The organism is Tamlana crocina (genome assembly GCA_040429635.1).
Classification (GTDB): Bacteria; Bacteroidota; Bacteroidia; order Flavobacteriales; family Flavobacteriaceae; genus Flavisericum; species Flavisericum crocinum.
In genome coordinates this window covers 2,843,161-2,900,831 of sequence record CP158972.1, presented here as the reverse complement: position 1 = coordinate 2,900,831, position 57,671 = coordinate 2,843,161, and the positions used below count along the sequence as shown (strand labels likewise).

The window sequence follows — 57,671 nt, the reverse complement described above, 5'->3', positions numbered from 1 at the left end:
GAGGGAACCCGGTTTTTTTTATGCAATAATTCTAAAGGTTAAATTAATCCGCTTTCCCACTTCTTTTTTGGTTTTAGGTATTTGGTGTAGCCAGTGGTGCTGTGTTTCTCCCTTCATAAGTAATAAACTACCGTGTTCTAAATTAATTTTGGCTTTTTGTGTGTTATCTCTACGGTGTTTTAGATGGAATATCCTTTCGGCCCCAAAAGATATTGAGGCTATAACGGGGTTTTTGCCCAGTTCCTTTTCGTTATCGGCGTGCCATCCATTACTATCGCTTCCGTTACGGTACAAATTGGCCAAACAGCTGGTGAATGAAATGTCCAACTCCTTTTCAATAGAGTGCTTAATTTGAAGTAATTCTTGCGTAAAAGGAGTGGCCTTCATTTTAATATTACTGTAGCTGTAATTTTTGTTGTTATTGGCAAAGAAGGCTGTAAGTCTGGGTTGCGGATGGGTTTTCCCGAAAATAGTAATGTAGTCTTGCTGCCAGTCAATGGTTTCTAAAAGCGTTTTGAAAAAGTAGTCGGCTTCATTCATGTCGAAAAACCTTGGATAATACGCCACATCGGCATCCTTTAAATTCAAATTCGTTTCAGAAGCTAAACGCATTGTTTTTTATTTTCTAAATTAGCATAATTCAAATTGAAAATGAAATACGCAGTACGAATTGTTTTTCTGTTTTGGTCATTATGTTCCTTGGCCCAATTGCCTGAAGGTTTTGTTTATGTGAGTGATTCCATCCCAGATATGGAAGTGGAATTACGCTATTATGGCTCCAATAATTTTGTTGGAAAACCGATTGAAGGATACAAAGCCAACACATTAATTTTAACTGCTGAAGCCACAAAAGCACTCAAAAAGGTACACGAAGAATTATTAATGAATAATCTCTGTTTAAAGGTGTACGATGGTTACCGACCACAACATGCCGTAAACCATTTTATAAAATGGGCACGTGATTGGAAGGACACCATTAACAAGCAACAATTTTACCCTGATGTAAAAAAACGGAATTTATTCAAAGCTGGTTACATCGCATCTAGGTCTGGCCATAGCAAGGGCAGCACGGTCGATTTAACTATAATTGACGGCAACACCGGCAAAGAATTGGATATGGGCAGTCCGTTTGATTTTTTTGGAAAAGAATCGTGGGTAGCTTACGAGGGGTTGACCGAAAACCAAAAAGCCAATAGACAGTTACTGCAAAAGGTGATGCTGAAACACGGTTTTAGGAATTACCCAAAGGAGTGGTGGCACTTTACGTTGCGTTGGGAACCTTTTCCAAAAACTTATTTTGATTTTCCTATTGAATAGCGTTTCAGTATGCAGCCTCCAATGAGCGGCCTTCAGTCTTCAAGCTTCATGCTTTTTAATACCAACGCTTCTTTTTCTTTTTTGAAGCTGTACTTTTTCGGCCTTTTTTATGTTTGCTCCCTGTTTTTTTCGATTTGTGGATTATGGGCTTAGCCTTTGGGTCTAACGGATAAGGATGGTTTTGTTCAATTTCAATATCACGTTCAATAAGCTGTTGAATAGTTTTTACATAATTCTTTTCGTCTGCCGAGCAAAAAGAATAGGCGATACCTGATTTACCGGCACGGGCGGTACGGCCAATACGGTGCACGTAAGTTTCGGGGATATTGGGCAAATCAAAATTTATAACCGCATCCAAACCGTCAATATCAATGCCTCGGGCAGCCACATCGGTAGCGATTAAAATATTCACTTCTGCATTTTTAAAACGGTTTAGAGCGTCTTGCCTTGCCGACTGACTTTTATCGCCATGAATGCTGTCTACTTTATATCCATTTTTAATCAATGTTTTTTCTAGCTTGTCTACACCAAATTTGGTACGTCTAAAAATAATGATATTGCCTTTTATGGTATTCCTAAGCAAGTGCAAACACAATTCTATTTTATTTCGCTTTGGGACATAATAAAGCAGTTGCTCCACGTTTTTTGAGGTAGAGGCATTTTGTTCCACTTCAATACGTTCGGGGTTTTTCAGGATGGTATTCGCCAAAAACTCTACCTTGTGCGGTATCGTTGCCGAAAACAGCAAGATTTGTTTTTCTCTGGTACAGAGGCGCTCAATTTTTCTAACATCGTCAATAAAACCCATATCGAGCATGAGGTCGGCCTCATCCAAAACCAGTATTTCAACAAAGTCTAGGTTTACAATATCCTGTTTATGTAAATCGAGCAGACGACCCGGCGTGGCAATTAAAATATCGACGCCTTTTTTTAAAATGTCCTTTTGCGGTTCTATGGAAGCACCGCCAAAAACCACGGTGGTCCTTAAATTGGTGTACGTACTGTAGGTTTTAAAATTGTTTTCAATTTGTATGGCCAATTCGCGGGTTGGGCTCACAATTAGTGCCTTTATCTTTTTTCCGCCTTTTTCGCTATCCTGTTGGTTGAACAGTAATTGTAAAATTGGCAGGGCAAACGCGGCTGTTTTTCCGGTACCCGTTTGTGCAGAAACCACCAAGTCTTTTTGATTTAAAACCAGAGGAATGGTTTGTTCCTGAACTTTTGTGGGGTTATCGTAACCGGCTTCGGCGACAGCCCGTAATAGCGATTTGTTTAATTGAAGGTCTTTAAACGACATTTAAAATGATTTCCGGCAAAGGTACACCAATTTTAGGCACGGATGGGTTTTACTTTCATAGCGTTCCATTGGCCATCCACCGTAATTTGTTTAGTGGGTTTTAATCGATAGTCGCCCAAAAAGTCCCAATCATATTCTTCATGCAAACTCGAAATTTCGCCTTTGGTGGTTTCGTTCGGGTAAAATACCCAAATGGTAGAACCATCCATCAGCCTTGGGAATAAGGTGGGCATCTGGTCCATAAACTCTTCTTTGGTGTTAGAAAATACAATGGCACATTGTACACAAGAGGTGATGACCAAAGATTCATGATGCTCTATATCTTTAAATACGGGCGCAAAATTATCGGGTACATTTAAAATGTACAGGTCGCCGCACTTTTTTAGTTTTAATTTGTCTAGTAGTGTTCGCATAACCTAAAGATACAAAAAAAATGATTTTAAATTAACGAAATGATGTTTTTGCAACCTAAAACTATTAGCCTAAAAAGCGCATGAAATGTTGCCGTTTATATTCGGGAAGCGCATCGTTGTTAATAGCAAGTTTCAGAAGCTTTTGGTCTTTTTCTTTTGAAAAAATCAATTGGAAAAGTTGCGCGGTAGTTAGACTATTTTTGTTGTGTTCGATGCGTTCTAATTGGTCGCCCGATTTTACAAACCCCTCTTCTAAAACCCGAACGTAGGTGCCCGGGAAGCCGTGTGCAATAAACTGTTTTAAAACTTTTTGCGTACCGAATTTTACTCCGAATTTATAGCAGGGCTCTCGCGGTTGGGTTACTTGCACAACGGTATCTCCCACTTTGTAAATGTCGCCCACATAAATTTGCGATTCGTCCATACCATTTATAGTGAGGTTTTCGCCAAACATGCCCCAATTCCAATCGAGGTTGGGATAAAGGTTTTGCCAATAAGCATAGTGGTTTTCTGAGAACAGGTAACAGGCCTTGAACTCTCCGCCATGGTGTTTCCTATCGATTACCGTGTCGTGTTTTACGTCTGTTTTTCCTAAAAATATAGGTGCATCAGTGGGCATTTTGTAAATGCCCGTTTGCTCTTCTTTGCCATTCCAAACAATGGTGGTAGGTTTTGATATGTTGGTGGAGGTGATGTGCATTATTTTTTTTGAGAATATATTTTATAAGCAGTTAGCCATTGTTTTCTCTTCTATGTCCAGAACTGTTTTTTGCTCCAAATAGAAAAAAGATTGAGGAGGATAAAAATTCTCAAAATATTCAGTAGGGTCAATTCCTTTTTCAAATTTTTCCACTTTAGAAATTTTAATAGAAAACCCTGTTTTAGAATCTTGATAATAATTGAAAAAGTCATTTTTTTCGATTCCTCCAACATCACCAAATTCCCTCCAAAGTTTTGTTGGGGTGTTTTCAATTATTTCTTTAATAGTAAAAAAACCAATAATTTTTTTTTCTGGAGCAGAAGAATAAACAAAAATTTTGTCAACGGGTCTTTTAAAAATTTTCTTTCTGAACTCAACTTTTTTTGTCCCCGACATTATGGCTCGAGCATAAATTGGTTTAATTGATAATATAACGCTTGTCAAAGTATCCTTCATTGTTTAATTCGATATAATCTGTTTCTTTAAGCTCTGTTATTGTTTGAATTTTATTTTTGAAGCTGTCTATCTGTTTAATTTTTTGTAAGCTAATATTTTTTTTCAAATAAGCTATGAGTCTAAAGGTAATAACATGTAATTCTTTTTTTTCTTCTAGCCAATTTCTCAATTCAGTTTCGGTAAAAACAGTCTTTTTTCTTGCTATACTCCATAAATGATCAAAATCTTGGACGATTTCGAGGCTTTCTAAAACGCCAAATGGTTCAATTACTTGGTTGACCTTGGAAGAATAAAAAAATACTAAATCTCCTTTTTTGGGTTTTTGGTTTTTTGAATTAGAGATGTAGGCTTTTATAATGGTGTTTCCTTGGATTTCATTGATGCTATTTGGGGCTTTGTCAAATAAAGTTGGGGCTCTTAATTTGCCATCTTTGAATAATGTGCTGTAAAAACTTGGACGAATTGGAATCACATATTTTTTAATATTTGAGTTGTTTATGTAAAAAGGATGAGCTTTAATACTGTTTTCAGAGATTTTGATTTTTCCTTTGTCTAAACATTTAATCATCCTAAGTTCGTTTAAACCACGGCTGTTTATAAAATTGCTTTTGTAAAAGCCAAATGTTTCGAGTAGGTCTATCAGATGAACTTGTTTTTCATAAACAGTTAGATATAAATAATTGATTTTTCTATTGATACAGAGTTCAAACATTTTGTTCAAAAACAGCTCACCTAATTTAATGCCAAAGACAGTGTCATCAACTTTTAAAGTGCATATTTTTAAGACTTTATCAAATATATCAGGCAGTTGATGGTCTTCTACTTTTTCTATGTTATAAATTAATATTGCTCTTAAATCATCTTCTACCACTAAAGAATAGCATTTTCGATTCTCAATAGCACATTTTTGTAACCATTTATTGAATTCTATTGCTCCATAGTCGGCACTCAGACTATCAAAGAATGAGCTTGTAAATTTGTCTTCAATCTCTCTAATACTGTGCTCGCGAAGTATTGGGTGGGAAGGAATTATAAAAGTAAATTGTTCTTCAAGTAGCTTTAAAGCTTGTTTGATTGTCAAAACTTGGTTGTTACATTTTATCTTTTTTGCATTTTTGTGGATTCCAAAATCTTGTGTGACAAAAAAATCCACGAATCCTTTTTTTAATTGAAAGAGTTGCTTGTTGTCAATTTCGTCGTTTATTTTTTTGCTTTTCAAACTGGAGTTAAACTCCTTATCGGGGCTTAAATAATCTTTTAGTGGCTGATATTTTTTGAGTTTAGATATTATAATTTCTTTTCGTTGATTGTTTTTGTCCCTGCTTACATCAATGGGAATAGCTTTTGGGTGGTAGAGAACTTCGCAATTATTTGTAATAGCAATCCTGTAAAATTTTGCAAAATCTTCAGAAACCACCCTGTTGTCCTCTAGTTCTATCAGAATGTTTGTGTCTATTAATATTCTCAATTTTGCTATTTTATTAAAACTTTAATGAGGCAAAAAATTGCTCATCAATTTTTCAGGGTTAATTCACACGAAAATACCGAAATTTTTCACAAATTCAATATTACGCCATAAAAAAGCCACTTCGATTAAAAGTGGCTTGTAGTTTGTTTTTTTGGTGATTAAGGCTAGTTAACGGCCAAGAGCTCGATATCAAAAATTAATACCGAACCGCCGGGAATGCCATTGTAATAAAAACTGCCGTAACCCAAATGGGCGGGCACTAATAGCATGCCGCTGCCGCCTTCGTTAAAATAGGTGATGCCTTCGGTCCAACCCGGGATAACTTGTTGTAAATTAAAGGTAGCGCCTTCTGCATCGCTTTGGTCGAATACAGTGCCATTAAGAAAATAGCCTTTGTAAGCTACGGTAACGTTACTGTTGGCAGTTGGCTGCTCGCCTTCGCCTTGCTCGTCTATAACATAATAGAGTCCCGAATCGGTACGGATGGCGGTCAATTCGTTCTCTGAAATGTAGGCTTGTATTTCGGCTTCGTTTTGTTCTCTGTAATCTACCGGAGCTCTCTCGTCGTCGTTGGTGCACGCTGTTAAAATGAATAAACTTAAGGCTAAGGTTAAAAGGTGTTTCATATAATTTTTGTGTAAAGTTTAAGATTTATTGATTTCTTCAAATTTGGTATTGGCGTCGGTTTTTAACAAACCTTATAGCTAATATTTACAAGCCTAATCTACTTTTTTAAAACGCAAGATTTCATCTCCCGAGGCATTGTATAAATATAGCGTTAATTGCTCGTGTTTGTAGCTTGCGGTTTGCGAAATAGCTTGGTTAAATTGGTCTGGAATGGTCATGTCTGGACACATTTTTCTGGTAGAGGCCAATGTACCAAATTTGAGCATTTCATCATTTAAATCGGTAATTTTTCCTGAGAAATTATTGCAGCCGTCCTTACCGAAAGCTTGCATTTTAGATAGATTGATTTCTAAAGTTGGAACGTTGTCGGTTGCAATGGCTGTGCCGTTAATATGGGTAGCGGCCCAAATATCGTTTAGCAATGTTTTTTTGTCTTGCTTTTTCTCAATGACTTCAACCAATTCGTATTTAATGGACGAGGCATCGGCAGGCACGTCGGCGGCATCGAGTTGGGTTTCTTTTACTTTTATTTTTTGAAGGTATCCGGTTTCGAAACTAAAGCCTTCAATGGGGGCATAAAACAAAGTCCAGGTGGCGTTGGTTACATCATCGCCGTTATAAACTTGCAAGCACTGGGCTTTTCCGGCACCGGCATCGCATTCCGTTTTTAAACTGTTTACCCAGTATGTGGTTGTTTTGATATCATCTTCAGAGTTGCACGATACGCTTAAAATAGCTGTTAATATTAATGCGGGTAATGCTTTGATAAATGTCATAAGTGTGATTTTGAGTTTACAATTTTAAGATACAGTATTAAGCTGATGGTTGCGTTAAAGGAATCATAAAAAGCGGGTTTGAGCATAAAAAAACCACTCTTTTGGGAGTGGTTTTGATTTTTATCTAAATACTATTTAGATTGCATTATGAGATTCCCTCTTTCGAGGGAATTTTTACTTTATCATTTCGTAGCTGCGTTTTATGAAATTTGTCAATTCCTCACCTTTTAGCAAGCCTTGCGAAAGTCTGGCCAAATCTAAACTTTGGGTAATTAAACGCTCTTGCTTCTTTTTGGTTTTGGTATTTAAAATTTCACTCACCAATTCGTGGTTGGTATTCACCACCAAGTTGAACATTTCTGGCATATTGCCCATGCCAAACATACCGCCACCACCGGTTTGCTGCATCTCTTTCATACGGCGCATAAACTCAGGTTGGGTGATAATAAACGGGTTGGCATTGCTATCCATCGCTTCTAATTGTACCATGAATTTTTCAGAAGGTACAACTTCCTTCAGTAATTCTTCTAAAGTTTTCTTTTGCTCGTCGTCCAGTTTCGAAACGGTGTTTTCGTCCTTTTTGATGAGGTTGTCAATGTGGTCGCCATCTACACGTGCAAAGGAAATATTTTCTTTGGTACCTTCAAGTTTTTGGATAAGGTGCGAAACAATAGGCGAATCTAACAACAGCACTTCGTAGTTTTTAGCTTTGGCAGCCTCGATGTAGCTGTGCTGTGCATCTTTATCTGAAGCATAAAGAATTACCAATTTATCGTCCTTATCGGTTTGGTTCGCCTTTATTTTGTTGTAAAGCTCTTCGTAAGTATAGTATTTGCCATCAACGGTAGGGTAAAGGGCAAAGGCTTCGGCTTTTTCAAAGAATTTTTCTTCGGAAAGCATACCGTACTCAATCACGATTTTAATATCGTCCCATTTCTTTTCGAAATCCTCACGGTTGTTATTGAAAAGTGACTTTAACTTATCGGCTACTTTACGGGTAATGTAAGATGAAATCTTTTTCACCGCGCCATCGGCCTGTAAGTACGAACGCGAAACGTTTAATGGGATGTCTGGCGAATCGATAACACCACGTAACATAGTTAAGAATTCAGGAACAATGCCTTCAACATTATCGGTTACGAATACTTGGTTTTGGTATAGCTGAATTTTATCCTTTTGGATCTGCATGTCGTTGCTCAGCTTTGGGAAATACAAAATACCCGTTAAGTTGAAAGGGTAATCTACATTTAAGTGAATGTGGAACAACGGCTCTTCAAACTGCATCGGGTACAACTCACGATAGAAGTTGTTATAGTCTTCCTCTTTTAAATCGGTAGGCTGCTTGGTCCACGCCGGGTTTGGGTTGTTTATAATGTCGTCAACCGTAATTTTTCTGTGTGGCTCCTTGGTTTCCTTGCCGTCTTTATCGGTAATGGTTGCAGGCTCGTGCTCAGGGTCGTTTATTTCCTTAGTTCCGAATTTAATAGGAATAGGCATAAACTTGTTGTACTTATTCAACAACTCACGGATGCGACCTTCTTCCAAAAATTCAGTAGAATCTTCAGCGATGTGAAGAATGATTTCGGTACCTCTTTCTGTTTTTTCTGCAGGTTCTAAAGTGAATTCTGGCGAACCATCACAGGTCCAGTGTGCAGCAGGTTCATCCTTGAATGATTTGGTGATGATTTCAACCTTTTCGGCCACCATAAACGCTGAATAGAATCCTAAACCGAAGTGCCCAATAATTCCGGAATCTTTAGCAGAATCTTTATATTTATCTAAAAACTCTTCAGCTCCAGAAAATGCCACTTGGTTGATGTATTTCTCAACTTCGTCGGCAGTCATTCCTAAACCTTGGTCTATAATATGAAGTTTTTTGCCTTCTTTATCGATTTTAATTTCAATCTGCGGATTGCCGTACTCTACCTTTGCTTCGCCAACATTGGTAAGGTGCTTTAGTTTTAAAGTGGCATCTGTGGCGTTACTCACTAGCTCACGTAGAAATATTTCGTGGTCGCTGTACAAGAATTTTTTAATGAGAGGGAAGATGTTCTCAACCGATACATTAATGTTTCCTTTTGTCATGATAAATAATTTATTTGTCATTCCCCCGAAAGAGGAACCAGATTAATTTTCGTTTTAATATACGTTAAATCACTTGGCAACAAAAATGCCAATACAGCGGAAGTGACAAAGTGACACATGAATTTAATTTTATTGTAAAAACGACATCTGGATTTTTAAATTTTGTATAATCCGTTGATAATTTTGTATTTTGGTTAAACAAAAACGAAGGCATATGTACAATTCTAAAATAATAGGTTTAGGGAAATACGTACCAGATAATGTGGTGACCAATCAGGAATTATCTAAAATGATGGACACCAATGATGAATGGATTCAGGAGCGTACCGGTATACAGGAACGCCGTTGGATAAAGGAGGGTAGTGACGATACTTCGGCTGTAATGGGTGCGAAAGCTGCCAAAATAGCTATTGAACGTTCGGGCTTAACTAAAGACGACATTGATTTTATAGTGTTTGCTACCTTGAGCCCCGATTATTATTTTCCGGGTTGTGGAGTACAAGTGCAGGATATTTTGGAGATGCCAACCATTGGGGCGCTCGATGTGCGCAACCAATGCTCGGGGTTTGTGTATGCCATTTCGGTGGCCGATCAGTTTATAAAAACGGGCATGTACAAAAATGTTTTGGTGATTGGCGCAGAATACCACAGTAACGGATTGGATAAAACCACACGTGGCCGAAGTGTATCGGTTATTTTTGGTGATGGGGCAGGGGCGTGCGTACTCTCCAGAGAGGAAGATAACACCAAAGGGATTTTATCGACTCACCTACACAGTGAAGGGAAACATGCCGAAAAGTTGATGGTAAAGGGGCCTAGTATAGCGCATTGGGTCCCCGAAATTTTAGAGAACCCAGAAGATACTTCTTATTTTCCATATATGGATGGCACTTTCGTTTTTAAGCATGCTGTAGTGCGATTCAGCGAAGTGATAATGGAAGGCTTGAAGAAAAACGGATTGCAAAAAGAGGATATCGATATGCTTATTCCGCATCAGGCCAATTTAAGGATTGCACAATTTATACAACAAAAATTTGGACTGAAGGACGACCAAGTGTTCAACAATATTATGAAATATGGAAATACTACAGCTGCTTCCGTTATCATTGCACTTACCGAAGCTTGGGAAGAAGGCAAAATAAAAGCCGGCGACCACGTGGTATTAGCGGCCTTTGGTAGTGGTTTTACTTGGGGCAGTGCGATAATAAAGTGGAGTTAAAAGCACTATTTCTTTAATCATAAAACAGAAAACCCGAAACGAAAGTCTCGGGTTTTCTCAGCTATTAATCAACTTCAACTAACACTAATGTGAAGAATCTTATTCTATTAGACGTAAAAAAGTGAAATATATTGCATAACGTTCTGATTTTTAACGTTTTTTAACAAAAAAAACCCGAAGTGGAGACTTCGAGTTTTTGTTATACGAATCTTAAATAACGAATTTGAAAAATGTGTAGATGACTAACTCTAAATAATTATTATTCGTGTTTGGCTAGATTGTATTTTACTTTAACGTAAAAAAAGCAATCGGTATTGTTCTAAAAATGAAATTTTAACATTTTTTTTGCTGATTTTCAGTGTTTTGTGTAAAATGCCGTCAGTTTGTGTAAAATATTAATTACAATTGGGTTTAAACGCTCTACTACATGAAGCCGCCACCGCCAGAGGCCGTGTTATCATCTCTTTGTTTTCTTTTAATGGCTCGGTATTTTCCGCCGCCAAACCTATAGGAAAGTGTAACATTCCAAGTGTTGCTCTCCCAGTTAAATTGCCCTAAAGACGGGTAAGGAGTGTCTGCCTCAAACTCAAATCTCATGGTGTTCAATATATCGCTGTAATTGAAGCTAAAAGTAGCTCGGTTTTCTTCTAGGAAACTGTAGCGCAAACCTGTATTTAACATAAACATGGGCTTTCTGTTAAATTGAATGCCCTTTTCTTTACCACGGTACATTGCAAAAACCGAAAAGTTTAATTTTTTAGTGGCTTTAAAATTATTGAATACCCTTAAGTTCCAAACTACATTGTCTACTTCGGTGTTTTGTGTAACAATATCATTTTCAGTGGCGTTTTCTAAATCGTCTGTATCTATAAATTCGGTGATGCCACGTTGGCTTTGAGAATACAAATCGAAACTACCGTTAAGGTCCCACCATTTTGTTGGTCTGTAATTGGTTGAGAATTCAATCCCGAAAGCGGTTGTGTTGTCGAAGTTGTCATACGATAAAATGGAGTTTGCTGCACTTATATTGGTACGGTCTATATAGACAAAACGATTAATGTTGTCTTGTATAATTCTGTAAAACACACCAGTAGTAATGCTTCCTTTTTTTAATTGCCTTGTATAGTTGGTTTCAATAGAATTGGTGAACTGGGGTTGCAACTCCGTGTTTCCGAAGGAGGAAACACGTGGTGTACTCCACTCCCTGATGGGATTGACTTGTTGCAGGCCAGGCCGGTCTACTCGGCGGCTAAAGCTTAACTGGTATGAGTTTTTATCTGAAGGGTTGTAGGTTAAAAAGGCTGAAGGATATACCTGAAAATAATTGTTTTCAAACGGGATGGCTTCAGAGCTGTTGTCGTCGTAAATTTTTAAAGCATTAGCATCGACCATGACTTGCTCTGCGCGTAAGCCAATTTGGTAGCTCCACTTTTCCAAGGTTTTCCCTAATGTGAAATAAGCGGAGTAAATATCTCTTTTGTAATCAAAATCTGTGCTTGGAGTTGGTGTAATATTTCCTGTGCTGGAAAAGGTTTGCCCTGTAGACATATACGCTATATCGGTGTTGAAAAGCCGAGCCTCAAGTCCAGCTTCAATTTTTGTTTTTTCGTTTAAAGGGTTTACATAATCTACATTTATAGTGGTTTGGTTTCTTTTGGTGTCCACATTGTCGATGTAATTTGGCGGAAAGTTGAAATTAATGAAGTCAAAATCGGCTATTTCATCTTGATTGAAATTGTTGTAGTCTGCCTCAATTTCAAGGGTTTCGTCTTCATTGTCAAATTCGTGTTTATAAACCAGGTTGTATTGCCCTGAGGTATTATCTGAAATATTATTAAACAACTGACTTTGAATAGTGCTGGGGTTTGTGATTAGGGTGCTTCCAAAGCCCTTGCCGTCAAAAATATTTTGGTTGGTAAAGATTGATAAAGTGTTTTTGTCGTTAACGTAATAATCAATGCCAACTTTAAAAAGGTGTGATTTATTGTTGTTCCCAAATTTAAAATCTTGTCTAGAGTTGTCGTCTTCACGGGTAATTTCTCCAAAATTGTCGTATTTGCCAATATTATTCCCATAGTTTCCGTAGAAATTAAACTTTCCGTTACGGTAATTCATGTCAATGGAACTATTGAATTTTGCAAAGATTTCTTTGGTAAGCCCAAAGTTTACATTACCGTTAAATCCAATTTGTGTGTTTTTGTGGAGCTTTATATTGATGATGCCGCTCATGCCTTCGGGATTGTATTTGGCAGATGGGTTGGTAATTAACTCAATTTGTTTTATGGAGGTGGAAGGGATTTGCTTTAATAATTGGCCAATAGGTACATTGCTTAACTTGCCATCAACCATAACTCTTACATTTTCATTGCCTCGTAAGCTAATGTTTCCCGTTTGTTGGTCTACGCTAACAGAGGGTATATTGTTCATTATATCGCTTGCTGTTGGCCCGGCGGTGGTTAAATCTTTTCCAATGGTAACTACTTTTCTATCTACTTTTTGTAGTATGGTAGAGGTTTCAGCCACAACGGTAACTTCGTCCAAACCTTCAGCTTGTTCTTCCAGATAAATTTGCCCTAAATTGATGTCGTAATTGTTCTTTCCAATGGCAATATTCTTATCAATGGTTTTGTAGCCAATGTATTGAACGCTTACCACGAGATTGCCTTCTTCAACTTTTTCGATTAAAAACGAGCCGTCTTCAGCCGTAATGCCTCCGGTAATGGTTTCGTTGGCATTGTTTTTCACAATAACGTTAACATAGGGTAAGGGCTGCTTTAAAAGGGCGTCTAGAACAATTCCTGAAATGGAGCCTTTTTTTGCGTTTTCGGGTTCGGGATTTTTGGAGTTGGCGTGGGTGATTGTGTTCAATAAAATAAAACACAAAAAGATAATTCTTTGCATAATTTGATTGATTGTTTTTTGATTGATGCTACAAAGGTAGACGCTGAAACTCAAATCTTGTTACGGAGAGGTGTGTTTCTTAACAGCTTTTTAACACAATTGGCTGTTGATAAACATTTGCTGGATAGCTTAAAATGATTAAATTACTGAATTATAAATTACTGAATTATAAATTGCTGAAAAGATGATTAATGAATAAGAAAACTTTAGTATTGGGGGCTTCGTTAAAGCCAAACCGGTATTCGCATTATGCAGTACAGAGACTGGTGGCTAATCAGGTGGAAACCGTTGCCATTGGGCTGCGAGCGGGTGAAGTAGCGGGAGTGCACATTGAAACGGAAAAGATTTCTTTTGAAAATATAGATACGGTAACGCTGTATTTAAACCCGAAGCGCCAACAAGAATATTATAACTACATTTTATCGTTAAACCCCAACCGCGTGATTTTTAATCCTGGTACCGAAAACCCAGAGTTTTATCAGATTTTAAATGAGAATGGCATCGCTTTCGAGCCTGCTTGTACTTTAGTGTTGCTTTCTACGAATCAATATTAGCCCTAAAAAGGTTAGGAGACCGTTAATAATTAAAATTTCGAAACCAATTTGGTAGCCGTTTAGTAAATCTACCGAATGTGCATTCAGTAAATAAGAAAGGATGGGCGCAACAATGGCAATAATCCAAACGTATTTGTCCTTGAGTTGTTGTTTGGTGAAAATGCCGAAGGCGAATAAACCGAGTAGTGGCCCATAAGTATAACCTGCTGCTTTGAACAATTCCCAAATCACAGAAACATCTTTAAAAATAGCATCAAAAAGAATGATGACTACTACGAGCATAAAACTGATAAAAATATGGGTGCGTTTTCTGATTTTCTTCTGGATTGCTTGAGGTTTTTTGTCCAGTTCTATAATATCGATACAAAACGAAGTGGTGAGTGAGGTCAACGCCGAGTCAGCACTGGAATAAGCGGCAGCAATCAATCCCAAAAGAAAAAAGGCAGAGGTTAGTACACCAATTTCGGGCAACATGGCTATAGTTGGGAATAAATCGTCTTTAGTGGCCTTTATGCCATGTTGTGAAGCGTATTGGGTGAGCATTAACCCTAAAACCAAAAATAGGATATTTACAAAAATTAAAATGACACTAAAGGAAATCATGTTTTTTTGTGCTTCTTTGAGGTTTTTGCAGGTGAGGTTTTTTTGCATCATATCTTGATCTAACCCCGTCATGGTAATAGTAATGAACATACCGGCTAAGAAACTTTTTATAAAATATTGGGCATCGTTAACATCATCAAAAAAGAACACTTTGCTCATGGCGTCCTGTTTTACGTTTTGGTAAATTTCAGAAATACCGTTTAAATCCAAAGCATGAGATAAAAACACGATGGTGATTACCACCGAAACCAGCATGAAAAGCGTTTGCAGAGTGTCGGTAAAGATGATGGTCTTAATGCCGCCCTTAAAGGTGTATAGCCAAATTAAGAGAATGGTTATAATTACCGTTATGGTAAACGGAATGCCGTATTGGTCGAATACCAAAAGTTGCAGCACTTTGGCGACTAAAAACAACCGAAACGAGGCGCCCACCACGCGCGAAATTAAAAAAGCTACAGATCCCGTTTTGTAGCTCACGTTGCCAAAGCGGTCTTTTAAATAGGTGTAAATGGAAGTTAAATTCAGTCTGTAGTAAATCGGTAATAGTACGTAAGCAATAACCAAATACCCGAAAAAGTAGCCGAAAACCACTTGCAAATAACCAAATTGTTTGGTTTCAACAGCTCCGGGTACAGAAATAAAGGTTACTCCAGAGAGCGAAGCGCCTATCATCCCAAAGGCCACCAAATACCACGGCGCCGATTTGTTGGCCTTAAAAAAGGCATCGTTGCTGTCTTCTTTTCCGGTGAAATACGATATTAAAATCAATACAGCAAAATAGCCTGCAATAAGAAACAATATTTGGGTGGGCGACATAAATTCTATTTTTAATCAGCCAAAATACAAAATAACTTAAAGTCTGTTTTGGAATTTTTTATTGAAATGAATCTATCATTCCCGTTAAAATCAGGATCTAAATAATAGAATTTTTGGTTGTTGACGCCAAAGTCCAAAAATGAAACAAACGAAATGTTTCCTATGGTTTACCAATGGAACTTGGTTTTAAGACACTCTTTTATTATTGAATTTGCCGTAAAAAGTGTTAATTTCGCGCTTATGGAATTTTCATCAAAACTTTTAGAGCGTGCTGTTAACGAAATGTCGCAGTTGCCAGGCATTGGCAAGCGTACGGCGTTGCGTTTGGTGTTGCATTTGTTGCGTCAGCCCAAAGAGCAAACTACGGCATTGACCGAAGCTTTGCAAACCATGCGGCTCGATGTGAAGTTTTGTAAATCGTGTCATAATATTAGCGATTTAGAGCTGTGCGAAATCTGTTCCAACCCGAACAGAAATGCCGATGTTATTTGTGTAGTTGAAGACATTCGCGATGTTATGGCCATTGAAAACACCAGTTCCTTTAAAGGAATTTATCACGTTTTGGGAGGGAAAATATCACCAATGGACGGTATTGGACCGCACGATTTAAATATCGAAACTTTAGTGAATAAAGTGAAGCAGGGCACAACAAAGGAGCTTATTTTTGCGTTAAGTTCGACGATGGAAGGTGATACTACCAATTTTTACATATACAAGCAAATTCAAGATTACGATGTGGTTACATCTACCATTGCGCGAGGTATTTCGGTGGGAGATGAGCTGGAATATGCCGATGAGATTACCTTGGGTAGAAGTATTGTAAACCGCGTGCCTTTTGAAGCATCCCTAAAATCATAATCGAAAAAGTGTCAATTTCAGATAAAGGAAACATTAATTTCAAACCAACCGCGTTCTAAAAAGAAACTTTTTTTGAAACTCTCAATTGTTATTTTAAATTATAACGTCCGTCATTTTCTTGAGCTATGCTTAAGAAGTGTTAGTGCGGCTATTTCAAATATCGATGCTGAAATTATTGTGGTCGATAACCATTCGGAAGACGATAGTTGCGACATGGTAAAAACCTTGTTTCCTAACGTGAAACTAATTGCCAATACTGAGAATATGGGCTTTTCAAAAGGGAATAATGTTGGAGTGGCACAAGCGCAAGGCGAATATTTGTGCATTTTAAACCCCGATACGGTGGTTGCCGAAGATACTTTTGAAAGATTATTGGAATTTGCCGAAACCAAAACGCAATTAGGTGCAATAGGCTGTAAATTGATTAATGGTGCCGGGTTGTTTCTTCCTGAAAGTAAACGGAATATCCCCTATATAAAAGCTTCAGTAAAGAAAATGCTTGGAAATCCTTCTGAGTATTACGCGACCCATTTAGAAGCGAATGCCATTGGTAAAGTTGATATTTTAGTGGGGGCCTTTATGTTTTTAAAACGACAGGTTTACAATAAAGTAGGGGGATTCGATGAAGATTATTTCATGTACGGCGAAGACATCGATTTGTCGTACCGTATATTAAAGGCAGGTTACAAAAATTACTATTTGGGCAGTTTAACGGCCGTTCATTTTAAGGGGGAAAGCACCTTAAAAGATAAAAACTATGCCAAGCGGTTTTTTGGAGCCATGCAAATATTTTACCGTAAGCATTTCAAAAGCAATAGGTTTTTCGATATGTTTGTTTGGTTGGGCATAAAAATGGCTTATTTTTTCAGGAGAATAAGGACAGAAAAAAGTAAAACAGTACATCAATACATATTCGTTTCCGATAAAATGGACGAACGAATACAAAAGAACTTAGGAGGTACGGTAGTGTTGCAAACCCAGCCACAAAATTATTCCAGCGGTACCGAAGTGGTTTTTAATGCCAATACCATGAGTTATGAAAAAATCATCAAAACCATGGAGCAAAATTTTGAAAAAGAAAAAGAAGTCACTTATAAGATATTGCCCAACAATTCTAATTTTATTGTGGGTAGCGATGATGGCTTCAGCAGAGGAGAGGTCATTATGCTGAATTAGTTTTTATTGAATACAATTTAACGGAAGTGTTGTTTTTTAGTACTTTTGCAAAATAAATAAAGTAAAAGAGGTAATACGTTATAGATATGGCAAAATTTGAGCTTAAGTTGCCGAAGATGGGCGAAAGCGTTGCGGAAGCAACCATTACATCTTGGTTGAAGGATGTGGGAGACTCCATTGAAATGGACGACCCAATTTTAGAAATAGCGACCGATAAAGTGGATAGTGAGGTACCGAGTGAGGTAGACGGTGTGTTGGTTGAAAAGTTTTTTAATGTAGACGATGTCGTGCAAGTAGGTGAAGTTTTAGCCATAATTGAAACTGAAGGCGAAGATGAAACGGATGCTTCAGCCGAAGCAGAAGAGGAAGGTGCTCCTGAAGAAAAGGAAGTAGTCGAGGAGCTTACGCAAACCATTACCAAAGCTAAAGAAATGGTAGCTCCGGTAGTTTCCAATAGCGATCGGTTTTATTCGCCATTGGTTAAGAATATTGCCAAACAAGAAGGACTTACCCAACAGGAATTAGATGCCCTTAAAGGAACGGGAAAAGACGGACGTGTAACGAAAAACGATATTTTGGCTTATTTAGAGAGCCCTAATGGGGACAGGCCGCACTCAACGCCAGAAACGGTACAACCGGAAAAACAGTCCACTAGTAAAAAAGAAGAAAGTCCATCAAATAAGCCTAAGCCAGCAGCACCTGTTTTGAGCAGTGGCGACGACGAAATTATCGAGATGACCCGAATGGGGAAATTAGTGGCCCAGCACATGGTCGATTCGGTACAGACTTCGGCACATGTGCAAAGTTTCATTGAAGCCGATGTCACCAATATTTGGAATTGGCGTAAAAAAGTAAAGGACGCTTTTGCCAAGCGAGAAGGTGAAAATTTAACCTTTACGCCAATTTTTATGGAAGCGGTGGCCAAGGCGTTACGTGATTACCCGCTAATGAATATTTCCGTAAAAGGCGATACCATAATCAAAAAGAAAAAGATTAATTTAGGGATGGCAGCTGCCTTGCCCGATGGAAACTTGATTGTTCCGGTCATAAAAAATGCCGATCAACTTAATTTGGTAGGTATGACTAAACAGGTGAACGATTTGGCCAACCGTGCCCGACTCAACCAACTTAAACCCGATGAAGTTCAAGGTGGAACTTACACTGTAACCAATGTGGGGACATTTGGAAGTATTATGGGCACGCCTATAATCAATCAGCCGCAAGTGGGTATTTTGGCTTTGGGGGCTATTAGAAAAGTGCCAGCGGTAATCGAAACTCCAGAGGGCGATTTTATAGGTATCCGATACAAAATGTTCTTATCGCATTCGTACGACCACCGCGTGGTAAACGGTGCTTTGGGCGGCATGTTTGTTAAGGCTGTAAAAGATTATTTGGAAGCTTGGGATTGCAACAGGGAAATTTGAATCTAACAAAATAAACAAAGTATAAAACCTAACCGCTAAACGGTTGGGTTTTCTTATTTTTGCAAAGGCCGATTAACTGGCTAGAAAAATCAAAAGAAATTAATGCAACTCAATTTAACCAAACCCATCTGTTTTTTCGATCTGGAAACTACGGGGGTTAACATCACAACAGATCGTATTGTAGAAATTTCGGTACTAAAGGTATTTCCCAACGGTACACAGGAAAGCAAAACCTGGCTGGTAAATCCAGAAATGCCCATTCCGAAGGAAGTCACCGCCATTCACGGCATTTCAGATGAAAAAGTAGCCAACGAACCGACGTTTAAAGAATTGGCAAAAGACATTTACAATATGATTAAGGATTCCGATTTGGGCGGGTTTAACTCCAACCGATTCGATATTCCGCTGTTGGCAGAGGAAATGTTGCGTGCCGATATTGATTTCGATATGAAAAACCGTTTGGCCATTGATGTGCAGACCATTTTCCACAAAATGGAACAGCGTACCCTAAGTGCAGCCTATAAATTTTATTGCGATAAAACCCTTGAAGATGCGCACAGCGCCGAGGCCGATACCAATGCCACTTATGAAGTATTGAAAGCCCAAGTAGAAAAGTACGACGAGTTGGAAAACAATACCAAATTTTTGGCCGAATTCAGTTCCCGAAAAAAGTTTGCCGATTTTGCCGGTTTTATCACTTACAATAAAAAAGGCGAAGAGTGTTTTTCGTTTGGAAAGCATAAAGGGAAATTGGTTACCGAAGTTTTAGAAAAAGAACCCGGCTATTTTGGCTGGTTGCTCAATGCCGATTTTCCGTTGTATACCAAAAAGGTGTTAACAGCAATTAAATTGAGAAGTTTCAATAATAAATTGGGATAGTTTTGTCATTCCTGCGAAGGCAGGAACCCACTTTTTAAACAAGCTAAACTTAAAATGAGATTTCTGCTTTCGCAGAAAGTTGAATATGAAATTAATCTGCATAGGAAGAAATTATACCGAGCACATAAAAGAACTGGAAAATGAAAAACCTACCGAACCGGTGGTGTTTTTAAAGCCCGATACGGCCATTTTGCTGAAAAAGCAACCGTTTTTTATTCCAGATTTTTCGAACGATGTACATTATGAGGTTGAGGTTTTGGTAAAAATCAATCGGGTAGGGAAGTACATCGATAAAAAATTTGCCCATAAATATTACAACGAAATAGGTTTGGGTATCGATTTTACCGCCCGCGATTTGCAAAAGCAATTGAAGGACAAAGGCTTGCCTTGGGAAAAGGCGAAAAGTTTTGATGGCGCAGCGGTAATTGGTAAATGGATGGATAAAAGTGAGGTTGTCGATTTGGACCGTTTAGGGTTTTCGTTAAAAAAGAACGATAAAATTGTACAAAACGGAAATACCAGCCACATGCTTTGGAAAATTGATGAATTAATAGAATATGTGTCGAAATATTTTACTTTGAAGATAGGAGATATTATATTTACAGGCACACCATCAGGAGTTGGTCAAGTTCAAGCCAATGATAAATTAAGTGGATTTATAGAAAACCGCGAAATGTTTTCAATAACAGTTAAGTAAAAATGGAATTAAACTACAAACTACACCGAGTAAGAGAATTAGCCGATAACGACGAAGATTTTATCAAAGCGTTGGCCGAAACGTTCTTGGAGGAAGTTCCTGTTGATGCAGAGCGACTGAAGGTTGCCGTAGCAGAAGAAGATTATCACAATGCCTACCAAGCAGCCCATAAAATGAAACCGACGGTAGATTTATTTGAACTTGGTGTGCTCGACACCCTAATTGAAGTACAGGATTGGGGTAAATTTGAAAAACGTGACATGGATATATCCAAAGAGTTGGATATTGTGCTCACGGCTGTAGAAAAAGCTTCTGCAGAAATTAAATCCGATTTTAAATTGTAACTATGCTGGCCGAGATCATTACCATCGGCGACGAACTTCTTATCGGGCAAGTTATAGATACTAATTCTGCGTTTATTGCCAAACAGCTTAACAAGATAGGTGTGTCCGTTTACCAGATAACTTCTGTTCAGGACGAAAAGGAACATATCCTAAAGGCTATGAACGAAGCCGAAAACCGAGCGGATATCATAATTCTTACCGGTGGATTGGGGCCTACAAAAGACGATATTACAAAAAAAACCATTGCGGAATATTTTGATGATGTGTTGGTTAAAAACGATGCGGTTCTCGAAAACATCGAATCGATTTGGAAACAGCACGTTCGCACGAGGCTTCTGCAAGTAAATCGAGATCAGGCGCTTATTCCTTCGAAATCCAAGCCCTTAATGAACACTTTGGGAACAGCCCCGGGCATGTGGATGGAAAAAGGTGAAAAAGTGTTTGTGTCACTTCCGGGAGTGCCCTACGAAATGCAGGCTTTGGTTGAAAACGAAATGCTGCCCAAATTAAAGGAAAAGTACCATTGCCCCTATATTTTGCACCGAACGCTTATGGTTTACGGTTTGGGCGAAAGCGATTTGGCCGAACGTATCGAACCTTGGGAAAACGAACTCCCCAAGCACATTAAATTGGCATACTTACCCAATTTGGGACAAATGCGATTGCGTTTATCCACACGAGGTTTTGATGAAGTCCTTCTAAAAAAGGAAGTGGAAGAACAAATTAACAAAGTGCTTCCGTACATAAAAGATGAATTTGCTGGTTTTGAGGACGATGAAGGTTCCGTAGAAATCGTAATAGCCAAACAGCTCACCAAAATAGGTAAAACATTGGCTATCGCCGAAAGCTGTACCGGTGGAGGTGTGGCAGAGCGTTTCACTGTAAATTCTGGAGCTTCGGCCTTTTTTAAAGGTGGTGTGGTTTGCTATGCTACACAATCCAAAATCAATGTTTTGAATGTGCCAAAGGCGCTTATCGAAGCCCATTCGGTAGTGAGTTCGCAAGTAGCAGAAGCTATGGCCGAAAATGCACTTAATCTTTTTCAATCCGATTATGCCATCGCCACAACGGGCAATGCCGGGCCCACAAAAGGCGATTCCGATGCCGAAGTCGGTACCGTTTTCGTTGCCATTGCTACAAAAAAAGGCGTATATTCGCAAAAATTCAACTTCGGAAATCTGCGCTTAAAAGTGATAAACAAAGCCATAAACAAAGCTTTGGAAATGCTCTTAAAAGAAATTTTTAAAAATACCTAAAAATAAGGTTGGCATAATATAAAGAATTTGTATATTTGCACCTCGATTTTAAGCAACAACGAATTTAAAGTTATATAGAATGTCAAGAGTTTGTGAACTTACAGGGAAGAAGGCTATGGTTGGAAACAACGTGTCTCATGCATTAAACAGAACTAAGCGCAAATTTAACGCGAACTTGGTAAAGAAACGTTTTTACATTCCAGAAGAAGACAGCTGGATAACTTTAAAAGTTTCTACATCTGCTTTAAAAACTATCAACAAAATAGGTATATCTGCAGCGATTAAAGAAGCAAAATCAAAAGGATTTTTAAAATAATAGCTGTTTTTAATAAGTAAAAGACATGGCAAAGAAAGGCAACAGAGTACAGGTAATTTTAGAGTGCACCGAGCACAAGGAGTCTGGTCAACCCGGAACTTCAAGATATATTACTACCAAAAACAAAAAGAATACGCCAGAAAGAATGGAGATTAAAAAATTCAATCCTATTCTTAAGCGTATGACAGTTCATAAAGAAATCAAATAAAAGAGATAGGTCATGGCAAAGAAATCAGTAGCATCATTACAAACAGGATCTAAAAGATTAACAAAAGCAATAAAAATGGTAAAGTCGCCAAAAACAGGTGCTTACATGTTTGTTGAATCTATCATGAGTCCAGAAGAAGTAAACGACTTTTTAAGCAAAAACTAAAAAGTAACGTTCCAAAAATATTATAAGCTGCTTTCATTTAGAAAGCGGCTTTTTTTATTTTATATTTGAAAGGCTAACTGACAGATTTTCAGAAAGCAAAAATTGGTAAGATAATTGACCATGGGAATTTGGGCGTACCACAAGGGTCGGGCTTTCCGCTGTATCTTTTAAAACGTCATTGCGAGGACATAGGACGTGGCAATCTGCCTAATTTTAGTTCTCTTAATGTTTTAAACTAATTTTGTTTTTAAAAGGATGCCGCTACAATCCCTAACGCACAGCAGAATATTTAATAAAACAACCAACCAAGTTAAAATGAGCTTTTTTAAAAAAATATTTTCTTCCGAAAAAAAGGAAACCCTAGATAAGGGGTTGGAAAAATCAAAAACCAGTTTTTTTGGTAAACTGAGCAAGGCGGTAGCCGGAAAATCGAAAGTGGACGATGAGGTACTCGATAACCTCGAAGAAGTTTTGGTAACCAGCGATGTCGGTGTAAACACCACGTTAAAGGTCATTGAACGCATCGAGGAGCGGGTTTCAAAAGATAAATATTTGGGTACGGACGAGCTTAACCAAATCCTTAGAGAAGAAATTGCAGGTCTTTTAAGTGAAACCAATTCTGGCGAAGAAACCGATTATACTATCCCCGAACTGCCAAAACTGGAAAACGGAAAAAAGACGCCGTACGTACTTATGGTGGTTGGGGTAAATGGCGTGGGTAAAACGACTACCATTGGTAAGTTGGCTTATCAGTTTAAAAAGAAAGGATTAAAAGTGGTTTTAGGGGCTGCCGATACCTTTAGGGCCGCTGCGATAGACCAACTTCAAATTTGGGCCGATAGGGTAGAGGTGCCTATGGTGCGCCAAGATATGGGCAGTGATCCAGCTTCGGTGGCGTTCGATGCACTGAAATCGGGTGTAAATCAAGATGCCGATGTCATTATTATCGATACGGCTGGCCGTTTGCACAACAAAGTCAACTTGATGAACGAGTTAAGCAAAGTAAAACGCGTGATGCAAAAAGTAGTGGGCGATGCGCCACACGATGTGCTTTTGGTGTTGGATGGTTCTACTGGTCAAAATGCATTCGAACAGGCGAAACAATTTACTGCAGCAACCGAGGTGACCTCATTGGCAGTGACTAAATTGGATGGTACGGCAAAAGGTGGTGTGGTGATTGGTATTTCAGACCAGTTTCAAATTCCCGTTAAATATATTGGCGTTGGCGAGGGTATTGAAGACTTGCAGGTGTTCAATAAGTTTGAATTCGTCGATTCATTTTTTAAATAAAATTCCTGTGTAGACAGGAATCTTTTTTGAATATTAGTAATCCATTCATTTTGCTTATTTTTATATAACTTTATGAAAATGAGTGGAAATGGCACACAATATCTACCATAACTTTCTAATCAAAGCTTCCCCAAAAGAAGTCTTTGACGGTGTGTCGCAACCCAAACATCTCGATAATTGGTGGACGCTAAAATCTTCTGGAATACCAGAAATTGGTGCAGAGTACAATCTCAATTTTACCGATAAATACGATTGGTACTGTAAAGTTTCAAAGGTGATTCCAAACCAATCCTTCCATTTAAAAATGTCTAAGGCCGATGCTGACTGGAGTCCCACAACCTTCGGCTTCGATTTAGAAAAAACCGAAAAGGGCACCATGGTTCTATTTAGCCATATCAATTGGCCCGAAGCGAATAATCACTTTAAACATTCGTCCTTTTGTTGGGCATTGTTGCTAAACGGACTTAAAAACTATTTAGAAAAAGGCATCGTAGTGCCTTTCGAGGATCGAGAGTAAGAGTTATGTTTAAGCAGTAAAAATCCATAATCATTCCGTATCTTTGCGCCCTTATTCGGAAGAACTTATGCGTACAAAATCCTTAAAGAAAAACAAGATTAATGTGGTAACATTGGGCTGTAGTAAAAATGTTTACGACAGTGAAGTGCTTATGGGGCAATTAAAGGCCAGCGGAAAAGATGTGGTGCACGAGGATGAAGGCAATATTGTGGTCATCAACACCTGCGGTTTCATCAATAATGCCAAGGAAGAAAGCGTCAATACCATTTTGGAGTACGTTCAAAAAAAGGAAGAAGGCGATGTGGATAAAGTGTTTGTAACGGGCTGTTTGAGCGAGCGTTATAAACCAGATTTGGTAAAGGAAATTCCGAATGTAGATCAGTATTTCGGTACTACCGAATTACCCGGGTTGTTGAAAGCCTTGGGCGCCGATTACAAACATGAATTGATTGGCGAACGTTTGACTACCACGCCAAAAAACTACGCTTATTTAAAAATTGCTGAAGGTTGCGATAGGCCGTGTTCGTTTTGTGCCATTCCGATTATGCGCGGAAAACACCGCAGTACGCCTATTGAAGATTTGGTGACCGAAGCCGAAAAACTGGCCGCCAATGGCGTAAAGGAATTGATTCTTATTGCTCAGGATTTGACTTATTACGGACTCGATTTATACAAAAAAAGGAATTTGGCAGAATTGCTCGAAGCTTTGGTAAAAGTGGATGGCGTGGAATGGATTCGTTTGCATTATGCGTTCCCGACGGGGTTCCCCATGGACGTTCTGGAAGTGATGAACCGCGAACCGAAAATCTGTAATTATTTGGATATTCCGTTACAACATATTTCAGATGACATTCTGAAAAGTATGCGTCGCGGTACCACCAAAGAGAAAACCACTAAATTGCTTAAGGAATTTAGAGCCACCGTTCCGAACATGACCATCAGAACCACACTTATTGTGGGGTATCCCGGCGAAACCGAGGAAAATTTCCAAGAGTTGAAGCAATGGGTGCAGGATATGCGTTTTGAGCGTTTAGGCTGTTTTACTTATAGCCATGAGGAAAATACCCATGCCTTTAATTTGGAAGATGATGTGCACGAGGAAGTAAAAATAGATCGTGCCAACCAAATTATGGAAGTACAATCGCAAATTTCGTGGGAACTGAACCAGAAGAAAATCGGTCAGGAATTTAAAGTGGTGATTGATAGAAAAGAAGGTAATTATTTTGTTGGACGCACCGAGTTCGATTCGCCCGACGTGGATAACGAAGTATTGATTGACGCCAGTAAAACCTATTTAAAAACTGGTGAGTTTGCTACCGTAAAAATTATTGATGCTGAAGATTTCGACCTTTATGGGGAAGTGATAAGCTAAAAATTTTTGGTTATTAATTCTTTTATGTTCATTGAGTGCAGTCGAAATGAGTTTTTTGGAATATATGTTTAACCCCAGTTTAAAATTCTAAGGTGTGCACTCCAATGAATTCCAAAAATTCTTAGAAATCATCAGCGCCGAATGTTTTCCGGTGTTGGGCAAGTCCATTGCTAAAACCAAGTACGCACCGATTGATTTATCAGAAAGCAATCCGGAATTGACCGATGAAGATTTATCGTCCACAGCTAAGTTCACTGAATTTATCAATAACCACCTGAAAACCAATAAAGCAACTGTCGCTTATGGTGGTTATTTGGAACAACGCAATATTTACAAACGCAGCCCATATTTTAATGTTGAAAACGCCGATAGTCGAAACATCCATTTGGGTATCGATTTGTGGTGTGCTGCCGAAACGCCCGTTTACGCTCCGTTGGATGGTGTGGTGCACAGTTTTAAAAACAACACCAACTTTGGCGATTACGGCCCCACCATTATTTTAAAACACGACAAAAACGGTGTTGTGTTTTTTACGCTTTACGGGCATTTAAGTTTGGCCTCGATAACTAATTTAAAAATAGGGCAAAATTTTAAAAAGGGAACTATAATTGGTGCTTTGGGCGGTGCTTCTGTAAACGGGGATTATCCGCCACATTTGCACTTCCAGATCATAAAAGACCTGCAAGATTTTATAGGCGATTACCCAGGAGTGTGTCGAAAAAGCGATTTAACGTTTTATGAAAGTAATTGTCTTAAACCTGATTTGTTGTTACGGTTGTGAGGTTTCAGAAGAGTTTGTTCGTTTAAAGCTTTGGTTATGGTTTCGTTGTGGAATTATCCGCAGGATTATTTCGCCGAAATCCAGCCGTTTGATTTATACTTTTATACAGGTTAGTAGTTAGTTGCACATAATTTCACTTTGATAGGTTTTATCACTATTGACCATTTTGGTTATTATTGTATTTTTGTTTTGGGAACGATTAATTCTAAAACAAAATTCATTAAAATATCGATTGAGATTAAACTCACTTACCCAATAATAATTGGTTCTAATCCACGATTTTATTTGATGAACCATCGTGCAATGCCTTAGAGTTCTACCCCTTATTGCTATCGATTTGAGTGATGTTGTATACTTTAGCAATAGGCCTGTAGCCTTTCCGTTTGTTGGTAGTGATTCGAGCGTTTCTGTCAACATGCATGATGTATATATATTAAAGTGACTGTGCGGAAAAGTCCTTGATATTAAGAGCGTACATGCGCTTGACCTTACCATCATCAGTAAGCTAAACAGCAGTAATAGCTTTCTTCTTTTTGGCATCATAACTGCGCCCAATCTTGTTTTGCTCATACCCGCCAAGTACAAATTTATCAACCTCTACATTGCCATTCATGGGGTTGTTTTCACTAGAAGCCATAGTTTCTCTTACCTAAAGCATAAACAAACGAACGGTCTTCTCTGTTATGCCATAGCCTACGCCCATTTGGGTACCGGATAAGCTCTTGGTGGTGGTTGCCATTTCAAAACATACAAAAAAGGCTTTGCGAACACCAAACCTGACTCTTTGGAAAATGGTAATGGCCGTTGGACTTTCAGTGTCACCACATTTATTGCACGCTCTTGAAAAATTCTTGCGCAATTGGTAACTGCTGTTGCCATATTTTCGACAAATATAATAATCCTTCCACTTGATTTGACCCAGATATTCTTTACAATCCAAGTCCGTTTTGAAGCGTTCCGTAAACTCTAGGAGGTTTTGACCCTTAAAAATTTCCATACCCCTACTATTTTTATAGACACACAAGTAATGAAATTATCTACTGACCTCTAAAAATTTATTTTAATTTTATTTTAACATTTGATTGTGTAATTTTACGATATAACATTAAAAACAATCATGATGAGAAAGCCATTTGCAACACTATTAGTTATAACCGCTTTATCGGTTAGTGTTTTATGCTGTAAGAATAAAGCCAAGGAAGCCGAAACCACCGAAGCCGAAATGCCTGCCACTGCCGAGGCCACTGCCGAAAGCTACAAGGCGAATGTGGATGCCTCGACCATTGAGTGGAAAGGGTTTAAGCCTACAGGCGAACACTATGGCACAATTGATATAGAAAGCGGCACTTTTGATGTAACCAATGGAGAAGTTGTTGGCGGTTCGTTTGTTATTGATATGAACTCTATCGTGGTGAGCGATTTACCAGCTGACGATGAAAAGAACACCAAGCTTACGGGACATTTAAAAAGTGACGATTTTTTTGATGTTGAAAAGTACCCTAATGCTGTTTTTACAATTACCGGAGCTGAAAATGGAGAAGGAAAAACCATGCTGTCGGGTAATTTAACTTTGAAGGATGCTAAAAACAACATTACCTTTCCGGTGACGGTATCGCAAAATGGCGATGAACTGACTTTAGAGAGTGAAAATTTTACAATTGACCGCTCTAAATGGAACGTAAAATACGGTTCTAAATCGTTTTTTGATGACTTGGGCGATAAGTTTATTAACGACGATATCGAGTTAAAAGTAACTGTAAAAGCTACAAAGGCTTAGTGGAAATTATAATTTAAGTTTTACGGAAACTGTCTAGTCCTGAAATATGGCTACAGGTTAAAAAATTGATTTACGCTGTTTTTAAATATACCATATTTGGTGTCTTATAATCTAAAGATACATGTAATCTTATTTGGTTGTATAGATTAATAGCACTTTAAGAGATACTACTTTACGGTACGTTACTTTGAAGCAAAGGCTTTTACATCCTGTTCACTCACTTCATTTCCACCTAAAATAATTAATCGTTCCACGACATTTCTAAGTTCGCGAATGTTTCCGGTCCAATCATATTCCTGCAACAGTTTAATGGCTTTGTCTGAAAAGGATTTGTTCGCAGTACCTTGTTCTTCTGATATTTTTTTTGCGAAATGATTAATGAGTAACGGAATGTCTTCACGTCTGTCGTTCAAAGCAGGGACTTTTATCAAAATAACGGCCAATCTGTGGTACAAATCCTCACGGAATTTACCGTCCTCAATTTCTTGTTTTAAGTTTTTATTGGTGGCGGCAACAATGCGCACATCCACTTTTATGTCTTTGTCGCTGCCTACTCGCTGTATTTTGTTTTCCTGCAAGGCACGGAGCACTTTGGCCTGTGCAGAAAGACTCATGTCGCCAATTTCATCCAAGAAAATAGTACCTCCGTTGGCAGCTTCAAATTTTCCGGCGCGGTCTTTATTGGCGCTGGTAAACGCCCCTTTTACATGACCGAACAGTTCGCTTTCTATCAATTCGGAAGGGATAGCGGCACAGTTCACTTCAATTAAATTGCCTTTGACACGGGCGCTTTTTTCATGAAGCCAATGGGCTACCAATTCTTTTCCGGTACCGTTGGGACCTGTAATAAGAACTCGGGCATCGGTGGGTGCCACCTTATCAATCATATCCTTTATTTGAACGATGCCATCGCTTTCGCCAATCATTTCGTATTTTTTGCTGACCTTCTTTTTTAGGATTTTATTTTCAACAACCAGTTCCTTGCGATCCAAAGCATTCCTAACAGTATTAAGTAGTCGGTTTAAATCTGGCGGTTTCGAAATATAATCGAACGCTCCCAAACGCATCGTGTTTACAGCGGTATCTAAATCACCGTGGCCAGATATCATTACAATAGGTATTTCTGGTTTGATTTTTTTTATAGCTTCCAATACTTCAACGCCATCCATTTTTGGCATTTTAATATCGCAAAGCACTAAATCGAAATCGTCGTTTTTTATTTTTTCTATGCCGCTCAAACCATCTTCAGATTCCTCAACTTTATAAGTATCGTTTTCTTCCGAAAGGATTTTTACCAACACTCTTCTAATGGCGGCTTCGTCTTCAATTACTAATATTTTTGGCATATTCTATATTTTAAGTTTTATTCCCGTTCTTAAATAAAAGGCATTGATGTCGTCTAATTTAAAAATTTCGTCGCGGTCTTTGTTGCGCAAAACATTGTTCATTCTAAATGTGTAACCTGTATACAAATACCCTACCAAATGTTTGGATAGCAAATATTCGTAGCCCAAACCGCCAACAACAACCGACATAGAAATGTGGTCTACGCTTTCGCCGTTTATTACAGAAGGCTCCTGTAAATGTCCCAAATAGCCATCAAGACCCACAAAGGCTTGTATGTTATTTTTTTCGTTTAGGGCGTATTTTACATTCGATTTTGGCACCCCTAAATTAAAGCTCCAATGGGCGTTAACCTCGCGGTAGTAACTTACAAAAGGCAAAGGGAAGGGTATGCCGGTGGTGGCATTGTAGGTTAGCCCTAAAATGAGTCGGTACGGTCGTTTTAGGTCATTAGCGTCAGTGCGATCATTTATGGCGTAAATCCCACCGTTCATAAAATAATCATCAGAAGTGAGCGATTGGGTTAACGTAGAAGCGATTCTCGGGTTGAACTTGGCGCCAAACCGCCACTTTTCGTTCCATTTAAAAGTGTAACCAATGTTAAGGTCGATAACATGGATTTTATTGAACGTAGAGGTATCGAAGGGGTAACGGTCCTCTAGGTTGAGTATAACGTTGTTGTATTCGCCACCAATCACCAAATACGAATCGTTTTTAAGTTCGATGGGGTAGTTTAAAAGCGCTCTCAGTCTGGTGTATTGGTCTTCGGAATCTGACTTTGGAATGAATGAATATTCCAAACGTGCCAAATCGGTAAGTTGCGCATGGCTAAATTGAAACAATAGCAGCATTAAAAACAGGGTTTTTAGTTTAATGGCCATATTTAAAATGCTTGTTTTCAGATGAAAAATATTTAAAGGTTTACAGATTTTCGTTTATTTACTTTCGTTGTAAATGTGTACATCTCTTTGTGGGAATGGGATAGTGATGTTGTTTTCCCTAAAGAGTTTATCTATTTCAAACCGAATATCGCTTTTAGGAAATTGTGCTTTAAAGCTATCGTTAATAGAAAAAGCTATTTTAAAGTTAAGTGAGCTATCGCCAAAATCGGTAAAAACAACAGTGGGTTCGGGTTCGCTCAACACATCGGGGTGGGTGCTTGCAGCCTGCAATAATAGTTTTTTAACCAATTGTACATCACTGCCGTAAGCTACACCAACGTTAACCGATTCTCTTGTGGTAGTGCCATTTTGAGTCCAGTTATATAAACTGTTTTCTAAATACAAATGGTTGGGAATGATTAAAACTTTGTTATCAATCGTTACAGCCCTGGTGGTTCTTAATTTAATTTCTTCAACCCGGCCTATTTTGCCTTCAATTTCAATGATATCGCCCACGTGAACGGTTTGGTCAACAAGAATAAAAACACCTGAAATAATATCCTGAAACAAGGTTTGCAATGCCAAGCCAATACCAATGAGCAAGGCAGCAGAAGCAGCAAAAACGGCCGTAACATTAACGCCTACCGAATGCAGGGTAATAAGTAGGATGACCAAATAGACCAGCCACCTAAAATAGCCATAAACCACATTGAATTTCGATTTGTCGTTTTCTGGTAAATTTTTGGTCAGAAGTTTTAAAACCACCCTTAAAAAAATGGTGGTAATAAAAATAGCGGTAACTACTATGATGAGGTCCATAATAGAAACGCTAATCTTTTCAGTGAAATTGATATGGAGATTCAGAAAGTTTTGAACACTCTCCCAAGCCGAACTTTCTTTTATTTTTTCCTCGATGTTTTCCAGGTTCTGAATCATTTTCAAATTAATATTTAATCCATTTAAAAATTTCCTTGTACGATGGTTTTTTGCCGTACATTAAAATGCCAACGCGGTAAATTTTGGCTGCGAACCAAACCGTAAAAATAAATGAACCTATCAAAATAAGCAACGATACCAACTGTTGCCAAAGCGGCACCCCAAAAGGAATACGCATAAGCATCACCACAGGAGAGGTGAACGGTACAAACGAAAAAATGGTTGAAACCGTACCATGCGGATCTTCAACCACCGTAAATATACCAATATAAACGGCTAAAATTAGCGGCATTAAAATAGGAAGCATAAATTGCTGGGTATCTGTTTCGTTGTCAACGGCAGCACCAATAGCGGCGTATAGCGAACTATAAAGTAAATAACCGCCAATAAAAAACAGGATAAACGCAAATACTAGATTCACCAATGGCAAGTGCATAAAGGCGTTGGCCAAGTCTTGGGCTTGCTGATTTATTTCGGGGTTTTCCATGGCTTGTCGCACCATTTCTTGTTGCGGTGTTTGCATTTGTATCATATCGATGCCCAAAACAAGTGAAACCACAAACATTAAAATACTGCCCAAAATAATCCAAATAACAAATTGTGTAATACCAGCTAAAGAGGTGCCAATGATTTTGCCCAACATTAATTGAATGGGTTTTACCGAAGAAATAATCACTTCGATAATTCGGCTGGTTTTTTCTTCAATAACGCTACGCATAATCATATTGCCATAAATGATGATGAACATAAAGAGCAAGTATCCAGCTGCGCCACCAAAAATAAGCTTTATAACGCTATCGGTTTTTGAAGTTTTTTCACCTTCAAAACTCTCTTGCGCGATGTTCAGATTTACTTTTGATGCGTTTATCATATTGGGGTCAACACCCCTTTTTTCCAGTTCCAAATTAGTGAGCTCTTTTTCTAAAGTTCTTTCAATATCTGAAATTAAGGACAGCGAAGGTGATTCTTTTGAATAAAATGTAATCGCATTTGAACTGCCGCCACTATTTTTTTTAATGTGTAACAAACCGTAGCCCTGTGTGGTTTGCACCAATCCTTTGGCGTCTTCCAAGGGCATATTTAGGATGGTGTAGGTCGTGTTATCAGTACTTTTAAAAATATGTTCAACCGTTTTTGTGTCGTCTAAAATGGAAATGACTTTAGTGCCCTCGTTGTTGAGTTGGGTTAAGTAGGCCACAACCGCGATGAGGGTTATAAAAATAATGGGACTTAAAAAGGTCATGACAATAAACGCCTTGTTTTTTACCTTGGTTAAGTACTCCCGTTTTATAATTAGTGGTAAGTGGTTCATGAATTTAATTGTTCTTTACGGCTTTTATAAATATGTCGTTAACACCCGGGATCAACTCTATAAAATGCGATACTTCGCCTTGTTGTGTTAAGTAGTTTAAAAGTGCGTTGGGCGATTGCTCGGGCGTGAGTTTTATATTTAACTTCAGCTCATTGTCTAACGACTTGAAATGAGCGTCGCTGATGCTGAACTTGTCAGCGAGTTGTTGCCTCAAAGCAGATTGGTTATCGGCTTTTATACCCACCTCATAAGTATTTATTTTGTATTGCCGTTTTACCTCATTTAACTGACCTTCCAATATTTTATTGGATTTGTTGATTAGTGCAATATCGTCGCATAATTCCTCCACCGATTCCATTCTGTGGGTTGAAAAAATAACGGTAGCGCCTTCGTCGCGCAGCCTTAAAATTTCATCCTTTATCAAATTGGCATTTATAGGGTCGAAGCCCGAAAAGGGTTCATCAAAAATCAAAAGTTTAGGTTGGTGTAATACGGTAACCACAAACTGCACTTTTTGTGCCATTCCTTTGGAGAGCTCCTGTATTTTTTTGTTCCACCAATCACCAATTTCCAAACGATCGAACCAATATTTCAATCGGGTTTTGGCTTCAGCTTTGCTTAAGCCTTTTAGCTGGGCCAAATACAAGGCTTGTTCGCCCACTTTCATCGATTTGTACAAGCCGCGTTCTTCGGGCAGGTAGCCAATGTCTTTTATGTGGAGTTGCTTTAGTGGCTCACCGTCCAAAAGTACCGAACCCGAATCGGGCAATGTGATTTGGTTTACTATACGGATTAATGTGGTTTTTCCAGCGCCATTGGGACCCAAAAGCCCAAAAATACTTCCTTTAGGAACGGTAATAGATACCTCGTTAAGGGCTTTATGGTTGCCAAAACTTTTTGAAACTTTATTGACCTCAAGTAGGTTCGCCATACGTACGTTTTAAATGGTAAATATATTAAATGTTAAGGGAGAAGTTTCGCGAATTTGAAGCAAAAAATCGAATAAAAACAAAACCCACCCTTAAAAAGATAAGGATGGGAAAAAAATTGCTATGAAAAAGAAAAATTACCACTAAAGTGAATTAGTGATAGCCAAATATAGTTTTTTTTTTCATACGAAATGCAAATTTTATTGATATGTTAAAGGTTTAAACAAAAAAAATCCGCTTTTTTAGCGGATTTTTTAATTTTATTGTTCATTTTTTATGAAAACATATCTTTTACTTTTTCGAAGAACGATTTGTCAGAGCTCTCCGGTTTTGGCGAAAAATGTTCGTCGTCTTGCATGGCTTCAAAAAACTCTTTTTGCTGTTTGCTAAGGGTTTTTGGAGTCCAAACATTAACGTGTACCAAAAGGTCGCCTTTACCGTAACCGTTGATGCTCGGGATGCCTTTTCCGCGTAAGCGCAATATTTTTCCCGATTGCACGCCGGCTTCAACTTTAATGCGTACTTTTCCGGTAACGGTATCAATTTCCTTTGAAGTTCCCAATACGGCCTCAGGGAAACTTACATATAAATCGTAATGTAAATTATCGCCTTCGCGCTGTAATTTGGCGTGCTGTTCTTCTTCAATAAGAACAATTAAGTCGCCCGAAATACCATTGCCCGGAGCTTCGTTTCCTTTACCGGATACTTTTAACTGCATGCCGTCAACCACACCTGCAGGTATTTTTATTGAAACGGTTTCTTCCGAAACTTTTAAACCTTGTGCATCGGCCCCGCTGCCCATTTTATCGATGATTTGCCCTGCACCGCCACAGGCGTTACAAGGCGCAGAGGTTTGCATGCGGCCCAAAATAGTGTTGGCAATACGGGTAACCTGGCCAGAACCGTTACAAGTAGGGCAGGTTTTATAAGTTGTGCCCGGTGCCTGTACTTTACGTTTTACCTTTACTTTTTTCTCAACGCCGTTGGCAATTTCCTCAAGGGTTAGTTTTACTCTAATACGTAGGTTGCTGCCTTTAACGCGACGCTGGCCACCGCCACCGCCAAAACCAGAGAATCCGCCGCCAAAGCCACCGCCAAAAATATCGCCAAATTGGCTGAATATGTCATCCATATTCATGCCGCCACCACCGCCAAAGCCACCACCATTTTCGAAGGCCTGGTGACCAAATTGGTCGTAGCGTGCTTTTTTGTCGGGGTTGCTCAAAACCTCATAAGCTTCGGCCGCTTCTTTAAATTTGGCCTCAGCTTCTTTGTTGTCTGGGTTTTTGTCGGGGTGAAATTCAATCGCCTTTTTACGGTAGGCTTTTTTGATTTCAGCTGTGCTTGCCCCTTTGTCAATCCCTAATATTTCGTAATAATCTCTTTTCGCCATAATCGTAATTTAAAATCCTTGTTTTTAAAAAAAAGGACTTTTGTTTGAAATTTATTGTCCGATAACCACTTTTGGAAAACGGATTACCTTTTCGCCCAGTTTGTATCCCTTTTCAATCACATCGATAATTTTTCCTTTAAGGTCGTCGCTAGGTGCAGGTATTTGCGTTACGGCCTCGTGGGCATCGGCGTTAAAGGCTTCACCTTGCTCTACCTTAATGGCTTTAAGTCCTTTTTGCTCTAAGGTGTTTACCAGTTTTTGGTAAATTAGCAATACGCCTTTTCGCAATTCTTCGGCTTCTTTGTCTTCGTTAATATGCGTTAGGGCGCGTTCAAAATCGTCAATAATGGGCAGTAAGGTTTTCATAACATCTTCACTGGCCGTTGAAAATAAATCGATACGCTCTTTGGCAGTACGTCTTTTATAATTTTCAAATTCAGCAAACAAGCGTAGAAACTTATCTTTTTCCTGTTGCAACTCTTCCTTAAGTTTTTCTTCGACGCTTTGCTCTTCAGCTACTTGTTCTTCAACTTCAACCGTTTCGTTTTGTACGGCCTCTTCCATTTGCGGGTTTTCTATATCGTTTGCTTTGTTTTTTTTGCTCATTACGTATCTTAGTTTTAATAGAATACAAAAATTGATTGGCAAAAGTACTGCCATTATTGTAAAAATGCCATAATGGCATTAAAAATTTATTTTGTATTTCTTTTTATTCCTCAATGCTTAAAAGATTATTTTCTTCATTAACCTCTTTCAGAAAGAAGTTTTAGCATCAATCAAAGCTTTTAAATAAGACTCATATTTTTTGGAAAAGTCCAACCTAACCAAGTCGTACAGTTTCGTGTAGATTTTCCTTTAGTTGTTTTTTGAAATATTTAATAAATGTTTGTATTTAAACTTTCAAATTTGAGTCCAACTGTCTGCAATTGATTTATTTACAGATGGAATGTAATAATTCGGGAATAAGGTTTGAAAATTTTCCATTTCCGAAATTGATTTGATTGTCAAGTCAAACAGTTTTTTTTCCTTCTTCCGAATCTTGAAGTTTATCAAAGTCCTTTATTTTGACAAAATTATCCGCTAACCTTTCAACGATTAGGTCGATTGTGTTGTATTTCGGATTAGGTTTTTTTATAATAGCCTAACTTTTGGGATATGTGTCGTTTCAATGATTTATATTCGTCGTTAAACGAATTTAGTTGAAATTTTTCACAATGTCAAGCCGTTAAGCCCTAATGTTTAAAAGTAGTTTTAGGGTCAAAACCAACCCCGATTTTAATTCCTCCGGAAATTGATTACCCGAAGCATATTTTTGATTTATTTCCAGTTCAATACCCAAATAGTTTTTGCCGAATTGTTTACGTAGATAAGTCGTAAAACCATCGGCCTTTCCTAAATAGGGAAAATTATAACGAACATTTAGCTCGGGATTTTGCAGGAGTAGCGCTTTTTTAAATTGCACGCAAAAGGCTTTTTCTTCAGTGTGACGGGAATCGTATAGCAAGCCGATGTCACAGTGGCGCTCTTCGCCATTTAAAATAGGGGTAAAGGAATGCACCGAAAGATGTAAAACGGTTTCGCCGTTGGCTATCCAGTGTTTTATGGTTTTCTCCACCGCGTTTCGGTAGGGCAAATAATAGTGGTCTATCAGTTGTAACTTTGCAGTTTTTGGAAGCCCTTTGGTAAACTCCGAAAACAAATTGTGGTGGTGCAACGAGCGGTTCAGTTCAATCAGTAATCGACTGGTTTTCGAGTATTTTGAATAATTGGCCAAAGGTTGCAACGTACGGAACATATCGAGTGCACCAATGTCATAACCACGGTGCGTGTTTAAAACAGATTCCTGGTTTTTAAAACAAGGCTTTAAACCTTCAGGAATGTGGTTTCCGCCGTGTTCGCAAGTCAATACCAGTTTCACGGCACAAATAGTTTATTGTCCTGTAAACATTTCGCTAATTTAAAATACACGGTTTTTAAGTGCTTTTCCGAAAAATCGTTTCCAACAGCTTTTAAAATTCGGGTGGACAAAGTACCCTGTTCCAAAATGGTTTCAATGGCCTGATGATTACCGTTGTCAACATTTGGTTTTACCAATTGGTAAAGCTGTTTCCAAACATTCTGTGCGGTGCTTTCGTTTTCAATTTTAAAGAGTGCCAAATAATCTGTATTCGAAATAACGGCCTGTTCGCTATCCTTAATACAGGCATTTAAAATATCAAAAAGCGGTTCTTTTTGCCAAGACTTTTGCGTGTTTAAATCGACCAATTTTTCCGAAACCAACAGTTTTAAAATTTCAATGATAAACACACAAATGGCGATATCTGCCTGTGGACATTCCTGAATATCGATAAGCCGGATTTCAATCGCATTTCGGTCAAAACGAGCGATCGCACCACGAGAGTTTAAAAAATAATGGTCTAAAATATTGTCGGTGTCGAACGGTTTGATAGCCTTTTTTATAGGGTTGAAAATGGTGTTTTCGTAATCGGTTTTAGAAAACACAGGCTCTGGTATTACCAGTCCCGTCATTTCCGGAATTTCCTTTTGATTGGTTTTGTAATAGTTCAATCGGGCATCTTTAAAAGCCGTTTGTTGGCCTTCCAAAATGGGGGAACTGGCACATAAAGCTGGAATAAGCGGTAAAATAATACGAATAGCGGCATGCAGTTTTTCAAACTCCCCGTCATCATAAAAAGGCAGGTTAATGTGGGTGCTCTGTACGTTGCTCCAACCATGGCCTTTGCAGTTGAAAATACGGTTGTAAAGTGCGTAAACCTCGCTGTAACTGTGTTTCCAAAGTTGGGTTTCGGTGAGTGGATCCATAAAAGGATGGGCCGCCGAGGGCAATAATTGGGCATTTTGTTTGGCCAAAAGCTCATTGATTTCGAAAACATTTTTATGGAACAACGCCGACAGACCATCAAGATTATTGGTGGGGCCATTGGTTTTTAATTCCACCACATGGGCTACCAGTTCGTTGCTCCAAGCGATGTCGCCATTTTCAACATCTGAAGTCAATGTGCCATTTTTGGCTGTTAATAGCTCGTCCACGGTTGGCGTCACTTTTAAATTGGAACGGTTAACGAGCATATATTCCAACTCAATGCCGAAGACTTCAAACAGATGATATTTTTTTCCCATGTTAGTCCACTCGTGTTTTTAAGGCTGTTAATATTTCGGTGTAAACCAAATCGCCGTAAAAGGCATCCTCAACACCAAAATCGATGTTGGGGTTGTCGTTAATTTCAATCACCATGGGTTTACCGTCTACTACTTTTATATCGATGCCCAGCAGGCCTTTTCCAATGAGTTTCGCCGACTTCAATGCCATTTTAATAATGTTTTTAGGCACCTTTTCAATCGGGAAACTTTCAGCATCGCCATCCTGTTCGTTTTTCTTTTTGGCTTTCCAGTTATAGATTTGCCAATGCCCTTTGGCCATATAATATTTACAGGCGAAAAAGGGTTTGCCATCAATAATACCGATGCGCCAATCGTAGTCGGACGGGCAATATTCCTGGGCAATAATCAAATCGGATTCTTTTAGCATTTTATTGGCCAATGCACCAAATTCTTCTTCAGTTTTAGCTTTTTTTACCCCGAATGAAAAAGTGGAATCGGGCGCTTTTAGCACACAGGGTAGTCCCGTTGTTGCCAACACGTCCTTCAGGTTGTCTTTGTGTACAATGATGGTTTTGGGCGTAGCAATATTGGCGTTTTGCAGCGCTTCGGCCATATACACTTTATTGCAGCATTTTAAAATGGCATCGGGATAATCCACCAAGGCAATGCCTTCCTGTTGCGCCTTTCGGGCAAAAGCATAAGCCTCGTTGTTCACTTCGGTGCTTTGCCTGATGAACAGGGCATCGAACGATGACAAACGGGTTAAATCTTTGGGCTCGATAATTTCGGCATAGATGTTCATTTTTTCAGCAATATCGACGAACTTCTTTAACGCTTTTGGATTGCTGGGCGGGGCGGGGTCGTTGGGATTGACCAAAATGGCCAAATCGAAATCGCTTTTCGTCAATTTGGGCGTATCGTAGCGCTTTTTGGAAAAATACTGGTTGGCGAACTGCTGCACACTTTCCAGGTGTTCGTCGGGGATTTCAGATTCCGAAATCACCTTAACGCTCTGTATGTTCCATTTGGTGCTATAACTGAATTTCACCCTAAAAAAAGGCACCTGAAAATGTTTGTAAAACAAGTTGCTGAGCTCCTTGTATTTTTGGGCCACGTTCTGCCCAAAATAAATGCTCAACGTAAACTCACGCGATTTAATGTTTTTTAAACTTTGCTGGATGATGTCGTCAAACTCATCCGATACGATGCGCACCAGTTTTAAGGTTTTTAAATCGACCATGTTTTTTACCGTGGGAACAGCCAAATGGCCTCGGGCTTCTGCCAAAAGCGATACGTAATAGCCTTTAGATTGGTAATTGTAATCTTTGCAAAGATTAAAAATACGGGCTTTTTTAAGTAAGGAAAATTGGGGGTTGGTAAGGTAATCCTGTGATGAAATTACCGTAATATTCTCAATCGAAAAATTCCATTTTTCTGGCTGATTGACAACAATATATTTCTGCATTTAGGTAATGTACAACGAAAAATAGTTTAAACAAAATTAGTGTTTTTTTTAATTGAAAATTATTTTTTCATGAATGTTCAACAACTATTAAAAATAAGCTTTTTTACTAAAGACTGCCTAATGGTGAGCAATTGAAAAAAGGTTTTTGTGATTAGGTTTTGATTAAGGTATTGGGTTTTTCGTTTAACGGTCTCGGCTATGAACAGTTGCGTGTGTTAGCACGCACTTTTGCAAGTACACGACAAGCTGAAAATTCCGCAGGAATTTTCAGGATAAGCCTGTAATAGCAATTGTTTATAGCCATTGTTGTAACCAGTTATTATTTTTTATCGAGTGTCATTTCAAAGAATTTGTTCCATTTTTCACCTCTTTTGTATTCTCCTATTTCATACCATTGTTTGTTTTCATTTAACCAAACTATGTAACGTACATTTTCATTTGGATACCAGTATAGTTTATTATCAATTATTTCTGCTTTAAATTCAGCTGTCATTCCACTTGGCAAATATGAACGGAAAGAATAATGTTCTTTATTTTTATCATAAGTTAAAATTGCTAACGCATTATGTATAACTTTTCCATTAGAAATTCCCTTTCCTTCAATTAAAATAGCGGTAGAGTCTAATTTAAATTGAACTTCTTCTGTTTGAGAAAATTCCGATTTTCCATTTCTATTCATCATCCATCCTGTACCTTTCCAATTACCTTCCATAAAGCTCAGTTCTTTAATTTTATTTTTTAGTATTGGGTTTGTTTCAGAATTTTGCGAGAAGACAGTTGCTGTTGTAAATATTGCTATAGCAATTGAGTAAATAATTTGTTTCATTTTTTTATTTGAATGTTAGTTGTTTATTTTAATAATTTTCAGTGCCCATTTATCTTCTTTCTTTATTAAATTTCTAAGAGCGTGTTTTATAATCCATTGTCTTTCTTTGGTTATCTCATTAGTGTTCCAGCTTTCTATAATTTCCTTACCAATGCTAAAGTTATCTTTTAATATGTCGTTTAAGCAATTAGCTACAGATTTTTGAACATATTTAGATTTATCATCTTTTAAATTGTTTAAAATAGGAATTATTGGTTTTGGGTCTTCAATAAAAATGTCTAATTTTTTTGCCCAAGGTAGTCTCGGTCTTACTCCTTCACTTGCTAACCGCCTAATATGAAAGTTTGAATATTCTGACCACTTTACCATTTGCTTAAGCGTTTTATCAAAATGTTGTAAAATATATGGACGAATAGCATATTCCCCTGTATTTCGTTTGGTTATTTCTTCTATGGCATTCATTGATTTTTCAAAATTATTTATGCCATACTTTTCTACATATTTAGCAATAGGCATTACCCAGTAAAACTCGGTAAACATTCCTGTTTCACTTTTATTTTCTGGTCCTAATATGTCAATCAATTGTAGAAGCCCTAAGTTGTAATTATAATCAAAACTCTTATGTAATTGGTCGGCTATTAATTCTACTCTGTCTTTTAACTCAAGACATTCTAATTTTAATTCGATATTCTGTATTAAAGAGGCTTTGTTATAAGAAGAATTATTCGAAGATAATTTCTCCGCAAGTGCGATAACTAAATCTTTATCAAACCAATATTTTAATTTTTTATACGCCACTCTATTCTATAATTGGTTACAACTTTAATGATATGCGTCGTTTCAATGACTTATATCAGACGTTAAACGAAGGTAGTCGAAAAATTATACAAAATCAAATAAAGCTTACTAACCAAATCCGTTGTGCATTTTGAACATGAAATTTAGTTTATCCGTCAGTTCGAGTGATTTTGAGATTATCGAAATCAAAATATATTTTGATTGAAGATACCTAAGCGGAGCTTAAAAAATTGTATCGAGAACTATTTGGTTACCAAAACATTAATTCTCGATACAAATTTTTCTCATTTCAATCGAAAAATCCACTGGAATTGACGTTTTTTTCCAAAAGCACAACGGGTTAACCAATTTTCACCGAAGTCATGGTTAAAGAACCCGCCACGGGTTTGTCGTTAAAAATGGAAATGGCTTCCTTTTCGTCTTTTAGCGCCAAAGTATAAAGCAGGGGTAAATAATGTTCGGGTGTGGGTATGGCCAATTCGAATGCCCGCCCTTGCGATTTAAAGTTGATGAGGTTTTGGTGGTTGCCATCCAAAATAAATTGTTTCATGGTGTCGTTAGCTTCGGCGGCCCAATCGAAAGCAAAAGTGTCGTTCAATTTGTTCCAGGCTACCATTCTTAAATTGTGAACCATATTGCCGCTGCCAATAATCAAGATGCCTTTTTGTCTGAGACTGTAGAGTTCTTTTGCCAAATCGTAATGGTATTGCGGTGGTTTGGAATAATCGATACTCATTTGTATTACCGGAATATCGGCATTGGGGTACAGGTGTTTGATGACGCTCCATGCGCCGTGGTCCAGTCCCATTTATTATCCAAACCCACTTCGGTTGAGGTGACGAGTTGTTGGGTGGCTTGGGCTAATTCCGGACTGCCTGGTGCTGGGTATTGCACATCGAACAATTCCTGCGGAAAACCACCAAAATCGTGAATGGTTCGCGGGTTGGGCATGGCAGTAACGTAAGTGCCACGGGTTTCCCAGTGTGCCGAAATGCACAAAATAGCATTGGGGCGAACAAGTTCCTTGCCCAGTTTTTTAAACGACGCCACAAATTCATTTTCTTCAATGGCGTTCATAGGAGAGCCGTGGCCCAAAAATAATACGGGCATTTTCGGTGTGCTGCTAAAATGGGACGCTATTTTGTCGAGGTTTTTTAAACTCATAATTTTAGATGGTGGTTTTATGCTCTACGGAAGAGTCTGCCGACTCTAATTTACATGATTTTCAGAAAACAAAAAAGGTTGAATTCATTTGATAAATTCAACCTTTTGGTAAGTGATTTTATGTTTTGATTATGCTGAGTTGCTTTTAAAACGTTCCTTGTTTTGTTCCAAAAACAGATAGTCTTTACTGTGCTTCATTTTGGTATAAAGGTTATGGTTGACCTTTACGGGGATTTTTAAATTCGGAAACTTGATAAGGTAATACTCTTTTTCTTTTCCAATAAGCTGAACGCTGACAGGTGTTTTTTCCATAATCTAAATTTTTTTAAAATTAAACTATAAAATTTGCACCGTAACCTAACACAAAAAATGTTCCAATTAAACTAAAGAACATTATGAAATTTTGGCAGTTTTAGGCTTTTTAAGGAAGCCTAAATTTTCTTTTGTTTGTTGATTTCGTCCTGCAACTGGCGTCTTACTTTTTGTTCGCGCTCAAGGGCTGTTCTTCGGTGCTCGTCGAATTCCTCTTCAATTTCAGCCAACGATTTTCTGGCCTCGCGGGTAATGGCGTTACTATTCTTAAATTTATAAATGAATAATAGGAGTAAAGCCAATAGTCCGGCGATGATAGACCACATTAGTCCGTTGTAACCACCTTTGCTCATCTGTATTCCGAAAAGCGCCATGCTGTCTTTTTCGGCATTGGTTTTGTCTAATTTGTTTTGGGTGCTTAAAAGGTTTGACTTTAAATTTTCAATTTCCTTGGCCTGTGTTTTTACTACGGTTTGCGTTTCTGCCAAATCTTTATGCACAGCTTTTAATGAGTCTAAAGTATGCGCTTTAAGCGTGTAAAGCCATGTTTTTTTAACCGTTTTGTATTCCTGCCAGCTGTTTGAGCGTCTTATCACAAATTCAAATTGATTATCGATAGAGCCACTGTTCAACGAAAGTTTTTCTTCCTCTTGGTCGGTTTGCGAAAATGAATTAAATGATAAAAGACATGTAAATACTATAAAAAATAACGATTTGATAGGATTCATTTCGGGTGTGATTTTAATAAATGTATTTGGTTTGCGAATTTATAAAATATTGTTTATTAATTGATTATAAATCATTTAAAAAGCCCCATAAAATGAGGCTTTTTTTATATACGACGCTAAGTTTATTTTAGATGTTTTTATTTTAATAGTAGGTATAACGTCTTACTTTGGCAATATATTTTGCTAACCTAATTACTTGGTGGCTGTAACCATACTCGTTATCGTACCAAATGTATAGAATACAGTTTTTTCCATCTTTCCGCACAATGGTAGCCTTACTGTCATAAATGGAAGGTGCCGAACAGCCCACAATATCGCTCGAAACCAGCTCATCACTCAATTCATATTTTATCTGTTCTACCAAATCGCCTTCCAAGGCATATTTTTTTAAAATGGTATTTACGCCGTCCACCGAAGTTTTATTTTTCAATTCCAAGTTTAGAATGGCCAAAGACCCATTGGGCACAGGCACCCGAATGGCGCTCGATGTGAGTTTCCCTTCTAAAGTGGGCAGAGCTTTGGCTACGGCTTGGCCGGCACCAGTTTCGGTAATTACCATATTTAGGGCTGCCGCTCGACCTCGACGGTATTTTTTATGAAAATTATCCACTAAATTTTGATCATTGGTATAAGCGTGAATGGTTTCCAAATGGCCACTTTTTACGCCAAAAGAATCCTCAACAACCTTTAAAATAGGGGTGATGGCATTGGTGGTACACGATGCTGCCGAAAAAATATTCAGTTTATCTGGGTTGTATGCTTTGTGGTTAACGCCATAAACAATATTGGGCACTTCTTTCCCCGGGGCGGTCAAAAGCACTTTGTCAATGCCTTTGGCTTTTAGGTGTCGGCTTAAACCCGGTTGGTCTCGAAATGCACCCGTATTATCAATAACCAAGGCGTTGTTTATATTAAATGTGGTATAGTCGATATCTTCGGGGGCATTGGCAGAAATCATGTGTACCGTAGTGCCGTTTATAATGAGGGCTTTCTTTTTTAAATCGACCGAAACCGTGCCTGAAAACTCACCATGAACCGAATCGTTCCGTAAAAGGGCGGCGCGCTTTTCTAAAATATTTTCGTTGAGTTCACCACGGGTTACAATGGCCCGTAATCGTAATTGGCTGCCTTTTCCGGTGCGTACCATGAGTTCGCGTGCTACTAATCGGCCAATACGACCGAAACCGTAAAGCACCACGTCTTTTGGTTCAATACTTCCATTTTTATTAGCTTCCCTTAATTTTGAAGCAACAAATCGGGTGGCGTTAATCTGGCTATTTTCTTCTAAATGGAATTCGTAAGTGAGTTTTCCAATATCCAGTTTTGCCGGTGGGATATTCAACGATTTTATGGCCTGTGCAATTTCTACCGAATCAAAAATAGAAATGGGCTTTTGAACAAACTTCCCAGCATATTCGTGCAGGTTTAAAATTTGGCTCACATTTCTGTCGATTAATTGGTTTCTGAAAAGTACCAATTCGATGGATTTGTCGTACCACAAATCACTTACAATTTTAATAAATTCTACGGTCGCTTTTCGTCGGTCTGCCTGAAAGGCCAATTCCTTTTCGTAAGTTTTGATGGAACTCATAATAGTTTAGTTTTAGTTGTATTTGGATGCCTAAAAATACCATATTTCAAACGTTTTCGTAAAGCATTTGCATAAAAAATCGTTCATCCGTAAATATGAAGGGATAAGCCTGGTTTTTTACGCTATTTTTATCGGGAAACTGCAAACAAAAACACCCCGATAAAGTTGATTTTTTAACGGGGTGTTTTAATTCGTGATTTTATTTTTATCTGAAATTATAGCGTTCCTTTTCGCCGTTGGTGTTAATGAGTTCAATGCGCATTTCGGACGATGTGTTGTTTTTCAGTATTCTTTGAATATCATCAACCGAATCTACTTTTTCATCATTTATAGCCGTAACGATGCAACCTTCAGTAATACCGTTTCTTCTCCAATATGCTTCGTAGCGGTCGTTCAGTTCCAAAATTTTAACGCCGTTGGAAGCTTTGTATTTTTTCAGGTCTGCCGACTTCGCGTTTTTTACAAGCCCCACCAAAGGCATGTTGTAGGTTTGGCGTTTAGCCAAGGTTACGTTAACGGTTTCAATATTACCGCTTCTAGATAGCTTCAATTGCACCACGTCGTTAGGACGTTTGGCACTTAAATGGCCTGTTAAATCTGAAAATTTAGATACTTTAATGTTGTCGATTTCCTTGATGATGTCGCCTTTTTTCAATCCGGCTTTATCGGCACCTGAATCTTCAACAACGCCACCAATGTAAATCCCTTCGGTATCTCCTCTAACGGATGACACATCGATGTCCAATCGTTCAGCAGTAGTGTTATCTATTGGTAACGGCACGCCTTCAATACCTAAAATTCCGTTTTGAACGTTACCATATTCCATAATATCTTCAATCACCTTTCGGGCAATATTGCTCGGTACGGCAAACGAGTAACCAATGTACGATCCCGTTTGTGAGGTAATGGCCGTGTTGATGCCCACCAATTCACCATTGGTGTTTACCAAAGCACCTCCAGAATTTCCTGGGTTAACCGCTGCATCCGTTTGAATAAACGATTGCGAACTAGTTCCTGATAAATCCCTCGATTTGGCACTAACAATGCCCGCCGTTACGGTTGAAGTCAGATTGAACGGGTTGCCCACCGCCAATACCCATTCACCAACTTTTACCGTGTCTGAATCTGCAAAAGTAACATAAGGTAGGTCTTCATCGGCATTGATTTTTAATAGCGCGATGTCGGTTTTGGCATCGGCACCAATCAGTTCCGCCGTGTAGGTTTTATTGTTGTTCAGTGTTACCGAAAGCTCATGCGCGTTTTTAATGACGTGGTTGTTGGTAATAATGTAACCATCGGAATTTATAATCACTCCCGAGCCTGTTCCCATCTGGGCGCGCTGTTGTGGTTGCCGTCCGGAAAACAAATCCTGTAACGTAAACTGACCAGAACTTAGGGTTACATTTTTAACGTGCACCACGGCATTTACCGTATTTTCTGCGGCAAGGGAAAAGTCGGGTGACTCTAAAATGTTATTTAAATTGCCAATATTACTTGTGGGTAAAAAAGTTGGGGTTTCCGTTTGTGCAGTAACCACAACGGGTTGTTTTTCTTCTAAAAAAAGCTTGTAGGCTCCCAGAGTGAAAATACCTCCCAGTGCAGAAACCAATACTAGTGCTAAAATTTTCTTCATAATTTAAAATTTATCCTTTTTTAGTTTTTACTATTAATTGAATAATTATTTAACGATTAAAATTAAATATTTATTGAATTACCCATTCTGCTTTTAACGATTTTTAACGTCGCGTTTAACGGTGATTTAACAGTCAATAAAACGCGATAATATTCATATCTTTGTGCATTATTATGCAGCAGACTTTTTACAAATATCAAGGAACGGGAAACGATTTTGTGATGATTGATAATCGTCAACAAACATTCGACAAAAATAATACCAAACAAATCAATTGGTTGTGCGACCGACGTTTTGGCATAGGTGCCGACGGACTTATCCTTTTGGAAAACCACGACGATTACGATTTTAAAATGGTGTATTACAATGCCGACGGAAACGAAAGTACCATGTGCGGTAATGGCGGACGTTGTTTAGTGGCTTTTGCCCAGCAACTCGGTGTTATAAAAAATAAATGTACTTTCGAGGCCATTGACGGGCTGCACCACGCTAAAATAAACGATGGCATTGTTGAGCTGCAAATGCAGGATGTCGATACGGTTGAGCAGTTTAAAAATCACGTGTTTTTAAATACGGGTTCGCCACACCACGTTCAGTTTGAAAATAAAATTGAAGGTTTCGATATAAAAAATGTCGGTGCAAAAATAAGATACGGGCAACCATACAATCAAGAGGGCACTAACGTGAATTTCGTAAAAAAGATTGACGACGGTGCGTTTCGGGTACGCACCTACGAGCGTGGGGTAGAGGATGAAACCTTGTCTTGCGGAACGGGCGTTACTGCGGTGGCCATTGGTATGCACTATATTGGCGAAACTGAAAAAAACTTAATAAACCTGAATGTTGAAGGCGGCAAACTGCAAGTACGTTTCGATGTTGAAAACGGTGCCTATAAAAATGTTTGGCTCATTGGCCCTGCTAAATTTGTTTTCAAAGGAACGATATGATTACTCTAAAAGGCGAAAACATATTTTTACGTGCGCTTGAGCCTGAAGATCTAGAGTTTGTCCATGAGGTAGAAAACGATGAAGCCGTTTGGGAAATCAGCAATACGCAAACGCCCTATTCCAAATTTTTAATCAAACAATATTTAGAGAATGCCCATAAAGATATTTATGAGGTAAAGCAATTGCGTTTGGTCATTTCAAATTACAATAAAGAAACGATTGGATTGATAGATTTGTTCGATTTCGATTTTAAAAATAAACGTGCCGGAGTGGGTATTTTGGTAAAATCGGTGAATGATCGTGCAAAAGGTTACGGCAAGGAAGCACTAAAAATGGTGGTTAATTACAGTTTTGTCCATTTGGGGTTGCATCAACTCTATTGCAATATTTCAGAAGAAAATAAAGCCAGCCAAAAGCTGTTCGTAAGTCAGGGGTTTAAAGAAGTCGGCCTCAAAAAAGATTGGAACGTAGTTAACGGTAGTTTTAAAAACGAATACCTATTTCAGCTTATTAAAAACAATTAAATGTACATAAAAAAGATACTCCTGGCCATTGCGGTTTTAGGTTTGGTAGTGGCCGCCTATTTTGCCTATTTTGTTTACAACGCCATGCTAAGGCCCAATACAGCATTTAATAACGAGGAAGCTTATATCTATGTGCCTACAAATGTTTCATATGATGAAGTTAGGAGCCAATTGGAACCTTTGCTCGACGATATGGACTCGTTTGATGCTTTGGCCGAACGGAAAAAATACACTTCAAATATCAAAGCGGGCCGTTTTATGATAAAAAAAGGCATGAGTAATAACGATATTATCAATTCCATTCGAAGTAAAAACTTGCCCATAAAATTATCGTTCAACAATCAGGAAACTTTGGAAAAGTTGGCCGGACGAATCGCTACTCAAATAGAAGCCGATAGTTTGTCGCTTTTGGAAGCCATGACCAATGAACCATTTTTAGCTGAAAATAATTTTAGTGAAGCCACAGCTTTGGGGATGTATTTACCAAATAGTTATGAATTCTTTTGGAATACTTCTGCGGAAGATTTCAGAAGCCGAATGCTTAAAGAATACAAGCGTTTTTGGAACGAAAGCCGATTGGCAAAAGCCAAGGAAATAGGATTGTCGCCTGCCGAAGTGATTACTTTGGCCTCAATTGTGCACGAAGAGTCTAAACAAGCCAGCGAACAACCTCGAATTGCTGGCGTATATATGAACCGATTGCGTATTGGGATGCCGCTTCAGGCCGACCCCACTTTAAAGTTTGCCGCTTATCAGCTTCCAAAATATAAAAATACCATCATTAAGCGCGTTTTGAATGTTCATAAAGAAATCGATTCGCCTTATAATACATATAAAAGAAGGGGCTTACCTCCTGGACCAATAGCTATGCCAGATATTTCGGCTATAAATGCTGTGCTCAATTACGAAAAGCACAAGTATTTATATTTTGCTGCCGATGCCAGTCGTTTGGGATTCCATAAGTTTGCCAAAAACCTTTCGCAACATAATGCCAATGCAAGGGCATACCAACGTTACTTATCACAACAAGGCATCAACAAGTAGTGGGAAAAAGGGCAATTAAATATATTATCTGCTTTGTTTTCTTACCCTTTAGCTTGTTTTCGCAGTCTAAGCTCAATACTTTTCTAAAACCCAGCGATAGTTTAAATACATCACGACGAAATGCAGTTGTCGCTACCGAAACTTCACTTTCTGCATTGACTTTACTGGGGCTTAACCAAATTTGGTATGCCGATTTCGAACGCTCAAAATTCCATACGGTTAATGATAATAGCCAATGGTTGCAAATGGATAAGTTGGGGCACGCCTTCACCGCCTACCAAATGGGAAAACATGGAGCGCAGCTTTTAAACTGGAGCGGGGTTCAAAAAAAAGACCAACTCATTTACGGTGCGACTTTGGGTTTTACTTTTTTAACAGCTGTTGAGGTGCTAGATGGTTACTCCAAAGAATGGGGCTTTTCATGGGGCGATATTCTGGCAAACGGAGCAGGAACGGGGCTATACATTGGGCAGGAATTGCTTTGGAATGAGCAACGAATTGCGTTAAAATACTCTTTTCATCAAACAAAATATGCATCCTTAAATCCAAATAAGCTCGGTGCAACGTATATAGAGCAAATGTTAAAAGATTATAACGGGCAAACTTATTGGTTGAGTTTTAATCTGCACGACTTTTTTAAAGAAAGTAACATACCCAAATGGCTCAATGTAGCCGTGGGTTATGGCGGAGAAGGGATGTTGTACGGTTCAAAAGATATTGACAGTCAATTGTTGACAAATTACGACAGGTACAGGCAATTCTATTTAAGTTTTGATATAAATTTGAGTAAGATTAGAACCGAATCAAGATTATTGATGACTGTTTTTGATGTTTTTAATATGATAAAAATACCCTTTCCTACGCTGGAATTCAGCAATAAAGGGGCTGTATTTCATCTATTCTACCATTAAAAAAAGTACTTAATCGATTAATTTTGAAGTTATTGAAATAATAACTAATTTTGCACGCTCAAATTTCAAGGCATACTTTTTGTATTTAAGTAGGCTGAAAAAATTTAAAACTATGGTAAAGCATATAGCAGGTTTTACAACCCTTACGCTTACAGTAATAGTGCTTTTGGGCACTTCGTTTCAAACTGATGAGACCATTGATTTGGGCAACTATTCTACAGAAGGCTTAAATTTAAACTACACCGTTATTGATGACACTCAACAAAGCGATGACCTTTTGGCTTTATTGAAAGACGATGATGCTGATGAGGTGTTCACACCTTATTTAGGAAAATCGTTTGTGGGATTTAAGGAAGCTTTGGCCTTTAAAGAGTCTGGCGGTAACTACAATTCGGTAAATACTTATGGGTATTTGGGAAAGTACCAATTTGGAGCATCTACACTAAAATTAATCGGAATACACAACCCAGCTAAGTTTTTAAAGAACCCAAGGTTGCAGGAAAAGGCCTTTTTGGCCAATACGGCACGTAACAAATGGATTTTAAGACGGGATATTAAAAACTTTGTTGGAAAGCGCATTAACGGCATTATTGTCACCGAATCAGGTATTTTGGCAGCGGCCCACTTGGCCGGTCCAGGTAGCGTGAAAAAGTATTTACGTAGTTATGGCTTAGATAACTTTGCTGATGGCTACGGAACAACGGTTTACTACTATATGAAGCGTTTTTCTGGATATGATACGTCGTTTGTAAAACCCAATAAAAAGGCAAAAGCGATCTAATCAGGTTAGAATTTATGGATTATAAAAATGGTAGGTCTTTTATGAAGGTCTACCATATTTTTTTTCCATTGTTTGGCAGTTAGGGTTTTAATGAATTCCGTTGGAAGGGTGATATCGCATGCTACACAAATACTCGTGTTTTGGTCTAAAACAGAAATTAGCCCTTCGAGCATTTTATTGTTTCGGTAAGGCGTTTCAATGAATAGTTGCGATTGATTATGCTCAAACGACAGACGTTCTAAACGCTTTATTTCTTTCTTACGTTCGGCTTTATCAATGGGCAAATAACCATTAAATGCAAAACTTTGTCCGTTCATGCCCGAACCCATCATAGCCATTAAAATTGAAGAAGGGCCAACAAGCGGCACCACTTTTATGTTTTTTTCGTGGGCTATTTTTACCACATCGGCTCCAGGATCGGCCACCCCAGGGCATCCGGCTTCCGAAAGCAGACCAACATCTGTTCCTTGTAAACAAGGATTTAAAAAACCGGGAACCTCGGTGGCTTCAGTGAATTTGTTTAACAGAAAAATGTTAAGCGAGGGCTGTGACTTTTCCGGGCAGATACGTTTTATGAAGCGCCTTGCCGTTTTTTCATTTTCAACAATAAAAGTATTGGTGTTCTCAATTACATGTTTTACTGAAGCCGGAAGTACTTCCATGGGGTCGTGGTCGCCCAAAGTGGTTGGAATCAAGTAAAGTTGGCCTATTCGGTTTGTCATTTAATGAATGATAAGTTTTTTTGAAAGTTTTGAACCGTTGTTCAAATTTACTTCCACAAAATAAAGCCCTTTTTGGTAAGTTTCCATAGAAAAACTGAATGTTTTTTCAGCAGGGTAGTGCGTCTTCATTTTTCGCCCCTTAATATTATAAATTGAAATAGATGCAGTTTCATTAAAAAGATGGGGTAAATGGAAAGTAACCTGCTCAGTAGCAGGATTGGGGTACAAATTGAAATCTGTATTATCGAAAGTTTTGGAGTTCAAATTGGCATCGGTTATTTTGTAAATGCTGGAACCTCCGGCAATGTACAATTCACCATTGGCATCTTTGCCCAAACTCGTCCAACCTTGGCTAATATTTGCGGTTTGAAAAGCTAGCGACCAACTACCGTTATTGGTTAAAATGCCAATGTTCTGTTTGCAATAATCGGCAAAAAAATATTTTCCACTAAAGTTGGGGTAGTTTGTGCCACGGTAAACGTAACCGCCAGTAATGGAGCCAGAGCAACCACTGCCTTCGTGGGGGTATTCTGCAATTGGAGCAATGGTTGCACTTAATCCGCCAGTTGGACAATTAGCACTGGTGTTGAATTCGTGTGTGCCTTCGTAGCACCGCCACCCGTAATTATCGCCCGGTGAGCCGGAGCCATTTACCATATTGATTTCCTCGTAATCGTTTTGACCCACATCGGCAATCCATAAATCGTTTGTAGATTTGTCAAATGAAAATTTCCATGGATTTCTTAATCCAATAGCAAAAATTTCGAGCCTTGGGTCATCGGGTCCGTTGGCCGAATTAGAATACGGATTTGAATTGGGAATGGTGTAGCCACTGTTTCCACTTACATCAATGCGTAATAATTTCCCGAAAAGGCTGGTGATATTTTGCGCGCGGTTTTGTGGATCGCCTCCACTACCGCCATCACCTGATCCAATATAAAGAAAGCCATCGCCGCCAAAGGCTAACTTTCCGCCGTTATGATTGCTGTAAGGCTGTTGGTAACTTAGTAAAATTTCTCCGTTGGCTATTGGCAATATCTGAATTGTTGCTCACGGTATATCGTGCTATAATGGTATTGGGGGTATTGCTGCTGGTGTTGTCGGTATAGTTTACATAAAACTTTCCAGAAGTATTATAATCTGGTGAAAAAGCCAAGCCTAATAGTCCGCGTTCGCCGCCGGAGCCCACCAAGTTTGAAATATCTAAAAACGGCGTGGCATTGACGCTGCCGTCGGGAGTCACTACCTTAATAATTCCTGATTTTTCAACAACAAATAATCGGTTGTCGTTGGCGTGGGCCATTTCCACAGGATTTGAAAATCCAGTAGCGAAGGTTTCGAGTTGAATGGTTTGCGAAAACCCTAAAGCGGTTAATAGGCAAAACCAAATGGCGGTTAAATGTTTCATGGAGCATCTTTTTACGTAAAGTTAGTAAATAAGATACTAAGTGCCATTAGGTTAGGGGTTTACTTTTTTTGCGATAATATCGCAGGCTTCGTTAAGCATGTTATAAACATTTTCAAAACCTTGATCGCCGCCGTAGTAGGGGTCGGGCACTTCGAAGTCTTTTTTAGGGTGAACTTCGTTTAAAATCATTTTCACTTTTGAAATGTCGTTGTTGTTTCTAGCCAGTTTTACGACGTTCTGGAAATTAGAACTGTCCATAACGTAAATGAAATCGAATCGGTCAAAATCTTCAACTTCAAACTGGCGTCCTCTTAAATTTGAAATATCCAATCCGTATTTTCTGGCTACGGCCACCGAGCGTTGGTCGGGCGTGCTTCCAATGTGGTAAGCAGCTGTTCCCGCCGAATCTACGGTAAAACCATTGGAGGGTAGTTTAGATCGTAAAATACCTTCTGCCAATGGAGAACGGCAAATGTTTCCGAGGCAAACCATGAGTATTTTTGTCATTTTAAAAGGGTTTTAAACAGACAGTTTTTTGGTGATGTCTTCAACGTACTTTCTAAATTGCTTGTCGGTTGAAGATAGATTGTCTACTGTTTTGCAAGCGTGTAGTACCGTAGCGTGGTCGCGTTTCCCTATTTGCGAACCAATACTGGCTAATGACGCTTTTGTGAATTTTTTGGCAAAAAACATAGCCAATTGGCGCGCCTGTACAATGTGGCGTTTTCTGGTTTTCGATTGAAGGGTGTCTACATCCATTTGAAAATAATCTGAAACCACCTTTTGGATATAATCGATAGACACCTCCCTTTTGGTGTTTTTTACAAATTTTTCAACAATAACTCGAGCTAAATCTAAAGTGATTTCCTTTTTGTTGAACGATGATTGTGCAATCAATGAAATAATAGCGCCTTCCAATTCCCTCACATTGGTTTTGATGTTTTTGGCCACGTATTCAATAATTTCATCGGGCATTTCAACACCATCGCGGTACAATTTGTTTCTTAAAATAGAAACACGGGTTTCAAAATCGGGGCTCTGCAATTCGGCCGATAATCCCCACTTAAAACGCGATAACAAACGTTGCTCAATGTCCTGCATATCAACCGGTGCTTTATCACTGGTTAGTACCACTTGTTTGCCGTTTTGGTGTAAGTGGTTGAAAATATGGAAGAATACATCTTGCGTTCCTGTTTTTCCAGAAAGGAATTGTACATCGTCAATAATCAATACATCAATAATTTGATAAAAGTGAATAAAGTCGTTTCTATTATTCTTTTTTATCGCATCAATATATTGTTGTGTAAATTTTTCAGCAGAAATATACAGTACCGTTTTTTCGGGGTATTTGTCTTTTATATCAACACCAATAGCGTGCGCTAAATGGGTTTTTCCTAAACCAACGCCACCAAAAATAAGCAACGGATTAAACGATGTGCCTCCTGGTTTGGCGGCTACCGCTAAACCAGCACTTCTGGCCAATCGGTTGGAATCGCCTTCCAAGAAATTCTCAAAGCTATAATTCGGGTTAAGTTGCGACTCAATCTTAACATTTCTTATTCCGGGAATAACGAATGGATTTCGCAATTCTGGATTTTTATTGTTTAGAGGAATGTCAACATCTTGTGATTTTACCGCACTTCGGTTAGAGCTAGGAATTTTTTCTGTAAAAGGTTGCTTGTTGCCATAGGTGTTTTCCATTTTAATAATGTAAACCAACTTGGCTGTTTCGCCCAATTCTTTGGTAAGGGCAACTTTTAAAATTTTCACATAGTGCTCTTCAAGCCATTCGTAAAAAAACTTACTGGGCACTTGAATGCTTAAAGCAGTATCTGTAAGCTTCACTGCAACGATGGGTTCAAACCATGTTTTGTATGCTTGCGGTTGGATATTATCCTTTATAAATTCAAGACAGTTATTCCAAACCGATTGCGCAGTTACACTCATTTTTAAATATACAGATTTTTAAAAGTTAGCTAGATAATGAAAGAAAAATACCTTTCTGTGTCCCCGTTAGGAGTGGCAAATATGTGAACAAAATTCTTAAAAAAAAAATCAATTAGTGTTGAATTTTTAGAAATTTTTCCGCATGTTTAATGCTTATGCCGAAGCTACAAAAAAATATCCAAATAGACTTATGAAATTCGACAAAATACAAATAAGAGTGAGGTACGGTGAAACCGATCAAATGGGCATTGTTTATCACGGAAACTACGCATTATATCTTGAAATGGGTAGGATTGAATGGTTGCGAAAGCACGGAATATCGTATAAATCGATGGAAGAAAACGGGGTAATGCTACCCGTAATTTCACTCAGCATAAATTATAAAAAATCAGCGGTTTATGATGATGTAATTAACGTAAAAACTCAACTAAAAAAACGCCCTTCTGCGAAGATAGAATTTGACTATGAAATCACTAATGAAGTAGGTGAAATTTTGACCACAGCAAGTACCGTTTTGGTATTTATTGATAAAAATACCAATCGGCCAATACGGGCACCAAAATATATTACCGACTTGCTGGAGGATTAATTTATTCAGAAGAAAAAACGGTTCAGTTATTTTAACTGAACCGTTTTTGATTTTATACTGCTTTAGTAGCGGTGCTTTTTTTTCCGTAATATTTATTCCTTAGCCAAAACGAAACGCGTACTAATAAGATTAGTGCTGGTACTTCAACCAGTGGGCCGATAACGCCGGCAAAAGCTTGCCCGGAATTGAGCCCGAAAACCGCAATGGCTACAGCAATGGCAAGTTCAAAATTGTTTCCTGCTGCCGTGAAAGCGACCGATGTGGTTTTGTCATATTCAGCTCCCGTGGCTTTGGTAAAGAAAAAGCCAATGATGAACATTAATGTGAAATAAACCAACAGCGGGATGGCAATAATTACGACATCCATGGGAATTTCAACAATTAACTCACCTTTTAAAGAAAACATGACTATAATGGTGAATAAAAGCGCAATGAGCGTTAACGGCGAAACAGCCGGAATAAACGTTTGGTTGTACCAAGTTTCACCTTTTAATTTTACTAAAATCCATCGACTTAAAATACCCATTAAAAATGGTATGCCTAAATAGATAGCTACACTTTCGGCAATGGTAGCAATAGAAATATCTATAATAGCGCCTTCAAATCCGAAATATGGCGGGAGGATGGTGATAAAAATCCAAGCGTAAAAGCTGTACGCAAACACCTGAAAGATACTGTTTAACGCAACTAATCCTGCGCCGTATTCACTGCTTCCATCGGCTAAGTCGTTCCAAACTAAAACCATAGCAATGCATCTGGCAAGACCAATTAAAATAAGTCCGACCATATATTCAGGGTAGTCCCTTAAAAACGTGATGGCCAATACAAACATCAATACTGGGCCAATAATCCAGTTTAAAACCAATGATATGGAAAGGATTTTGGTGTTTTTAAACACTTTTGGTAATAACGAATAATTCACCTTTGCTAATGGCGGGTACATCATCAAAATCAAACCAATGGCAATGGGAATATTGGTAGTGCCGCTGCTCATGGCATTGATAACGTTTGGAAACGAGGGAAAGAAATAACCAATACCAACGCCAAGTGCCATGGCTACAAAAATCCAAAGGGTGAGGTTTCTGTCGAGAAAACTCAATTTTTTAGTTTTTGCCATGTTAAGATTGAATTTTAGAAAATACATAAAACAATTCGGTAGCAATTTGGATGCTACGTTCGTTATATTTTTCAGCCTGTTGTGGGGTGCCATCAAATGCTTTGGGGTCTTCAAATGTAATAGGGATTCGTTTTTCAGCTCCGGGAACAAATGGGCAAGCTTCATTGGCCGAGTCGCAGGTCATAATGGCCGCGAATGCCGATTTCGGGTTAAAATCGTCATCCAGTTTTTTTGAAAAACCAATAACCGGATGGGCATTTTCAGAATATTTAATACTGTATACAGGGTTTTTACCTTCGGAAAGGGTTTGTATTAGGAATCCTGAATTTTTTAGCGCTTCGGCTGCCATGGGGAACAATGCCGTGGCTTCGGTGCCTCCCGAATAACAAAATACATTTTTTATGTTAAAGTACGCGGCCATGGTTTGAGCCCAAACCTGTGATAGGTGACTGCGACGCGAGTTGTGAGTGCAAATAAAATTTATTCGGATGTCTTGTTGGTTTGACACTTTTTCCTGAACAAACTCAATTAAAGGTTGTAAAGTTGCTTTTCTTTCCTCTGAAATGGTTTCTGGTTTCAGACTTTTTATGGTTTGTTCTATTTCTGTGAATAGGTGGGTTTGTGTTGATATCATTATTAATTGTGTTTGTTTATAATTAGCAGCAGTTTCCTCCAGGCTCACAACAAGGTTCGTTGTTGAGGTTAGACAATCGTACTTTTGGTTTTTCGGCAGGGATTCCGCAGTTATCTTTGGCCAAACAATCGGTTTGTTTGGTTGTGAGCAAGAAATTTTCACCGTTATAGTCCAATCCGAACTTGCCAATGGTTTCTCCTTGGTATTCTACTTCAATGTCTAAATCGCCAATGCCCAAAGTTTTTTCAGAAAGCTCTATGATGTGCAGTAGTTTTTCTGGGTGCAAACGGTGGTTGTAATCATCGGCGCTCCATAATTGA

At 38.4% G+C, this 57,671-nt stretch carries 59 protein-coding genes and 2 pseudogenes (1 of these 61 running past the window's edge); 24 read left to right on the top strand and 37 right to left on the bottom strand.

Going from position 1 to position 57,671, the window contains the following annotated elements; genetic code table 11:
• Positions 1-18 precede the first annotated feature (18 nt).
• On the bottom strand, positions 19-612 hold the full coding sequence (locus ABI125_12690) for an alpha-ketoglutarate-dependent dioxygenase AlkB (protein XCF05577.1): 594 nt from the start codon (positions 610-612) through the stop codon (positions 19-21).
• A gap of 39 nt (positions 613-651) precedes the next feature.
• On the opposite strand from ABI125_12690, the gene ABI125_12685 reads away from it, so the two are divergent.
• Complete coding sequence (locus ABI125_12685) at positions 652-1,317, top strand: M15 family metallopeptidase (GenBank protein ID XCF05576.1); 666 nt, start codon at positions 652-654, stop codon at positions 1,315-1,317.
• A gap of 55 nt (positions 1,318-1,372) precedes the next feature.
• Here the strand turns inward: ABI125_12685 and ABI125_12680 are convergent, their stop codons facing one another.
• The 8 genes from ABI125_12680 to htpG all read right to left on the bottom strand — a co-directional run bounded on the left by ABI125_12680 (position 1,373) and on the right by htpG (position 9,139).
• A complete protein-coding gene (locus tag ABI125_12680) occupies positions 1,373-2,614 on the bottom strand; it encodes a DEAD/DEAH box helicase (GenBank protein XCF05575.1) in 1,242 nt (413 codons plus the stop codon).
• A gap of 32 nt (positions 2,615-2,646) precedes the next feature.
• A complete protein-coding gene (locus tag ABI125_12675) occupies positions 2,647-3,027 on the bottom strand; it encodes a hypothetical protein (protein ID XCF05574.1) in 381 nt (126 codons plus the stop codon).
• A 64-nt stretch (positions 3,028-3,091) separates the two neighbouring features.
• Positions 3,092-3,727, bottom strand: a complete 636-nt coding sequence (locus tag ABI125_12670) for an MOSC domain-containing protein (protein XCF05573.1) — start codon at positions 3,725-3,727, stop codon at positions 3,092-3,094.
• Between the two features lie 21 nt (positions 3,728-3,748).
• Positions 3,749-4,183: a hypothetical protein gene (locus ABI125_12665; GenBank protein XCF05572.1), complete on the bottom strand. Its 435-nt coding sequence runs from the start codon at positions 4,181-4,183 to the stop codon at positions 3,749-3,751.
• Positions 4,146-5,651 (bottom strand): hypothetical protein, encoded by a 1,506-nt coding sequence (locus ABI125_12660; protein XCF05571.1) that lies wholly within the window; start codon positions 5,649-5,651, stop codon positions 4,146-4,148. The genes ABI125_12665 and ABI125_12660 overlap by 38 nt, the downstream gene beginning before the upstream one ends.
• Before the next feature lie 164 nt (positions 5,652-5,815).
• Positions 5,816-6,277, bottom strand: a complete 462-nt coding sequence (locus ABI125_12655) for an FKBP-type peptidyl-prolyl cis-trans isomerase (protein ID XCF05570.1) — start codon at positions 6,275-6,277, stop codon at positions 5,816-5,818.
• A gap of 93 nt (positions 6,278-6,370) precedes the next feature.
• Positions 6,371-7,054, bottom strand: coding sequence for a DUF4377 domain-containing protein (locus ABI125_12650; GenBank protein ID XCF05569.1), 684 nt, complete (start codon positions 7,052-7,054; stop codon positions 6,371-6,373).
• Positions 7,055-7,228: 174 nt separating this feature from the next.
• Positions 7,229-9,139 carry a molecular chaperone HtpG gene (gene htpG, locus ABI125_12645; GenBank protein XCF05568.1) on the bottom strand — a complete coding sequence of 637 codons (1,911 nt, stop codon included), beginning with the start codon at positions 9,137-9,139 and terminating at the stop codon, positions 7,229-7,231.
• 214 nt (positions 9,140-9,353) lie between these two features.
• Here htpG and ABI125_12640 point away from each other — a divergent pair, with 214 nt between their 5' ends.
• Entirely contained in the window at positions 9,354-10,358 is a 1,005-nt protein-coding gene (locus ABI125_12640) for a beta-ketoacyl-ACP synthase III (protein ID XCF05567.1), read from the top strand.
• A gap of 423 nt (positions 10,359-10,781) precedes the next feature.
• Here the strand turns inward: ABI125_12640 and ABI125_12635 are convergent, their stop codons facing one another.
• Positions 10,782-13,259 (bottom strand): TonB-dependent receptor, encoded by a 2,478-nt coding sequence (locus ABI125_12635; GenBank protein XCF05566.1) that lies wholly within the window; start codon positions 13,257-13,259, stop codon positions 10,782-10,784.
• 191 nt (positions 13,260-13,450) lie between these two features.
• Here ABI125_12635 and ABI125_12630 point away from each other — a divergent pair, with 191 nt between their 5' ends.
• Complete coding sequence (locus tag ABI125_12630; GenBank protein ID XCF05565.1) at positions 13,451-13,813, top strand: CoA-binding protein; 363 nt, start codon at positions 13,451-13,453, stop codon at positions 13,811-13,813.
• Here the strand turns inward: ABI125_12630 and ABI125_12625 are convergent.
• Positions 13,784-15,232, bottom strand: a complete 1,449-nt coding sequence (locus ABI125_12625) for a sodium:solute symporter (protein XCF05564.1) — start codon at positions 15,230-15,232, stop codon at positions 13,784-13,786. The genes ABI125_12630 and ABI125_12625 overlap by 30 nt on opposite strands.
• 240 nt (positions 15,233-15,472) lie before the next feature.
• On the opposite strand from ABI125_12625, the gene recR reads away from it, so the two are divergent.
• From recR to ABI125_12555, 14 genes are all read left to right on the top strand, one after another.
• Positions 15,473-16,090 carry a recombination mediator RecR gene (gene recR, locus ABI125_12620; GenBank protein XCF07905.1) on the top strand — a complete coding sequence of 206 codons (618 nt, stop codon included), beginning with the start codon at positions 15,473-15,475 and terminating at the stop codon, positions 16,088-16,090.
• 72 nt (positions 16,091-16,162) lie between these two features.
• Positions 16,163-17,266 (top strand): glycosyltransferase family 2 protein, encoded by a 1,104-nt coding sequence (locus ABI125_12615; protein ID XCF05563.1) that lies wholly within the window; start codon positions 16,163-16,165, stop codon positions 17,264-17,266.
• A gap of 86 nt (positions 17,267-17,352) precedes the next feature.
• Complete coding sequence (locus tag ABI125_12610) at positions 17,353-18,690, top strand: dihydrolipoamide acetyltransferase family protein (GenBank protein XCF05562.1); 1,338 nt, start codon at positions 17,353-17,355, stop codon at positions 18,688-18,690.
• Between the two features lie 102 nt (positions 18,691-18,792).
• Positions 18,793-19,569, top strand: coding sequence for a 3'-5' exonuclease (locus ABI125_12605; protein ID XCF05561.1), 777 nt, complete (start codon positions 18,793-18,795; stop codon positions 19,567-19,569).
• 85 nt (positions 19,570-19,654) lie between these two features.
• Positions 19,655-20,266 (top strand): fumarylacetoacetate hydrolase family protein, encoded by a 612-nt coding sequence (locus ABI125_12600; GenBank protein ID XCF05560.1) that lies wholly within the window; start codon positions 19,655-19,657, stop codon positions 20,264-20,266.
• A gap of 2 nt (positions 20,267-20,268) precedes the next feature.
• Positions 20,269-20,610: an Hpt domain-containing protein gene (locus ABI125_12595; protein ID XCF05559.1), complete on the top strand. Its 342-nt coding sequence runs from the start codon at positions 20,269-20,271 to the stop codon at positions 20,608-20,610.
• 2 nt (positions 20,611-20,612) lie between these two features.
• Positions 20,613-21,866, top strand: coding sequence for a competence/damage-inducible protein A (locus tag ABI125_12590; protein XCF05558.1), 1,254 nt, complete (start codon positions 20,613-20,615; stop codon positions 21,864-21,866).
• 79 nt (positions 21,867-21,945) lie between these two features.
• Complete coding sequence (gene rpmB, locus ABI125_12585) at positions 21,946-22,182, top strand: 50S ribosomal protein L28 (protein ID XCF05557.1); 237 nt, start codon at positions 21,946-21,948, stop codon at positions 22,180-22,182.
• Between the two features lie 25 nt (positions 22,183-22,207).
• Positions 22,208-22,390, top strand: a complete 183-nt coding sequence (gene rpmG / locus ABI125_12580) for a 50S ribosomal protein L33 (GenBank protein ID XCF05556.1) — start codon at positions 22,208-22,210, stop codon at positions 22,388-22,390.
• Between the two features lie 12 nt (positions 22,391-22,402).
• Positions 22,403-22,555 (top strand): DUF4295 domain-containing protein, encoded by a 153-nt coding sequence (locus tag ABI125_12575; GenBank protein XCF05555.1) that lies wholly within the window; start codon positions 22,403-22,405, stop codon positions 22,553-22,555.
• Positions 22,556-22,870: 315 nt separating this feature from the next.
• Positions 22,871-23,845: a signal recognition particle-docking protein FtsY gene (ftsY, locus tag ABI125_12570; protein ID XCF05554.1), complete on the top strand. Its 975-nt coding sequence runs from the start codon at positions 22,871-22,873 to the stop codon at positions 23,843-23,845.
• Positions 23,846-23,933: 88 nt separating this feature from the next.
• Complete coding sequence (locus ABI125_12565) at positions 23,934-24,362, top strand: SRPBCC domain-containing protein (protein ID XCF05553.1); 429 nt, start codon at positions 23,934-23,936, stop codon at positions 24,360-24,362.
• Positions 24,363-24,429: 67 nt separating this feature from the next.
• Positions 24,430-25,734: a 30S ribosomal protein S12 methylthiotransferase RimO gene (rimO, locus tag ABI125_12560; GenBank protein XCF05552.1), complete on the top strand. Its 1,305-nt coding sequence runs from the start codon at positions 24,430-24,432 to the stop codon at positions 25,732-25,734.
• A gap of 94 nt (positions 25,735-25,828) precedes the next feature.
• Positions 25,829-26,515 carry a peptidoglycan DD-metalloendopeptidase family protein gene (locus ABI125_12555; GenBank protein XCF05551.1) on the top strand — a complete coding sequence of 229 codons (687 nt, stop codon included), beginning with the start codon at positions 25,829-25,831 and terminating at the stop codon, positions 26,513-26,515.
• 117 nt (positions 26,516-26,632) lie between these two features.
• Here ABI125_12555 and ABI125_12550 read toward each other — a convergent pair.
• Positions 26,633-27,512, bottom strand: a pseudogene (locus tag ABI125_12550) (IS1595 family transposase).
• 120 nt (positions 27,513-27,632) lie between these two features.
• Here ABI125_12550 and ABI125_12545 point away from each other — a divergent pair.
• Positions 27,633-28,292 carry a YceI family protein gene (locus ABI125_12545; GenBank protein ID XCF05550.1) on the top strand — a complete coding sequence of 220 codons (660 nt, stop codon included), beginning with the start codon at positions 27,633-27,635 and terminating at the stop codon, positions 28,290-28,292.
• A 182-nt stretch (positions 28,293-28,474) separates the two neighbouring features.
• Here the strand turns inward: ABI125_12545 and ABI125_12540 are convergent, their stop codons facing one another.
• From ABI125_12540 to ABI125_12460, 17 genes and pseudogenes are all read right to left on the bottom strand, one after another.
• The gene (locus ABI125_12540; protein ID XCF05549.1) at positions 28,475-29,638 is read right to left on the bottom strand and encodes a sigma-54 dependent transcriptional regulator; all 1,164 of its coding nucleotides are present in this window, start codon (positions 29,636-29,638) and stop codon (positions 28,475-28,477) included.
• 3 nt (positions 29,639-29,641) lie between these two features.
• On the bottom strand, positions 29,642-30,517 hold the full coding sequence (locus ABI125_12535) for a DUF6268 family outer membrane beta-barrel protein (GenBank protein ID XCF05548.1): 876 nt from the start codon (positions 30,515-30,517) through the stop codon (positions 29,642-29,644).
• Between the two features lie 54 nt (positions 30,518-30,571).
• Positions 30,572-31,453, bottom strand: a complete 882-nt coding sequence (locus ABI125_12530; GenBank protein XCF05547.1) for a mechanosensitive ion channel domain-containing protein — start codon at positions 31,451-31,453, stop codon at positions 30,572-30,574.
• A 7-nt stretch (positions 31,454-31,460) separates the two neighbouring features.
• A complete protein-coding gene (locus ABI125_12525) occupies positions 31,461-32,765 on the bottom strand; it encodes an ABC transporter permease (protein ID XCF05546.1) in 1,305 nt (434 codons plus the stop codon).
• Between the two features lie 4 nt (positions 32,766-32,769).
• Positions 32,770-33,696 (bottom strand): ABC transporter ATP-binding protein, encoded by a 927-nt coding sequence (locus tag ABI125_12520; protein XCF05545.1) that lies wholly within the window; start codon positions 33,694-33,696, stop codon positions 32,770-32,772.
• A gap of 272 nt (positions 33,697-33,968) precedes the next feature.
• Entirely contained in the window at positions 33,969-35,087 is a 1,119-nt protein-coding gene (gene dnaJ / locus ABI125_12515) for a molecular chaperone DnaJ (GenBank protein ID XCF05544.1), read from the bottom strand.
• Positions 35,088-35,138: 51 nt separating this feature from the next.
• Entirely contained in the window at positions 35,139-35,693 is a 555-nt protein-coding gene (locus tag ABI125_12510) for a nucleotide exchange factor GrpE (GenBank protein ID XCF05543.1), read from the bottom strand.
• 619 nt (positions 35,694-36,312) lie between these two features.
• Positions 36,313-37,005, bottom strand: a complete 693-nt coding sequence (locus ABI125_12505) for an N-formylglutamate amidohydrolase (GenBank protein ID XCF05542.1) — start codon at positions 37,003-37,005, stop codon at positions 36,313-36,315.
• Positions 37,002-38,228: a glutamate-cysteine ligase family protein gene (locus tag ABI125_12500; protein ID XCF05541.1), complete on the bottom strand. Its 1,227-nt coding sequence runs from the start codon at positions 38,226-38,228 to the stop codon at positions 37,002-37,004. Before ABI125_12500 ends, ABI125_12505 begins: the two co-directional genes overlap by 4 nt.
• 1 nt (position 38,229) lies before the next feature.
• A complete protein-coding gene (locus ABI125_12495) occupies positions 38,230-39,675 on the bottom strand; it encodes a RimK family protein (protein ID XCF05540.1) in 1,446 nt (481 codons plus the stop codon).
• A 319-nt stretch (positions 39,676-39,994) separates the two neighbouring features.
• The gene (locus ABI125_12490) at positions 39,995-40,501 is read right to left on the bottom strand and encodes a hypothetical protein (protein ID XCF05539.1); all 507 of its coding nucleotides are present in this window, start codon (positions 40,499-40,501) and stop codon (positions 39,995-39,997) included.
• A gap of 15 nt (positions 40,502-40,516) precedes the next feature.
• Positions 40,517-41,299 (bottom strand): DNA alkylation repair protein, encoded by a 783-nt coding sequence (locus tag ABI125_12485; protein XCF05538.1) that lies wholly within the window; start codon positions 41,297-41,299, stop codon positions 40,517-40,519.
• Between the two features lie 340 nt (positions 41,300-41,639).
• Positions 41,640-42,463: pseudogene (gene ygiD, locus ABI125_12480) on the bottom strand (4,5-DOPA dioxygenase extradiol).
• A 129-nt stretch (positions 42,464-42,592) separates the two neighbouring features.
• Positions 42,593-42,775 carry a hypothetical protein gene (locus ABI125_12475; GenBank protein ID XCF05537.1) on the bottom strand — a complete coding sequence of 61 codons (183 nt, stop codon included), beginning with the start codon at positions 42,773-42,775 and terminating at the stop codon, positions 42,593-42,595.
• A gap of 119 nt (positions 42,776-42,894) precedes the next feature.
• Positions 42,895-43,503 (bottom strand): tRNA (guanine-N1)-methyltransferase, encoded by a 609-nt coding sequence (locus ABI125_12470; protein XCF05536.1) that lies wholly within the window; start codon positions 43,501-43,503, stop codon positions 42,895-42,897.
• A 142-nt stretch (positions 43,504-43,645) separates the two neighbouring features.
• Positions 43,646-45,094 carry a glyceraldehyde-3-phosphate dehydrogenase gene (locus ABI125_12465; protein XCF05535.1) on the bottom strand — a complete coding sequence of 483 codons (1,449 nt, stop codon included), beginning with the start codon at positions 45,092-45,094 and terminating at the stop codon, positions 43,646-43,648.
• A 205-nt stretch (positions 45,095-45,299) separates the two neighbouring features.
• Positions 45,300-46,727, bottom strand: a complete 1,428-nt coding sequence (locus ABI125_12460) for a trypsin-like peptidase domain-containing protein (GenBank protein XCF05534.1) — start codon at positions 46,725-46,727, stop codon at positions 45,300-45,302.
• A 173-nt stretch (positions 46,728-46,900) separates the two neighbouring features.
• On the opposite strand from ABI125_12460, the gene dapF reads away from it, so the two are divergent.
• From dapF to ABI125_12435, 5 genes are all read left to right on the top strand, one after another.
• On the top strand, positions 46,901-47,674 hold the full coding sequence (gene dapF, locus ABI125_12455; GenBank protein XCF05533.1) for a diaminopimelate epimerase: 774 nt from the start codon (positions 46,901-46,903) through the stop codon (positions 47,672-47,674).
• Positions 47,671-48,198 (top strand): GNAT family N-acetyltransferase, encoded by a 528-nt coding sequence (locus tag ABI125_12450; GenBank protein XCF05532.1) that lies wholly within the window; start codon positions 47,671-47,673, stop codon positions 48,196-48,198. Before dapF ends, ABI125_12450 begins: the two co-directional genes overlap by 4 nt.
• Positions 48,199-49,242 (top strand): endolytic transglycosylase MltG, encoded by a 1,044-nt coding sequence (mltG, locus tag ABI125_12445; GenBank protein XCF05531.1) that lies wholly within the window; start codon positions 48,199-48,201, stop codon positions 49,240-49,242.
• 53 nt (positions 49,243-49,295) lie between these two features.
• Positions 49,296-50,153: a DUF2279 domain-containing protein gene (locus tag ABI125_12440; protein ID XCF05530.1), complete on the top strand. Its 858-nt coding sequence runs from the start codon at positions 49,296-49,298 to the stop codon at positions 50,151-50,153.
• Between the two features lie 112 nt (positions 50,154-50,265).
• Complete coding sequence (locus ABI125_12435; GenBank protein XCF05529.1) at positions 50,266-50,934, top strand: peptidoglycan-binding protein LysM; 669 nt, start codon at positions 50,266-50,268, stop codon at positions 50,932-50,934.
• Positions 50,935-50,939: 5 nt separating this feature from the next.
• Here the strand turns inward: ABI125_12435 and ABI125_12430 are convergent, their stop codons facing one another.
• The 5 genes from ABI125_12430 to dnaA are packed head-to-tail and all read right to left on the bottom strand — an operon-like array spanning position 50,940 to position 55,011.
• Positions 50,940-51,656, bottom strand: a complete 717-nt coding sequence (locus ABI125_12430; GenBank protein XCF05528.1) for an SAM-dependent methyltransferase — start codon at positions 51,654-51,656, stop codon at positions 50,940-50,942.
• On the bottom strand, positions 51,657-52,691 hold the full coding sequence (locus tag ABI125_12425; protein XCF05527.1) for a PQQ-dependent sugar dehydrogenase: 1,035 nt from the start codon (positions 52,689-52,691) through the stop codon (positions 51,657-51,659).
• Positions 52,633-53,064: a PQQ-dependent sugar dehydrogenase gene (locus ABI125_12420; GenBank protein ID XCF05526.1), complete on the bottom strand. Its 432-nt coding sequence runs from the start codon at positions 53,062-53,064 to the stop codon at positions 52,633-52,635. Before ABI125_12420 ends, ABI125_12425 begins: the two co-directional genes overlap by 59 nt.
• 51 nt (positions 53,065-53,115) lie before the next feature.
• Positions 53,116-53,571, bottom strand: a complete 456-nt coding sequence (locus ABI125_12415; GenBank protein XCF05525.1) for a low molecular weight protein-tyrosine-phosphatase — start codon at positions 53,569-53,571, stop codon at positions 53,116-53,118.
• A gap of 12 nt (positions 53,572-53,583) precedes the next feature.
• Positions 53,584-55,011: a chromosomal replication initiator protein DnaA gene (gene dnaA / locus ABI125_12410; protein XCF05524.1), complete on the bottom strand. Its 1,428-nt coding sequence runs from the start codon at positions 55,009-55,011 to the stop codon at positions 53,584-53,586.
• A gap of 190 nt (positions 55,012-55,201) precedes the next feature.
• Between dnaA and ABI125_12405 the strand changes: the two genes are divergently transcribed.
• The gene (locus tag ABI125_12405; GenBank protein XCF05523.1) at positions 55,202-55,600 is read left to right on the top strand and encodes a thioesterase family protein; all 399 of its coding nucleotides are present in this window, start codon (positions 55,202-55,204) and stop codon (positions 55,598-55,600) included.
• Between the two features lie 52 nt (positions 55,601-55,652).
• On the opposite strand, the gene arsB is transcribed toward ABI125_12405, so the two are convergent.
• The 3 genes in view from arsB to ABI125_12390 are tightly spaced (at most 22 nt apart) and all read right to left on the bottom strand, a layout consistent with a single transcriptional unit that may run on beyond the window.
• Entirely contained in the window at positions 55,653-56,717 is a 1,065-nt protein-coding gene (gene arsB, locus ABI125_12400; protein ID XCF05522.1) for an ACR3 family arsenite efflux transporter, read from the bottom strand.
• Position 56,718: 1 nt separating this feature from the next.
• Positions 56,719-57,351, bottom strand: coding sequence for a protein-tyrosine-phosphatase (locus ABI125_12395; GenBank protein XCF05521.1), 633 nt, complete (start codon positions 57,349-57,351; stop codon positions 56,719-56,721).
• A gap of 22 nt (positions 57,352-57,373) precedes the next feature.
• On the bottom strand, positions 57,374-57,671 hold the 3' portion of the coding sequence (locus ABI125_12390; GenBank protein XCF05520.1) for a DUF6428 family protein. 170 nt of this gene lie beyond the right edge of the window; 298 of the gene's 468 nt are visible here — the last part of the coding sequence; the start codon falls outside the window, past its right edge; the stop codon is at positions 57,374-57,376.

Bases quoted from the DNA above. Each gene is read 5' to 3' on its own strand.
- dnaJ (XCF05544.1), bottom strand. From the start codon at position 35,087: ATGGCGAAAAGAGATTATTACGAAATATTAGGGATTGACAAAGGGGCA.
- ABI125_12670 (XCF05573.1), bottom strand. From the start codon at position 3,727: ATGCACATCACCTCCACCAACATATCAAAACCTACCACCATTGTTTGG.
- ABI125_12635 (XCF05566.1), bottom strand. From the start codon at position 13,259: ATGCAAAGAATTATCTTTTTGTGTTTTATTTTATTGAACACAATCACC.
- mltG (XCF05531.1), top strand. From the start codon at position 48,199: ATGTACATAAAAAAGATACTCCTGGCCATTGCGGTTTTAGGTTTGGTA.
- ABI125_12685 (XCF05576.1), top strand. From the start codon at position 652: ATGAAATACGCAGTACGAATTGTTTTTCTGTTTTGGTCATTATGTTCC.
- ABI125_12665 (XCF05572.1), bottom strand. From the start codon at position 4,183: ATGAAGGATACTTTGACAAGCGTTATATTATCAATTAAACCAATTTAT.
- ABI125_12590 (XCF05558.1), top strand. From the start codon at position 20,613: ATGCTGGCCGAGATCATTACCATCGGCGACGAACTTCTTATCGGGCAA.
- ABI125_12605 (XCF05561.1), top strand. From the start codon at position 18,793: ATGCAACTCAATTTAACCAAACCCATCTGTTTTTTCGATCTGGAAACT.
- ABI125_12650 (XCF05569.1), bottom strand. From the start codon at position 7,054: ATGACATTTATCAAAGCATTACCCGCATTAATATTAACAGCTATTTTA.
- ABI125_12495 (XCF05540.1), bottom strand. From the start codon at position 39,675: ATGCAGAAATATATTGTTGTCAATCAGCCAGAAAAATGGAATTTTTCG.
- ABI125_12630 (XCF05565.1), top strand. From the start codon at position 13,451: ATGAATAAGAAAACTTTAGTATTGGGGGCTTCGTTAAAGCCAAACCGG.
- ABI125_12525 (XCF05546.1), bottom strand. From the start codon at position 32,765: ATGAACCACTTACCACTAATTATAAAACGGGAGTACTTAACCAAGGTA.
- ABI125_12640 (XCF05567.1), top strand. From the start codon at position 9,354: ATGTACAATTCTAAAATAATAGGTTTAGGGAAATACGTACCAGATAAT.
- rpmB (XCF05557.1), top strand. From the start codon at position 21,946: ATGTCAAGAGTTTGTGAACTTACAGGGAAGAAGGCTATGGTTGGAAAC.
- ABI125_12405 (XCF05523.1), top strand. From the start codon at position 55,202: ATGAAATTCGACAAAATACAAATAAGAGTGAGGTACGGTGAAACCGAT.
- ABI125_12465 (XCF05535.1), bottom strand. From the start codon at position 45,094: ATGAGTTCCATCAAAACTTACGAAAAGGAATTGGCCTTTCAGGCAGAC.
- recR (XCF07905.1), top strand. From the start codon at position 15,473: ATGGAATTTTCATCAAAACTTTTAGAGCGTGCTGTTAACGAAATGTCG.
- ABI125_12540 (XCF05549.1), bottom strand. From the start codon at position 29,638: ATGCCAAAAATATTAGTAATTGAAGACGAAGCCGCCATTAGAAGAGTG.
- ABI125_12450 (XCF05532.1), top strand. From the start codon at position 47,671: ATGATTACTCTAAAAGGCGAAAACATATTTTTACGTGCGCTTGAGCCT.
- ABI125_12520 (XCF05545.1), bottom strand. From the start codon at position 33,696: ATGGCGAACCTACTTGAGGTCAATAAAGTTTCAAAAAGTTTTGGCAAC.
- ABI125_12530 (XCF05547.1), bottom strand. From the start codon at position 31,453: ATGATTCAGAACCTGGAAAACATCGAGGAAAAAATAAAAGAAAGTTCG.
- rimO (XCF05552.1), top strand. From the start codon at position 24,430: ATGCGTACAAAATCCTTAAAGAAAAACAAGATTAATGTGGTAACATTG.
- ftsY (XCF05554.1), top strand. From the start codon at position 22,871: ATGAGCTTTTTTAAAAAAATATTTTCTTCCGAAAAAAAGGAAACCCTA.
- ABI125_12680 (XCF05575.1), bottom strand. From the start codon at position 2,614: ATGTCGTTTAAAGACCTTCAATTAAACAAATCGCTATTACGGGCTGTC.
- ABI125_12625 (XCF05564.1), bottom strand. From the start codon at position 15,232: ATGTCGCCCACCCAAATATTGTTTCTTATTGCAGGCTATTTTGCTGTA.
- ABI125_12475 (XCF05537.1), bottom strand. From the start codon at position 42,775: ATGGAAAAAACACCTGTCAGCGTTCAGCTTATTGGAAAAGAAAAAGAG.
- ABI125_12690 (XCF05577.1), bottom strand. From the start codon at position 612: ATGCGTTTAGCTTCTGAAACGAATTTGAATTTAAAGGATGCCGATGTG.
- ABI125_12415 (XCF05525.1), bottom strand. From the start codon at position 53,571: ATGACAAAAATACTCATGGTTTGCCTCGGAAACATTTGCCGTTCTCCA.
- ABI125_12655 (XCF05570.1), bottom strand. From the start codon at position 6,277: ATGAAACACCTTTTAACCTTAGCCTTAAGTTTATTCATTTTAACAGCG.
- rpmG (XCF05556.1), top strand. From the start codon at position 22,208: ATGGCAAAGAAAGGCAACAGAGTACAGGTAATTTTAGAGTGCACCGAG.
- ABI125_12395 (XCF05521.1), bottom strand. From the start codon at position 57,351: ATGATATCAACACAAACCCACCTATTCACAGAAATAGAACAAACCATA.
- ABI125_12500 (XCF05541.1), bottom strand. From the start codon at position 38,228: ATGGGAAAAAAATATCATCTGTTTGAAGTCTTCGGCATTGAGTTGGAA.
- arsB (XCF05522.1), bottom strand. From the start codon at position 56,717: ATGGCAAAAACTAAAAAATTGAGTTTTCTCGACAGAAACCTCACCCTT.
- ABI125_12600 (XCF05560.1), top strand. From the start codon at position 19,655: ATGAAATTAATCTGCATAGGAAGAAATTATACCGAGCACATAAAAGAA.
- ABI125_12420 (XCF05526.1), bottom strand. From the start codon at position 53,064: ATGAAACATTTAACCGCCATTTGGTTTTGCCTATTAACCGCTTTAGGG.
- ABI125_12675 (XCF05574.1), bottom strand. From the start codon at position 3,027: ATGCGAACACTACTAGACAAATTAAAACTAAAAAAGTGCGGCGACCTG.
- ABI125_12510 (XCF05543.1), bottom strand. From the start codon at position 35,693: ATGAGCAAAAAAAACAAAGCAAACGATATAGAAAACCCGCAAATGGAA.
- ABI125_12595 (XCF05559.1), top strand. From the start codon at position 20,269: ATGGAATTAAACTACAAACTACACCGAGTAAGAGAATTAGCCGATAAC.
- ABI125_12490 (XCF05539.1), bottom strand. From the start codon at position 40,501: ATGAAACAAATTATTTACTCAATTGCTATAGCAATATTTACAACAGCA.
- ABI125_12610 (XCF05562.1), top strand. From the start codon at position 17,353: ATGGCAAAATTTGAGCTTAAGTTGCCGAAGATGGGCGAAAGCGTTGCG.
- ABI125_12545 (XCF05550.1), top strand. From the start codon at position 27,633: ATGATGAGAAAGCCATTTGCAACACTATTAGTTATAACCGCTTTATCG.
- dapF (XCF05533.1), top strand. From the start codon at position 46,901: ATGCAGCAGACTTTTTACAAATATCAAGGAACGGGAAACGATTTTGTG.
- ABI125_12435 (XCF05529.1), top strand. From the start codon at position 50,266: ATGGTAAAGCATATAGCAGGTTTTACAACCCTTACGCTTACAGTAATA.
- ABI125_12565 (XCF05553.1), top strand. From the start codon at position 23,934: ATGGCACACAATATCTACCATAACTTTCTAATCAAAGCTTCCCCAAAA.
- dnaA (XCF05524.1), bottom strand. From the start codon at position 55,011: ATGAGTGTAACTGCGCAATCGGTTTGGAATAACTGTCTTGAATTTATA.
- ABI125_12535 (XCF05548.1), bottom strand. From the start codon at position 30,517: ATGGCCATTAAACTAAAAACCCTGTTTTTAATGCTGCTATTGTTTCAA.
- ABI125_12430 (XCF05528.1), bottom strand. From the start codon at position 51,656: ATGACAAACCGAATAGGCCAACTTTACTTGATTCCAACCACTTTGGGC.
- htpG (XCF05568.1), bottom strand. From the start codon at position 9,139: ATGACAAAAGGAAACATTAATGTATCGGTTGAGAACATCTTCCCTCTC.
- ABI125_12470 (XCF05536.1), bottom strand. From the start codon at position 43,503: ATGAATCCTATCAAATCGTTATTTTTTATAGTATTTACATGTCTTTTA.
- ABI125_12460 (XCF05534.1), bottom strand. From the start codon at position 46,727: ATGAAGAAAATTTTAGCACTAGTATTGGTTTCTGCACTGGGAGGTATT.
- ABI125_12575 (XCF05555.1), top strand. From the start codon at position 22,403: ATGGCAAAGAAATCAGTAGCATCATTACAAACAGGATCTAAAAGATTA.